The organism is Bifidobacterium sp. UBA744 (assembly GCA_002298605.1).
Taxonomy (GTDB): Bacteria; Actinomycetota; Actinomycetes; order Actinomycetales; family Bifidobacteriaceae; genus Bifidobacterium.
Window position 1 is genome coordinate 38,801 of the sequence record DBKS01000045.1, and the last position, 56,348, is coordinate 95,148.

The following is a 56,348-nucleotide window of genomic DNA, read 5'->3' on the forward strand; positions in this document are numbered from 1 at the left end:
GCGTTCTGAGCCGGAGCAGCCTGCTTGGGCTCAGGCTTGTTGGCCACCACGGCCTCGGTGGTCAGGAACAGGCCGGCGATGGAGGCGGCGTTCTGCAGAGCGGAACGAGTCACCTTCACCGGGTCGGTGACGCCGGCGGCCAGCAAATCCTCGTATTCGTTGGTGGCGGCGTTGAAGCCCTGGCCATCCGGCAGCTCGCGGACCTTGTTGAAGACCACATCGCCGGACACGCCGGAGTTCTCGGCGATCTGCTTGATCGGGGCCTCGACGGCGCGGAACACGATGGCGGCGCCGGTGGCCTCCTCTCCGGTCAGCGAGGTAACGGCCTCATCGCTCTCGGCCTTCTTGGCGGCCTGCACGAGGGCGACGCCACCGCCCGGCAGCAGACCCTCCTCAATGGCGGCCTTGGCGTTGCGCACGGCGTCCTCGATGCGGTGCTTGCGCTCCTTGGCCTCCACCTCGGTGGCGGCACCAACCTTGATGACGGCGACGCCACCGGCCAGCTTGGCCAGACGCTCCTGCAGCTTCTCACGATCGTAGTCGGAATCGGTGTTCTCGATTTCGGAACGGATCTGGGCCACGCGGGCGTCGATGTCCTCCTTGGAGCCGGCGCCCTGCACGATGGTGGTCTCGTCCTTGGAGACGATGACCTTCTTGGCGTGGCCGAGCACGGACACGTCGACGGAGTCGAGCTTGAGGCCCAGCTCGTCGGACACCACCTGGGCGCCGGTGAGGATGGCCATATCCTGCAGCATGGCCTTGCGGCGGTCGCCGAAGCCGGGAGCCTTGACGGCGCAGGACTTGAAGGTGCCACGGATGTTGTTGAGGATCAGGGTCGGCAGGGCCTCGCCGTCAACATCCTCGGCGATGATCAGCAGCGGCTTGCCGGTCTTCATGACGAGCTCGGCGATGTGCACCACATCCTGCTGGCTGGAAACCTTGCCGGAGGTCAGAAGGATGTAAGGATCCTCGAGCACGGCGGTCTGGTCGTCGGCGTTGGTGACGAAGTACGGGGCGATGTAGCCCTTGTCGAAACGCATGCCCTCGGTGAAATCGAGGTCCAGGCCGAAGCGGTTGTTGTCCTCAACGGTCACGACGCCGTCCTGGCCGACCTTGTCCAGAGCCTCTGCGATCTTCTCGCCAACCTCGGGATCGGCTGCGGAGATCGTGGCGGTCGCGGCGATCTGATCCTTGGTCTCGACGTCCTTGGCGGCCGCGACGAGCTCCTTGACGATCGCGTCGGCGGCCTTCTCAATGCCACGGCGCAGGGCGATCGGGTTGGAGCCGGCAACCACGTTCTTCAGACCCTCGTGAACCAGAGACTGGGCCAGCACGGTGGCGGTGGTGGTGCCGTCGCCGGCGACGTCGTCGGTCTTCTTGGCGACTTCCTTGACCAGCTCGGCGCCGATGCGCTCGTACGGATCCTCGAGATCGATCTCCTTGGCGATGGAAACACCATCATTGGTGATGGTGGGAGCGCCATAGGTCTTGTCCAGCACCACGTTGCGACCCTTGGGACCCAGCGTGACCTTGACGGTGTTGGCGAGCTTGTCGAGGCCCGCGAGCATTCCCTGACGAGCTTCCTCGTCGTACGCAATGATCTTTGCCATTTTGTGTTCCTCCAACATGGCTTGAGTTAAGGTTTCCACTTCGTGGGGCCGAGGCGACGCCGCACGGCCGTCAGCTGCCGGGCGTTATCACTCTCACCTCTCGAGTGCTAACTCGGACATTAGCACTCCGACGCGCCGAGTGCCAACACCGCCCGGGCGTTTGCGCTTTGGGCAGAGTCCGCAATCGGACCCCACGCATACGGAACCACCCGGGCGACGATTGTCGAAAAAGACTGGATACGGCGCGGTTCAGCCGATTTTCACCGCTTTTGTCGCCTGCATGCCCTTCGGGGTCTTCTCGGCTTCATACTCCACCCTGTCCCCCTCGTTAAGGGTGCGGAATCCCTCGGCCTGAATCACGGAAAAATGGACAAACACGTCATCGCCGCCATCATCCGGGTTGATGAATCCATACCCCTTGCCAGCGCTGAAAAATTTCACAGTGCCCTGTGCCATACGTCACTCCTAATAACCATGAAGACATTCACCGGGACCGCGGGTTCCAACTACCTCCCGCTCCGCATCGGCGCCCCCTATTGTAAATAAGCGCAACAAAGAAACGCCGACGAATAAATCGCCGGCGTCGTTTTCCCCGCATGCTTTACGCCTGCGGACGTCACTTCATCAGCACCACGACGATCGGCGTGCCGATGCCGCCCGACTGGGCCACATTGCCGATGCCCAGTCGGCTGGCCACGTCCTGGGCCGTGGCCTTGTCGGCCTCGTTCTGATACCACACGGTGGACGCGTCGGGCAATGTGCTGCGATTCTGCGGATTCGACGCCGAGGCGTTGGCATAGCCGGCATTGGCCAGCGTCGTCACCTTCTTCGCCGCATATCCGTTCTGGGACGTCCCGTTGATAACGGTGATCTTCGCAGACTTGTTGACGACGGAGCTCGACGACGCCGAAGCGCTGGGCGACGCGGAGGCACTGGACGCCGAGGCACTGGGGGACGCCGAAGCAGAACCGGCCGTCGCGCCCGCGCCGACGCCCGAGGACGCCGCGGATGCGGTGGACGACGAGGACTGCGAAGCGACCGCGGCCGGGGATCCGGCGGACGTGGACGTGGCGGAGGCCACAGCCGACGAATCAGCCTGCCAGGGCATCCTGCCGTCCTCCAGGAAACCCGAGGTCAGCGTCCATACCACCAGACCGCACACGGCGGCCACCAGCACCACGACCGCATACGGCACCATGCGCGACCACAACGACTTCGGACCGCGGTGCACCCCCACGGGCCCCGCTGGCGGATTGTCGAACTCATCAGGCGTATAGCTCTGGCTGTCCATGAAGTCTCCTTCTCGTATATGACTACATGACAGTCTAGCCGTCCCCATCGCGAACCGACTCCTCCGGCATGTGAAGTCGTGTGGGAGCCACATGGATTCATGAATTACAGTGGTTTTCATGATCAAACCCTTGAGCGAGCTCGTCGATCCCGGCTGGGCGGCGGCACTGGCCGACGTCGAACCCAATATTCACCGCATGGGCGATTTTCTGCGCAATGAAATCAAAGAGGGTCGCCCCTATCTGCCGGCAAGCCACAATATCCTGAGAGCGTTCACCATTCCCTTCGATTCCATCAAAGTGCTGATCGTCGGGCAGGACCCCTATCCCACACCCGGCCATCCCGTGGGGCTGAGTTTCTGCGTGGCGCCGGACGTGCGCCCCCTGCCGCGCAGCCTCGTGAACATCTACACCGAGCTGGTCGACGACCTTCACGTCCCCATGCCGTCCAACGGCGACCTGACGCCGTGGACCGAACGCGGCGTGATGCTGCTCAACAGGTGCCTCACCGTCGGCGTGGGCCACCCCAACAGCCATCAGGGCAAGGGGTGGGAGGCCATCACCGAGGAGGCCATTCGCCAGCTCAACGCCCGCGTCGACCCAGCCACCGGACAGCCGAAGCCCCTGGTGGCGATTCTGTGGGGGGCGAAGGCCCGCAGCCTCAAACCGCTGCTCACCAATGCCGCCATCATCGAGTCGCCGCACCCCAGCCCGCTGTCGGCCCGATACGGCTTCTTCGGATCCCACCCGTTCTCACGCGCCAACGAGGCGCTGGCCGCCATGGGCGCCAGCCCCGTGAACTGGCAATTACCCTGACGGCGAAGCCCTCTCGCCAGGCCGCTCCAGCCACGGTCGCCGCCCTGTCCCGACCTGCTCCGAACGCCCGCGATCCAAGGCGAGTCCACGAACCTGCGGTATGGTGGGGGCATGGCCCTATTCACGAACCAACCACGCTTCACGCCGCTCCCGCCGACACCCGGCGCACCGGCACCATCTCCGACCCCGGCCTCCGCTCCGGCCTCCGCGGCGCCGGACAGCCTCACCGGAGACGATGTGGCGAGAGCCCGGCAACTGGCCGACCGGATCCGCTCGCGATTCGCCCACACCCTGATAGGTCAGGACAATCTTCGCGAATCCCTGATCGTCACCATGGTGGCCGGAGGGCACATCCTCATCGAATCGGTCCCCGGCCTGGCGAAAACCACCGCCGCGCAGACGCTGGCCACGTCGGTGTCCGGCACCTTCAAACGCGTGCAGTGCACACCGGATCTGATGCCGTCCGATCTGGTCGGCACCCAGGTGTTCAACTTCGCCTCGCAGAAGTTCTCCACGCAGATCGGACCGATCCACGCCAACTTCGTGCTGCTGGACGAGATCAACCGCTCGAACGCCAAAACCCAGTCGGCGATGCTGGAGGCCATGGCCGAAGGCGCCACGACGATCGGGGGCGAGCGCATCGCGCTGCCGAAGCCGTTTATGGTGATCGCCACGCAGAATCCCATCGAGGAGGAAGGCACATACAACCTGCCGGAAGCGCAGATGGACCGCTTCGCCATGAAGGCGGTGATGACGTATCCGTCGGCCGACGAGGAGGCCCGGATGCTCGCCATGCTCACCCAACGCGGTTCGGACACGCCCGATCTCGCGTCGCTGACGGCCGAACGCATCTCCACGCACGACGTGGAGTTTCTGCGCGCCTGCGCCAAACGCGTTCACGTATCGGACGCGATTATGAAATACGCGGTGGATCTGGTCGCCACCACTCGGGGCGCGGGCTCGCATCCGATGCAGGGCCTGTCGTCGCTGGTGAGGCTGGGCGCCTCGCCGCGTGCGTCCATCGCCCTGGTCCGCATCGGTCAGGCAAACGCGCTGCTCGCCGGACGCGACTACGTAATCCCCGAGGATGTCAAGCAATACGTGCATGAGGTGCTCAGGCACCGCATCCTGCTCACCTTCGAAGCGCTGGCGGACGGCGTCACGTCCGATCAGATCATCGATAACGTCGTCGCAACCGTACCCGTCCCATGATTCCCAACTCACTCACCAGTTCTCATACCGACGATCCGATCCGGCGAAAGATCGAGGCGCTGGGGCACAAGCTCTCCCTGCCGACCGTCTCGCGCGCGCTTGGCGTGCTGGAAGGTGAGCACGCCTCGCGTCGGCGCGGCGGAGGGGACGAGTTCATGGACATCCGTCTGTGGCAGCCGGGCGACGAGGCTCGCCTGATCGACTGGCGCACCAGCGCGAGAAACGGCAGGCCGATGGTGATCGACAAGGAACGGCCCGCCACATCATGCGTGTGGATGCTGATGGACGTCGGCCGCGAAATGACCGGGAGCTGCACCAACGGCGAACGGGCTTGGCAGGTGGCGGCGAACGCGCTGCGTATGTTCGCGACCCTTTCGCTTCGCCGCTCGGACGACATCTCCCTGATACTGGCCGACGCCGCCTCGATCACCCGCATACCCTTCAACGGCGGGTTCGCGCGATTCGAGCATACCTTGGACCAGGCATTGGAGCGACGCTGGGACCAGCCTCGCAACATCGATGCGCTGCTGGACTATGCGCAGCGCATCAGAGACCGCTCCGCGCTTCTGGTGCTCGCCACGGACGAAACCGCGCTACGGGAATCGCACGTACAGGCGATCCGGCTTCTGGCGCAGATGCATCCGCTGGTGGTGGTGGACGTGTCCGTGGCCAATCCCTTCGCGCTCAAAGCCACCGGCGCATCCGTCATCGACGCGCCGGGACGGCGCGGGGTGCCGGCGTTCATGGCGCGTTCCAAGGCGGCCGACGAGGTCGCCACCCATCGCGAATACCTTGCCGCCGCACTGCAGCGGGAACTGGCGCACTGCGGGTCCACGATGATCCGCTCCGACTCCAGCGAAGGCATGTTCGACGCCTTCGTCGCGCTGGTATCCACCACGCTGTCCCGTTCCACGCGCAATCGGCTTCGGGCCGCCCCCGCGCTGACGATGGTCGGTGATGCCCGATGACGTATTCGCCAATGAGACTTGTCTCACAATCCGTTGCGCTTGACGTTTCCTCGCTGCGGACCGCAGGCGCCTTCGGATTCCCCACGCGGTACGTGACGCTGTGCGCCGTTTTCGCCGCAATCGCCGTCGTCGCGATCGCATCGGCCGTGGTGCTGTCGAGGCCACGGCGCGCGCAGCCGCGGACGACGGGCGCCCATTCCAGCCAGAACGAACGCCTGCGGTGGCATCAGCGCATTCAGGATGTGGTGCGACGCAACGAAGCGGGGGAACTGAGCCGGGTCGACGCGTTCAACGCGCTGGCCGAGATCGCCCGCGCCTACGCTTCGGCCACATCCGGGCATGACATGGCCGCCCACACCCTCGCCGATTTCAACGCCATGCCCCGCCCATCCGCCAATCGGGAGGGAGTGGATCTGCTGCGTCAAACCATTGCGGCGCTGTACCCGCCGGAATTCGCCAGCACCGCGTCAAACCGCCAGGCCAAGGACACCACGGTCCGGCAGGCAGCCGAATGGGTGTCGAATCTGGTGGAAAGGTGGCGTCCATGACCATGATCCAATGGCAGTGGCCGTGGGCGATCGCCGCGGCGGTCGCGGGCATCGCGGCCATCGTCGCGCTGACGCTGCTGTGCTCGGCGTGGAGGGACCGGCATGCCAGTCGCGACCGGTCCGGCCACGACGGCACCAGCGTTGAGGTGTGGAGCATGGACGACGATTTCGCCGGCGAGGAGGCGTCGCGCCTGCTGAGACAATGGCGCACCCTGACGCGTCTGGCCGCCATCCTGCTGGCGGCGCTGCTCGCGCTGACCACGCTGCTGATGGGCCGCCCGTCGACCGTGGACGCGCAGACCGAGCACAGCGAGACGCGCGACATCGTGCTGTGTCTGGACGTATCCGGCTCCGCATTGCCGTATGACCGCGAAGTGATCGCCACATATCTTGATCTGGTGCGCAATTTCCAGGGCGAACGCATCGGGCTGAGCATTTTCAACTCCACGTCTCGCACGGTGTTCCCGCTCACCGACGATTACGATCTGGTCACGGATCAGCTCAATCAGGCGAACGACCTGCTCAAGGGAGTGCAGACGCAGGACGACATCAACAATATGAGCGACGCCGACTATCAGAAGGTCTCCGACTGGCTCTCCGGCACGCAGAACCGCAAGCAGGCCACGTCGCTGATCGGCGACGGGCTGGTCAACTGCGCGGCGATGCTGCCCGGATTGGCGGCCGCGGACGGCGATTCGGCGGCCCAATCCACAAACCGCAGCGCATCCATCGTGCTGGCCACCGACAACGTGGTGTCCGGCACGCCCACCTATTCCCTCGAACAGGCGCTCGACGTGGCCGGCAGCGCGAATATCAGCGTCGACGGCCTGTACGCGGGACCCACGCAAAGCATAGGAGACGAGGCGAGCACCGAAATGCAGTCGCTGATCGAATCGCATGGCGGCATGTTCGTCGCCCAGCGCACGCACGAATCGGTCGGCGACCTGGTTCGGCGAATCGAAAGCCGCCGCACCGAACAAACCCAGCGGGGCAAGCGGTCCAGCCTGGTCGACATCGCGACGTGGCCGACGCTGATCCTGGCTCTGGCGTTCGCCGGATACCTCATCATGGCCGGGAGGTTGAGGCGTTGAACGACTTCACCTTCTCCCCCGCTCTTGGATGGGTCGCGGGTCCGGTCCTCGCCTTCCTGCTGACGGCAATGGCCGTGGCATATGCGGTGTGGTTCGTCAGGCATCGCCGCACCATGGACGCCACGGTCGTCGATTGCGCGCGCCGTGTGCTGATAGCCCTGGTGCTGGCCATCATGGTGATGACTCCGGGCACGGCCACCACCACCACCAGCCATGCGGTGAACGCCACCGACGTGTTCGTCGCCGTCGACGTCACCGGATCGATGGCCGTTCAGGACGCCACCTATGGATCGGATCAGCAGATCAGCCGACTGGACGCCGCACGCGCCGCGGTGCATGACGTCACCGCGCTCTACCCCGACGCGAGTTTCGCCGCCGTGAGTTTCGGCGCCACCGGAAACCTTGACGTCCCGCTCACACCCGACGCACAGGCCCTGTCCAACTGGGCGGACACGCTGCGCACGGAACCGACCGGTTCGTCGGCGGGATCGAATCTGGACGCGCCGATAGACCGTCTGCTGCTCAGTCTCAAGGCCGCACGCGAGCGGCATCCGGACGACTCGATCCTCCTGTATCTCATTACGGACGGCGAACAGACCAGCAGTCAGACGCGCCGCACCTATTCGTCGTTGCGCAACTATCTCGACGACGCATTCGTGATCGGCGTCGGATCCGTCGAGGGCGGGCAGGTGCCCCGCTCCTCCGACGCCCCCGCCGGCGCGCAGTCAACCAATGATTGGGTCACCGACCCGTCCACCGGTCAACCGGCCATTTCGAAAATGGACGAGGGAAACCTGACCGCCATCGCCGATGAACTGTCGGGCACCTACGAGCACGCCGACAGTTCCCATACGCTCAAATCCGGCGCATCCTCCAAAACCTCCACAGCATATCGGCTGACGACCACCGCCAAGGAGCGCACCCGCGTGACCCCGCTGATCTGGCCGTTCACGATTGCGTTGACCGTCTTGCTGGCCTGGGAGGCGGGCGCCTGGATCACCACGTCAAGGAGGCTGCTATGAGCCCTTCAGCCGCGCACGAACCGTCAGTCGGCGCGCTTGACCCCGCCGTGAAGGCCTCCGGCGACGACAAGCGGCCTCCACGCGCCTCGCTGGCCACGCGCATAGCGATCGCCGCCATCGCCACCGCCGCACTGCTTGCGGCCGCTTGGTCCGCCATGACGGCGATCACATCGGCGCAGTACGACACCGCGACCGATGCGCTGAACGCGAATCTCGCCACAGCCGCCGGCGACGACGTCGATTTGAGCCAGCTCAGAGCCTCGCAACAGCAGGTCGACGACCAGTTTCGCGGCATCGAGCGGATGACGCGCCTTGTGCCCGCCTCGCTGTCCTCGGCCATTTCGACGAATGCGGACGCGTCTCGCCGACTCAGCGCCATAGTCGACGCCGCCCTGAACCAGCAGCGCGACGGCAGCTCCGGCGGCGGACAGCAGCAGGACCAGTCCTCCGATCAGACGGATCAGCAGAACCAGCAGACAAACCCCGAACTCAGCGACGAACAGCGTCAAAAAGTCCAGGACCTGATCGAGCAGAACCGCCGCCTGGCCGCAACCTCCTCTCCCACCGCCTCCAGCACCGGCACCCCGTCCGCCCCCAGCGAACAATCCAGCGTCAAACCCTGGTGACGATCGGCGGTATGCCGGCGTTCATCCACATTCGACCACATTCGCGCCCCGATTGGCCCCACGCATCCGCCCATGATGCGATGGGAGCATGAACATGACTCTTGACGCCTCCCACTGCCGCTGCCATTCGATGGCGTTGACCACGCGCGAGCTCGTCGAGCGCCTGATACGCCGCAGCGAAGACGCGCTCGACCATTCGCAGACCGCGGCAAGCCACGCCAAAACCGTGATCTGGGACGGTGCGGCCGCGGCATACTACCGCACCACGCTCGATGTCGCCTTCAGCGAGGCGGGACTGCTGCGAGACAACCTCGGCACGCCGCGCCAGCTGGCTTGGAGATGAACCATGGAATGGCAGGTTTCCTCAACGATCCACGGCGGACCGGCGCGGTCCTCCGCGGAGCTTGATTCGTTTCAGCATTTCGCGCTGACGCTTGAGCGCGCCGCGCAGGATCTCGAGTCAACCGCCGCGGCCTGGCGCAATGGGCACGCCGAAATCGACCACCACTCGAGGTGCCTGCCCTGGTGCCCCTCAGCTCGAGGGGTTATGGAACCGGGGCATGAGCGTGTGGCATATCCGAATCTTGAGCTCGCCGCACTCAACCGCGCCCAGCAATTCGAGCGTCTCGCCGACCGGTTCCGAACGACCGGTGACCTTCTGACGCGTGCGCATTCCCTGTATTCCGAAGCCGACGCGACGGCAAGCCGCATCGTCACCGAGCTCATCCAATTGAGCTGCTCGGCGTTTCCGGCGCAGACGTTCGGCATTGCCGGGCTGATCGCCGCCGGAGCCGCGGTGACGGGCAGCGTTGCGGAGGGACGGGTCAACCCGATCCATGCGCTCACCTCCACGGCATGGATGCAGGAGGGGCTTATGAGCGGCCTCGGCGCCATAGTCGGAGGCAAGGGGAGAACGGCTCCGCTGCTCGGCCCGGCCTCGACGAACGAGCTCAACATGGGGGCCGGCACGGTGGCCAAGGTCAGCGCCGAAGTCTACAACCAATTCCAGGGCAATGTGCTCGACGTCGACCGGATTGAACCCAGGCGCGCCTTTCTCGACGCGCCGCGCACCATCGAACAGGCCATGGCCAATCTGGAACGGCTCGGCAAGGAGCGCCTCGGCAAGGGCGAAGGCGGCACAGGGCTCGATTACGGGACCGTGGCCATCCAGCGTTTCGAGCGCGATGACGGCTCCACCAGCTGGCTGGTCACGATTCCCGGCACCGACGGCAAACCGGATTCCCCGTTCGGCTGGCCGCAGAACGTGGAGCTTATGAGCGACGATCCGACCCAGCGCATGAATGCGGACAGCGCCCGCATGGTGGCCGACGCCATGAGGCAGGCCGGGATCGGCGCCAACGAGCCGGTCGCGCTCATCGGGCATTCACAGGGAGGCATCGTGGCGGCGACATTGGCATCCGACCTCAAAGACGACTACAACTTCAGCCATGTGGTGACATGCGGCTCGCCGGTGGCCAACCACCCCATACCGCAGCGCACATGGGTGACCAGCGTGGAAAACGCGGACGAACTGGTCTCGAATCTCGACGGGGCGAGAAACCCCCGTCGTGACACATGGCTCACCGTCCGGGGAACCGTGACCGCCGGAGCGGCCAGTCCGGCCAAGCCCTTCACATCGACCACCGTCACCGGCGCGCATGGCGCCAAAGAGCTCAGCCACGGCATGAACTATCTCACAGCCGCATGGCGCAACGCATCCTCGCTGGGCTCAAGCAGCCTTGAACGCCACGAACGGCATTTCAGCTCATTGGTGGCCGGCGAACTCAAGGAAACCTCCTACTACCGCGGCCGTATGGCTCGCGGAACCACCATCGCGCCGGAGGCCACCGGCACGGCAGTCAAGCCGCATGCCGCGTCAGTCGACTCACCCGGCCCCTCGACCCGCCGCTGAGCGCGACGGCGCCGACAACCCCTCCCCCCAATCGACCCGCCGGTTCACGGCAGGAAGTAGTCTTAAGTCCATGAAGCTCACCGATATTACCCCCGCAATTGCTCTGACTCCACTTGACGGCCGCTATCACAAGGCAACGGCCCCCCTCGTTGAATACCTCAGCGAGCCGGCGCTGAACCGCGAGCGCATGCGTGTCGAGGTCGAATGGATGATCCTGCTGGCCAACGGATTCGAAGGCAACGGCAACCGGCCCATCATCGAAGGCGTCAAGCCCTTCTCCCCCGCCGAGCAGGCCTTCCTGCGCGCCATCCCCGAAGATTTCGGCGCCGAGGGCATCGCCGCCCATGCCGCCCACGAAGCCGTCACCCATCATGATGTGAAGGCCGTCGAATACTACATCGACGATCAGATCGACAAGGCGCCGGCGGAGCTCGCCAACATCAACGACGCGCTCAAAACCCTGGTGCATTTCGCCTGCACCTCGGAGGACATCAACAACCTTTCGATTGCCCGCTGCGTCAAGAACGCGATGGAGCAGGTGTGGACGCCCGCATTCAGGGGCATCGTCGACCATCTGGCGGCCAAGGCCGACGAGTACCGGGACATGCCGCTGCTGTCGCTGACCCACGGCCAGCCCGCCACGCCGACCACACTCGGCAAGGAGCTCGCCGTCTACGTCTACCGCCTCAACCGCCAGCTCAGGCACATCAACGACCAGGAGTACCTTGGCAAGATCAACGGCGCCACCGGCACCTTCGGCGCGCATCTGGCCGCCTGCCCCGATGTCGACTGGATCGCGGTGTCGCGCGAATTCGTCACCAACCGCATGGGCCTGACATGGAACCCGCTGACCACTCAGATCGAAAGCCACGACTGGCAGGCCGAGCTGTACTCCACCATCAGCCACGCCAACCGCATCATGCACAACCTGTGCGTGGACGTGTGGATGTACATCTCACGCGGCGTATTCGCCCAGGTGCCGGTCAAGGGTGCCACCGGCTCGTCCACCATGCCGCACAAGGTCAATCCGATTCGGTTCGAGAACGCCGAAGCGAACTTCGAGCTCAGCTGCTCGCTGCTCGACACGCTGTCCGCCACCCTGGTGGAATCGCGCTGGCAACGCGACCTGACCGATTCGACCACGCAGCGCAACATCGGCTCCGCCCTTGGATACAGCCTGCTCGCATTGACCAACCTCGCCGGCGGCCTCAACTCCATCCATCCCAGCAAGCTGGCCATCGACCACGAGCTCGATACCAACTGGGAGGTGCTCGGCGAGCCCATCCAAACCGCCATGCGCGCCTGCGAGCTCAGGGGACTGCCCGGCATGGACAAGCCGTATGAAAAAGTCAAGGAGCTGATGCGCGGTCACGAGATCAGCAAGGAAGCCGTCGAGCAATTCATCGACCAGCAAAGCTTTGACGACGAAACCGCCGCCAGGCTCAAGGCGCTCACCCCGGCCACCTACACCGGCTTGGCCTCCAAGCTCGTCGACTTCGACCGCTGACATCAGCCACAACGCCCCATGGCAGATATTCCCGCAGCGGTCTCTGACACGCCGCCACGACGCGTCAGAGACTCCTTTGACGCGATACGGATCGTGATGTCCGCACTGCTCATCGCCGTAGTGCTGATCGCCTCGGTATACATGAGAGGCCTGTCAAGCGGCGTGGAACACGACGTGCATCAGGTTTCCAGCCTGGTCGCATGGCTGGGCGACGTCCCCTCGCTGCTGATCACGCAAACGGCCACGCTGGTTATTCTGTGCTCGGTGATCATCCAAATCATCCTCAACCGAGAATGGCTCCAGGTGATCAGCTCGCTACTGGCGCTGATCGTCGGCTACGAGGCGGTATGGATACTGTCCGCGGCGCTGAGCGCATGGGGGTCCCAGGCGCTCATATCGGCCCTTTGGTCTGTCACCAGCGCCGGCCGCGGCGGCCTGTTGCCAGACATGTACGCGGCCGCCGCGGCGTTCCTTACCGCCGCGGGGCCGAAAAAACTCCGTTCCACCGTCCGATGGGGATGGAACCTGCTGTTCGCCGTCGCCATCATATTGGTGGCCTTCTCCACGAACTCCCTTGGCGGCGTGCTGGTGTCGCTTGCGACCGGGCGCATCGTAGGCCTTGTGGCCAAACTCGCCATAGGCGTCCAGAACAAAGGCGCTTGGGGCTCCGCGGTGGTGGACGCACTCACCACCGTCGGACTCGACGTGCGCACCCTGACCCGCCGCGAATCCTCAGACGACGATCCGAACACGCCCGCCGCCGATCTGGCCGATGACCTTACGCAGGCCTCCCGCCTGTACGACGTCGAGGATCACGACGGGCGCACGTACATCGTCTCCGTTCTGGATGCGCAGGCATATGCCTCGGGTTATCTCGCGCAATTGTGGCAATGGATCAAATTCTCCGGAATCTCGGTGCGGCGGGACCGCTCGGTTGCCGATTCCGTCCGCCATCATCAGGCCATGCTGCTCGCATTGCGCAATACGGGCCTGCCGGCCATGCGCCCCTACGCGGTTGCCGAGCAGGGAGAGTCGGCGATGCTGGTATTGGACGCGGCAACCGCACTGAGGCCTCTGGGCGATGCCACGCCCGACGACGCCGATCTCGCCGGATACGTCAGATACATGGACGCAGCACAGCGTCGCGGGCTCGCGCATCATGCCATCACGCCGAAAACCCTGGCATTCGACGGCGACGGCCGGCCGGTTATCGCCGGATGGCAGACCGGCGACGCCGCGAGTTCACAGGCGAACATCGCCATTGACCGCATCCAACTGCTGACGGTGCTGGCGTCCCTCAGCGACGTGCGACGCACCATCGCGGCCGCCCGAACGGTATGGAGCGACGACGAGCTCGCCAAGCTGGTGCCGTTTGTCCAACGGGTCGCCATCCCCTCGGCCACGCGCACCAATCCGCTGTTCACCAACGGCGTGCTCAATGAACTGCGCGACGAGCTGCGCGCCCTTGTGGATGAGGAAGCCACCGCATCCATGCCACAGGTGACGCTGACGCGCTTTTCGCTGCGCTCATTCGTCGCCATCGCCCTGCTCGTGGTGGCACTGCTGGTGATCGTCACACAGCTGAACATGGAACAGGTGATTGAGGCGGTGCGGGGCGCGAATCTGCGCATGGCCGCGCTGAGCTTCGCCTTCGGAATCATGACTTGGATGGGATCCGGCATCACGCTTGGATCATTCATCGACCGGAACAAGCGCAATTACATGGGCCTTGTCATGTCACAGGCGGCTTCCAGCTTCACGGCCGTGTCCATGCCGGCCGGCGTGGGCCCCGCCTTCGTCAACCTCCAGTTCCTGCGGCGCAGCGGCTACACCAATTCCATGGCCACCGCCATCATGAGCGCGGTGCTGGTGCTCCAGTTCCTCGCCACATTCCTGCTGATTGTCCTCATCGGTCTGTTCACCGGCAGCAACACCTTCTCGGGCGTGATTCCCACCAATACGCTGATTATGGTTATTTCCACCGTCGTCATGGCGGCAGGCGTCACGATGGCCATTCCCCCGATCCGCCGCCTGATACGCGCCAGACTGGTTCCGGTGATTGTCACCTACGCCCGGCAGCTCGCCACTCTGATGACACGCCCCCGACAACTGCTGGCGGGCGCTTTGGGGGCGCTCATCCAGACGTTCTCCTTCGGATTGGCGTTCTGGGCGGCGCTCATGGCGTTCGGGTGGCGCTCCAATGTGTTTGAAACCACCTTCGTGTTCCTCCTTGCCAACACGCTCGGCTCGGCGATCCCAACCCCCGGAGGCCTCGGCGCCGTGGAGGCGGCGCTGATGGCGGCGTTCTCCGCGACGGGAGTGCCGTCCGCCGTCGCACTCAGCGCCACACTCGTCTACCGCCTCGTCACCTACTGGCTGCGCATTCCGCTCGGAGCGCTCGCCATGAAGTGGCTGGATCGTCATCATCTCATTTAATCCAATGGGGACAACGCGGCGGAAAACGTGAAAAACGTTGAAAATGCGCCAAAATCGGAGGTTTTGCGCTATCATCGATGATGACCGATGGGTTCTCACGCTAATGAGGGAGCCCCCGACAGAAGGAATGCTTAACCATGGCATACAACAAGTCTGATCTGGTTTCCAAGATCGCTCAGAAGTCCAACCTGACCAAGGCCCAGGCCGAAGCCGCCGTGAACGCCTTCCAGGACGTCTTCGTCGAGGCGCTGCAGTCCGGCGAAGGATTGAAGCTCACTGGCCTGTTCTCCGCGGAGCGCGTCAAGCGCGCAGCCCGCACCGGCCGCAACCCGCGCACCGGCGAGACCATCAAGATCCCGGCTTCCTACGGCGTTCGCATCACCGCCGGCTCCCTGCTCAAGAAGGCCGTCGTCAAGTAAGCGCTTATGCGTATGGCGAAAGGGGTCGCGACAACAACGTCGTGGCCCCTTTCGCCATAGTTGCGGCATGCCCTCCCCTTCCTCCCCCGGACGCGATCGACTCGGCAAGACGACGATAATCGAGCGGGGGTGCCCCCCTTACGGACGTGACTGGCGACGTCACACGGTGCCGCGCTAGCCTCCATCGAGCCCTATTGTGGCAAACATCACAACTTTCGACGCTTACATGCGGCAAGAAACGACTGTCCACGATGGAAAAAGATTATTTTTGAAACGGCTAGGGAGCGAATATACACGTCCCTTAGCCGGACATCACATTCATAGGGAGGAAAACATGGCAATTCAAGACGATATTACAGGTGTACAGCACGTCGGCATTCCCTCCAAGGATCTCAACGTCACGCTCGATTACTATAAGAAGCTCGGGTTCAAGCAATTCGGCCCGTTCCCCTTTGACGAGGGGCGCAAACAGTGCGCATTCCTTCGGTTCGGGAATCTGACCATCGAAACCTGGACCGGCGACCCGGCGCCAATGCAGAACGGCGCCATCAATCACGTGGCGCTCAACACCCCTGACATCGAGAAAACCTTCGAAGATGCCAAGGCGATGGGCCTTGAACTCGTCGAGGGCTCGATCCAGTCCATCCCGACGTTCTGGGACAACGGCATCAAATACTTCAATGTGCTTGGCCCCAACCACGAAACCATCGAATTCTGCCAGATTCTCTGATCCGGAAGCAATCGAGTCTAAGGGGAAGTATGTCTGATACGACAACTGATACCAAGATATTCACCAAGCAGTCCGTCGGCATCCTGATGCTGTCGCTGCTGACCATGGCCACGGGCATCGTCTCGCCCGCGGCAAACGCGATCCGTGAATCGTTCCCGGAGATTTCACAGACCATGGCCGATCAGGTCGCATCCATTCCGTCGTTCGCGATGGCGGTGTTCATTGTGGTGTCGAGCTGGATCGTACGTAAGGTCGGCACCAAGAAAACAGTGCTCATCGGCCTGTGGATGGTCATCATTTCCACTGTGCTCTCGCTCGTCGCATGGAACATCTGGGTACTGCTCGGCGCTCGTCTACTGCTCGGCGCCGGCTTGGGAACCTACAACTCCCTGGCGGTAAGCCTCATCACCGTTTCATACCAAGGCGATCGGCAATCCAGGCTGCTCGGATGGCAAAACGCCTTCCAGGGCATTGGCGCGACGGTCGGTTCGATTCTTGTCTCGCTGCTGCTGCTCCTCAACTGGCATGCCGTATTCGCGATTTATCTGGTTGCCGTGCTTGTGCTGATTTTCTACCAGGCTCATGTGCCCGACATCCCGCTCGCCGGCGACACGGCGGAAACCGCGGATTCGAACGCCCCCACCACTACAAATTGGTGGGTTGTGGCCGGCAGCGGCGTCATGACGTTCGTGCTGATGACCTCATACATGGTCAGCGTCGTCAAGCTGCCCGAATACCTTAAGGTGTACGATATCGCCAACGCCTCGGTAAGCTCCCTGCTGATCGGCGCCATCAACTTCGTCGTCATCATCGCGGGCATCGCATACGGTCGCGTTTTTGCGGCATTGCGCTATCACACCATCACGCTGGCAACGGCGCTTATGGCGGTAGCCTATCTGCTGCTGGCACTGAGCCCGAGCCTGGTTTCCGCAGTGGTCAGCTGTGTCCTTATCGGCTTCGCATTCGGATTCTTCGTGCCATGGACCTTTGGCGCGGCCAGCAACGCAACGAGTGCGGCCAATTCCGACAATGTCACCAAGGTTATGATGGTGCTGAACAATCTGGCTAATTTCCTCGCGCCATTTACGGTGATCGCACTGTTGATGGGTCATGCGGCGAATAGCCTGACCACGGTATTCCTCAATGGATTCATCGTGCTGGTGGTTGTCCTGGTCATCGTAGTGGCACTTGCCTTCGTCAATGCGGCACGGTCAAGGAAGTAATTCCCCCAATGCCGGAAAATCCGGTCTTCGGAACCCCATCGGATCCGGAGACCGGATTTTTTATGCCCTTGCGGCCCTCATGACCTAGCCGAGCGCCGCCATCACCCTAAGATAGTCGGGTGTGGGGCGGGCGTTGAACGGGTCGAGCAGCTCGCAATCCTCACGCACCGGATGACCCAGCGTCACATGGGTCCAATCGCACGACCACTGAGCCCCCGATGCAAGCGCCGCGGCGACGAACGCCCCTCGCAAGGCGGCGCGCGTATTGGACGGCGGCGTGGCCATCGCCTGCGCGATCGCGTCCTCGCCCAGCAGAGTGCGCATCGCGCCATGTCGTCGCAACGACTCGACGACGGTTCCGTTGGCGATATCGTGGTAGTTGAGATCAAGCTGCATCAGACGGGCGGCGTCAAGTTGGGGATGCCGGCGGCGCATGGCCTCGATGAAACGCCGTTTGGCGGCCCAATCCACCCAGGTCGACAGCCGTTCCCACTGCCCGCTTTCCACGGTGTCCAGCGCCTGCTTCCACAATTCCAGCACCTGAGCGGCATCCGGAAGAATGCCGTCCATGGCATCGGCGTGACCGGCAACGAACCGTTGCGCCGCATTGAGATACACGCGCTGAATATCCAGCGCGCTGTATTCCCGGCGCACCGGGACGTCTTCGGACAGGGCGAGCTTTGCTTTTCCCGTCATATCGCGACTCACCGTTTTGATCGCCTGTCCCGGATCGGCCAGCGCACATGACGCAAACGGCGACATACCACCCGAACGCTGGTGCTCTTCGATCACGCACAGCACCAGATGCGTGGTGGCGAGTTTCATCCATGTAGCCACCTGAGACCGGTTGGAGTCTCCGACGATCACATGCAGACGACGAAATCGGTCCGCGTCGGCGTGGGGTTCGTCCCGCGTGTTCACCATGGGCCGCGACCGCGTGGTGGCACTGGAAACCGCGTCATCAAGAAAATCCGCCCGCTGAGTGAGCTGGAAGGCGCCCTGCTCGTCAATCCTGCCGGCCCCGCAGAACAGCGGGCGGGTGACGAGAAATGGAATGAGCTCGCGCTCGATGGTTTTCAACGACACCGAGCGACGGACCAAATAGTTCTCATGGCACCCGAATGAATGGCCTTCGGAGTCGACGTTGTTCTTGAACACATGCACGGCGGCCTGCTCGCCATAAAGCCGTCTGAGCCGCTGTTGGGCGTCTCGGGCGAGGCTGGCCATCACCCGTTCCCCGGCCATGTCCTGCAGCAATGCCGTCATGGGGTCGCGGGCCTCGGCCGTGGCGTACTCGGGGTGCGATCCCACATCAAGGTACAGCCGCGCCCCATTGGACAGGTACGTGTTGGTGGAACGGGCCTGGGACACGACCGGCTGGAACATCATCATCGCCACCTGACCGGCGTCGCATGGCTTGTCGGTACCGGTCACCGACACGCCATATTCGGTTTCTATGCCGAAAATGCGTGAATAGTCATGATCATGCTCATGGGAGGTGGCCGATGCGCCCGACTTGTCGCCGGCGACTTCCACGGAATCGGAGGCACGCTCCACCCGCAACTGGGGCATCACTCGCCGCCCTTTTGCACAAAGCGGTTCACGTACTCCTCCGCATTGGTTTCCAACGTGGATTCGATATCGTCAAGCACCGCATCGAGATCGTCAAACTGATCGTCCGTCTGCTTGTCGACGCGCTCGACCCGCGTCTGCTCAGCCTCGACGCGATCGCTATGCTGCCGCGATTCCTGCTGCTGTGGCATATCGTCCCTCTCTTTCTGCGCATACTTGCGCGCATGGTGGCAATTCCATTCCCCGGCCTGCGCAAACTGCCGACCAGGCACGACTCACATCACTGCTTGGGCATGAGATATTGCTGCAAATCGTCGATGATCAGACCATTGGAGGCGACCACGTCATTGTCCTTGTTCCAATGAATGTCATCGCCGTTCCACTGGCTCAGGCGACCCTGGGCCTCCCATACGACCACGGCGCCGGCCGCGACGGCGGGAATGTCCCATGAATGCAGCATCGGTTCGAAATACGCATCGTATGTGCCGTCGGCGACCTTGCACAGGTCCAGCGAGGCGGGCCCCACACGCTTCACATCGGCGGGTTTGCCGGCAATCGCCGACACGGTTTTCAGCGCGCGTTCGGATTCCCTGGGAAAATACGACATGCCAAAGCTCACCACGGAGTCATCCAGCGTGGGGGTGATGGAGGGAACCACCTTCTCGCGCTTCTCCCCGATCGGGGTGTTGCGAATGCGAATCGCGCCATTGCCGCGCGCCGCCACATAGGTCAGCCCCAGCGCGGGGGCATGCACCACGCCGACGATCGGCTTGGCCTCACCGTGCTCGTCCACCTCGAACAGCGAAATGGTCACGGTCCACTCGGACATGTTACGCATGTAGTTGATCACGCCATCGATATGCCCCACGCACCAATACCGGCCACCGGGCTTGAGATGGCCGGATTCGTCCTCCCAGAATCCGTCGAATGGCTCGACATTCGCCAGGCGATTGCGGACGAAGCGAATCAGCAGATCGTCCACATCCGAAGTGAACTGCCTGCGGCTGCGCGGGATGGACACCATCTTGAGATCGTGGGGATTGACCTGCTCCTGCAGGGCATGCTTGCCGGCTTCAACGGCCGCGTCCACCGCCCTCAACGCCAATGTACGACATTCCATACTTGCTCCATGTCCTTTTGCTGATTGCCGATAATGAGCTATGCTGCGTCATCCGTGCCGAGATCCCCTGATGACCTCGGCCTCTTTTATGCCTGTATCGTATCCGTCGTCATACCCACGGCAGATTGTACCTTCTTCCGTGCAACGCGCCAAGTAATCAGCTCAGGGATTTCAACAATTCCACGGCTGACGACGAGCGCGACAGGGCGTCTGCGCAGGCGTCCCGGCCGAACGCGCACGGATCGGCCATATCAAGGCTCAGGCTGTCCGATCCGCCCGCCCGCACCGTCAGATGAGTCCATGAAACGGCGATCGTCTCCTCCGGGAACCGCCGCACCAGCTGTCCACGCAACCAGGCGCGTGTATCGACGGGCGGCTCGCCGACCGCATGGTCCACTGCCGCCGCATCGAGCACATGCTCGCTGCGTGGCTCCATCCTGGCCCAGACGGAGGTGCGGGGGTCGAGCGCGGCCCATCCCAAATCCACCGCCTTCAGCTTCGGACTCGACCAATCCAAGCCCGCCTTGCGCCGCAGACGCTCCAGCAGCTGCCACTTCGCCAGCCATTCCACCCGGGATGCCTCGGCGCTCATCGCCATACGCTCGGTGTCATCGGCATGCCGGATGGCCGCCACGTCGGCGAGCGCCTGCCCCCACATCGCCATCACGGATGTGGTCGAGCGGTCGGGCCATACCGGTTCGCCGGTGGTGTCGGTGCCGTACACCACCGCGGCGGCCGCATACACGGCGGCGCGCAGACGAACCTGCATCATCCACGCGGTGGCGGTTCCGCCAGCCTGCAGTTCAAGTGGCTTGGACAGCGTCAGGTCATGGGACACCGTGTGCATGGCCTCCACCGGATCGGCAAGTTCAAGGGATGACAGCAGCGCCCCCATGTCGACCCCGCCCTCGTCGGCATGTTCCAGCAGCCACAGCAGCATGCTGGTAACGCCAAGCTTCAGCACTTGGGGAACTTCCATGCGGTTGGCGTCGCCGACGATCACATGCAGGCGCCGCCACGATTCGGATTCGGCATGCGGCTCGTCGCGCGTGTTGACGATCGGACGGTCGAAGGTGGTTTGCAATCCGAGCTTGGCATGGATGTAGTCTGCGCGCTGACTGAGTTGGAAGCCGTCGCCTTCGCTGTGTTCGCCCAATCCGACGCGGCCGGAACCGGCATAGATCTGGCGCGAGACAAAATGCGGGATCATCAGGGCGGCCACGGTGTCGAACGGCACGTCGCGACGCATCAGATAATTCTCGTGCGTGCCCCAGCTGGCTCCCTTGCCGTCCACGTTATTGCGGTGCAGCACAATGCGGCATCCGGCCGTCTCGCTCGCCCGCCGCGCGGCCGCCTGCATCATCACGTCGCCGGCATGGTCCCACGCCACCGCATCGAAGGGGTCCCGGGTTTCCGGCGCGGAGTACTCCGGATGGGCGTGATCCACGTAAATGCGCGCGCCGTTGGAGGCAAGCACGTTCGTGATCTGCAGCTGCGGGGAGTCCGTCAGCATGTCCGGCCGCGCGGAGGCGCGGTTCAGCCGATGTCCCCTCATGTCGTTCACCGGATCCTCCTGCCGATAGTCCCATCGAATATGGCGGGTGCGCGGGGCGGAGGCGCCGTCAACCACGTCGAAGGAGAGTCTGACCGGGTTGTATCGATCCTGTCCCACAGCCGAAACCGCATATTCGGTTTCGGTGCCCATCACACGCCGTACGCTCATTGCGTTCCTTCCTCACTGCTGTTCGTGGCTGTCGCCGCGGTCTTCGGAAACCGGGTCGCCTACCGTTTCGACGTTGGCTTCGACGTTGGTTCGATGCGCACCACGCGGCCGTTCTCCAACCCGGTGATGCGGGACCATTGGGCTGGATCCGTGGTGCAGATGGCATCGGAGGTCTCGCGGAACTCCTCCTCGACGGCACGGCCGAACAGACCCGCGTCAAGCGCCACGTCGCTTCCGGACTCGATGGACGCCTTGACGGCCTTCGTCTTCGCCCGATCGACGATGTTCTTCAGGGTCGCGCCGGAGATCACATCGGAGAAGTACACCGACGACCAGTCGCCGTTCTCGCTCTGCACGTCGCAGACATGACGTCGATCCTCGCGAGCGAAGACATCCCGCACAATCAGCGACACCAATGCGCCGGCGTTCAGCAACGGCGCCAGAGGCAACGACGACGTGATGTAATGGCGCAGAATCGACCCGGCCTGCGTCTCGTCGGGCCGATCGATGCGGATCTTGACGTCCAGCCGTCCCGGCCTCAGCACCGCCGGATCGATCATGTCCACACGATTCGACGCGCCGATCACCATCACGTTGTCAAGGCTTTCCACGCCATCGAGCTCGGCGAGGAACTGCGGCACAATGGTGGTTTCCACATCCGAGGAGACCCCCGAGCCCCGGGTGCGCAGCAGCGAGTCCATCTCGTCGATGAACACGATCACCGGCCGCCCGTCCGCCGCGCGTTCCCGGGCGCGATCGAAGATCATGCGGATCAGTCGTTCGGACTCGCCCACATACTTGTTGAGCAGTTCCGGACCCTTCACCGACAGGAACACGCCGTCCACTCCGGGCGTGGCGTCCGACAGGCTGTGGGCCACGGCCTTGGCGATCATGGTTTTGCCGTTGCCGGGAGGACCGTACAGCAGTATGCCCTTGGGCGGCCGCAAATCGAACCGGCGGAACAATTGGCGGTGACGGAACGGCAATTGCACCGCGTCGCGAATGCGTTCGATCTGATCGTCGAGCCCGCCGATGTCGTCAAAGGTGACGTCTGGAGCCTCCTCGAGCACCAGATCGGCGTCCTCTTCGGACGGCAGCGACTCCAAGGCGATCATGCCATTGAGGTCCACCACCACCTTGTCTCCGCGCTTCACCGAAGCGGTGGCCAACGCGGAGGACCGCCGCACCACACTGATGGTTCCCGACGGATCGCGGACGGCCAGTCTGGCGGGGTCCAGCACCTGATCGACCAGACGAATCGGACCGGTGAAAGGCATGTCCCGCGCCTCGACCAACACCATCGACTCGTTCAGCAGCACCGTCTGGCCGCATGCCAACCGCGCGGCGTTGACATTCGGGGCGATCGGCACCACCATATGCCGCGCCCCGTTGATCACCTCGGCGCTGGCGTGCTGCACGCCGTCGTCATCCACCGTCACCTGATCGACTTTCACCATAATGGCAAAGGTCTTCGGGGGCCGCGCAAGCTGGGCGAGCTGCGTTTTCGCCTTGCCGAGCTCCTGACTGGCCCTGGTCAGCGCATTCGCCAACGCATGGTTCTTCTCGCGCAGACGATCGAGCTGTTGGGCCAACTCCTCCCGAGATGCGGATCGCCGGTCGTCATCATCGGGATTCGCCGCGCTGGTATCCATACGATTGTCCTTTCCGCTCGTTCCGATCGTCTCACTCCCCCGCACCGGGTTTCGGCCCATCGGCGCGGGCAGTCACCACAGTACGCACTTTGCGCGCAACCCACAGCACAATGACCACAATTACGGCAGCGATTACCAGATCCTCGAACGCATCGAGCGCCCCCTGGATCGAGCACCACCGCTCACCGAGCCCGTAGCCCACGGAAATCAGCACGGTGTTCCAGACGGCGGATCCAAGGAACGTCCATCCGGTGAACCGCCAGAAATCCATGCCGTTGAACCCCGCGGGAATGGAGATCAGCGAACGCACCACGGGAATCACGCGCCCAATGAGCACCGACCATGTGCCGTATCGGGTGAACCATGCGTCCGCCCTGGCGATGTCGCGACGGCTCACTCCGGGGATTTTGTCGGCGGCCCGCCGGATGCGGCGCAATCCCACCCAGCGCGATATGCCATACAACAGCCACGCGCCGGCCAGCGAGCCGATGGTCGCCCAGGCAATCGCCGAAGCCAACCCGAATGCGCCACGGGACGCGGTGAAACCGGCTAACGGCAGAATCACTTCGGAGGGAATGGGTGGAAACACGGATTCCAGCGCAATGGCGACCCCCACCCCCAAGCCGCCGACTCGCTCCATCAGCCATACCAGCCAATCGGTGATGGCCGCGATCAGTCCCGTTCCAGTCGTGCAAAGTTCATGCATTAGGCCATTGTCCCAAGGTTTTTCGACAATCATGGGTATGTCTGCAGAAATCTCACAGCCTTTTGACGAGTGCCAACCCCAAACGAACGAAACAGCCCCCACGCTCAGCCGACCCGGACTGTTGGTGATGGATGTCGATTCCACGCTGATCGACGAAGAGGTTATAGACGAATTGGGCGTGATTGCGGGCCGTGGGGAGCAGGTCACCGCGATCACCACGCGCGCGATGAACGGCGAACTGGATTTCCTTGAGGCTCTGAGCGCCCGGGTCGGGCTGCTGAGGGGCCTGCCCTCCACGGTGTTCGACCAGGTGTATGAGCACCTGCATTTCACCCGAGGGGCATTGGAGCTCATCGGCGTTCTGCACCGTCACGGATGGAAGGTCGGCGTGGTGTCCGGCGGGTTCCACGAGATTGTCGACAAGCTGGTCGCCGACGCCGGCATCGACTTCGCGCTGGCGAATCGCCTGGGCGTCGACGGCAACGGCCTGCTCACCGGCGAGCTGAATGGCGAGATCGTCACGAAGGCGACCAAATCGCAGGCATTGCACGATTGGGCCGAACGCATCGGGGTACCGCATGAGCAGACTGTGGCCATGGGAGATGGAGCCAACGACATCCCAATGATTATGGAGGCGGGTCTCGGCGTCGCGTTCTGCGCCAAACCCGCCACGCAGGCCGCGGCCCCACATGCCATCAACCAACGCGACTTGTCGCTGCTGCTGCGATTGCTGCGCGCCTAGCGACGGTTTGTCCGGCGTCATTGGGAACGCCGGACAAACCGTCGTCGTATCGGGCTCATCGTCTAATCGACATAGGCGTCGGCGGCCAGACGTGCTCCGCGGGCCCAATCCGCGGCGCGCATGGCCTTTTTGCCCTGTGCCTTGACCTGAAGCAGCTCGAGCGGGTCGGACAGCGTGCCGACCCATACGTTCTTTTTGCCTGCACGCAATTCGCCCGGCTTCAGCTCGCCGGCGTCGGGCGCGTTCGGCGTCGAGGCGTCAGCCGGACGCGCCTCAAGCACGTGAAGCGTCGTCGGCCGGCCACAGTCGCCATCGGCATCGCGACCCTCGCTATGCAACAGACACCACGCCCCGGGATTCGGCGTGCAGGCGCGGATCTGACGGTCGGCGGCGAACACCGGCACGTCAAAGCGGATATGGGCGTCTTCCACACGAATCTTGGCGGCCACTTCAAACGCGCCGGGCTGCTGCTCGATCGGGGAGACACTCCCCTCCGCCAGCGCCTCCAGCGAGGCGGCCAGCACATGCGATCCGTCTTCGGCCAGCCGTGCCAGCAATTCGCCGCTGGTTTCGTGCGCACCGATCTCCACGGTGGATTGCGCGAGAATCGGACCGGCGTCCATATCGCGCGTGATGCGGAATACCGTCGCACCGGTAAGCGTGTCGCCGGCCCAGATGGCCCGTTGGACGGGTGCCGCGCCACGCCACTGCGGCAGCAGGGAAAAATGCAGGTTGTACCAGCCAAGCGGCAATGCGTCGAGCACCGGCTGCTTCAGGATCTTGCCATACGCCACCACGGCGGCGGCCTCGGCGCCGGTGGCGGCCAATTCTTCAAGAAATCCTGGGGCGGCCGGATCCGACTCGAGCACGGGGATGCCGAGCTTCAGCGCGGCCTGCTTGACGGGATTCGCCACCAGTTTGCGGCCGCGCCCGGTCGGCGCGTCCGGGCGGGTCAGCACGGCAACGACCTCGAAATGCCTGGAGTCCTCCGCAAGCAGCTTCAACGAGGGGACTGCGACTTCCGGGGATCCTGCGAACAACACTTTCAACATATCGTCCATCATAGGGCATCCCGGGGCACCTCATTCCCTACGAACCGGCGGCTACTTCACGGCGGGGACGTTCACTCCCGCGTCAATGAGCAGCGCACGCAACTTATAGGGGTCGGTGAACTTCACACCGCGGATTCCCGCCGAATTGGCGCCCACGATATTCATCGCCTTGTCGTCCACGAACACCGCCCCATCCGCGGCAATGCCGAACTTCGACAGGGCGTACTCGTAGATATCGGTGTGTGGCTTGCGCAGCCCGACCAGGCCGGACACCACCTTGCCGTCCAGCGAATGCAGGATCGGATACCCGGACCAGGCGATGGGAAACAGTTCCGAAGCCCAATTCGACAGTCCCCACACGCCGACGCCCGCCGCCTTGAGATCTTCGATCAGCTTGCGGGCGCCGGGAACGGCGCCGCCCAGCGAATCCACGAAATTCGCATCATAATAGCGAATCATCTCCGCGGCGCGTTCGCCTCGATTCGCCAACACCCAGGCCTCCGCCTCGGCGCAACTCGTTCCTCCGTCCATCAGATCCGACGCGGAATACAGGCCGGAATTGGCGTCATCGAGGAACCATTCGATGCTGTCGCGCGAATACCGGCCCACCATGGCGTTGCCGGGATCCCAAAACACCAGCACATTGCCGAAGTCGAATATCACATCGGTGATCGCCTTGCCGGCATGAGCGGCGGCATTGCCCTCCGCGACCAGCACATCAGATTCCATTTGCGGTTCTCCGGGCCATCCCTTTGCCATTGTCATGTTCCTTTCCGCCATCGGCACCTGGTCACATCTGCATTGTCCCGCCATCCGCCGACGTGACACCGCAGGTTCCGCGGTGCCGCGCACCATCTCAGATCAGGTCCTTGGGATCAAGTTGAAAGCGCAACTCCCCCGGAGTCCGAGTCGCCACATGCTTCGCCACAGCCGAGCGAAGACGCGACGCCAATTCCTCTCGTCGCGGCAACGGCACACGGACCACGGCTTTGACCCGATCGCGGGTCTCCTCAAGTTCGCGCGCGTTCATGGTGGCCGGTTGAGCGATCGGCACCGGACCAAGCACCGAAGGCTGCACCTCCGATCCGCCATTCGCATCCGGGACCGCAACTTCGGCCCATTCGCCGTCGAGCACGCCGACTTGCCGCAGCGCCCAGGCCACAGCGTCGCGACGCCCCCATACGCACGCCGCGGCAACCACCGGAGGCAAACCGGTCTGTTGGCGTTCAAGCAGCTCCTGAGCCGCCAAACACGGCGAATTCCATTCGACGAGGGACCGGGCGAGCACCGGATCGGTCTGGCCCAGCAGCAGGGCCTGGCCTCCAAGCGTGCGGGGCTTGCACAACGCCACCGCACGCATCCACGCCGTCAGCGTATCGGTCCGCGCGTCCACCCCCAGCGCGTACAGGCTGGTCCACGCATCGAGGATCGCCACGGCCTGGTATCCCGTCTGCAATGCCGCGGCGTCATCGCTCCCCGCCTCGGAACGCCCGGTCGGGCGCACCCGCGGTTCGCAGCCCGGAGTCGCGATCACCAGCTGCGGACGGTCGGCGATCGATTCGACGACTCCCCTCGGCTGATGGGGCGACGACACCACAAACGGCACGCCGCGGAACAGCCCCTGCAGCTCGACCGCGGTTCCTGCCGCACCGACGTGAACCACGCTCATTCGACCACCCCGGCAGTGCGGACAACGCCATCCGACGGCAGCCGCCCCGCACCAGCGGCAACGAGGCGCCGCGCTCCGACCGCTCGAAGCGTCCGAAGCGGGCCCGCCGGGTCCGCCGGTCCCACCGTCGGGACGATACGCCCCTCTCGGCAATTCCAGAGGTCCCGTACATCGCGGACAGCGGGCCTGCCGATGACATTTCGCGCAGCTCAGTGTTTCGCTTACGCCCTCAGCCGGTATGGACAGCAGCACCGGCCCGGATTCCAGGGCCTTGCCCAGTACCCTCACCGCGGTGTGCGGCACCCTCACGCCCGCTGTGGGATCGCCCAAACGCACTAGTTCCTCGCGGTTCAGCCAACGGCACCAGGGCGAGCGCTCCTTGGCCACGGTCGGCAACGCATGCACGAAGGTCGCACGGGACGCCTGGCTGATGGGGCTGCGCGCATGACCCAGGGCGACGAACACGCCGCCATGGTTCCTCGCCCGCAACCGCAGCACGCCGCGCGCCTGAGGATACGGCATGAACCCGTCCGCGTTCTGATAGGCCACATCGTCGACGATGGCGAACAGCGCGCTGCCCGACACCGGCGCATACATGGCCGCCCGAGTACCGATGACGCAGCGAACCTGTCCGCCGGCCACCGCCAGATAGGCGCGATATCGTTCGGCCGGCGATATCGCGCTGGCCGCGGACAAAACCACATAATCGCCGGACCAGCCTCCATGTGCCGCCTCACTGGGGGCGAAACGCCGCAATCCGGCGGTTCGCAGCACTTCGTCGACATCGGAGACATGTCGCATATCAGGCAGCACCATCACCACCGATTTTCCAACGAGCAGGGCGTCCATCATCATCCAGACCGCATCCCGGGCCCATGTCAGCGTCCCGGGAAGACTGTCGACCACCACTTCGGCAAAGCCGTGTCCCTCCAACGACGCCCGCCACGCCGAGGCCTGGTCATACGATGCGACGATGCGCTTCCATTCGTCGTCCGCCGAGGCCCGCAGCCGTTCCCCCGCATGCGACGCCACGGAGCCGACAGTCCCCTCGCCGCCGGCAGCCAGAGCCTGCTCCGTCTCCACGCGCGCCACGCGCGGGGGAATGGCGAAGCGAAGGATATTGGCGCGGGTACCGCCATAGTAGTCGGCTATCGAGGCGATATCCCGGCGCATCTGCTCCCCCACCACCACAATCGGGCTCAATACCCGTTCCAGGTAGCGCAGCGACGACAGGGGCGTCGGACTTGACTCGGTCCGCGACCAAATCACGCCATTGAGCAATTGGCCGCCGAAGCGCACGCGCACCTGCACGCCGGGCCTGGCGTCCCCATCCATGGCGCTCGGCACCAGATAGTCGAAGCTTCTTCCCAGATGCGTCGCCTGCACGTCAAGCACCACCTGCGCGATCGGATTCGACGCCGCCGCGGTGCGGCGCGCAGACGCACGACGGCGTTTGCGAGGCGCGAACCCGTCAAGCGTCAATTGCTGCGCATGCTGTGTACTCATCGTCCCCCAGCATAAAACAAAACCGGGCGCCATGGCGTATACAACCCCACAGCGCCCGGCGAACCATCCGCCGCCGCCAGCCGCCCGCACGGGATGCCGGCAGATGCCGAACGGTCAGAATCCGGCTTGGCCAATCAGCCCTCGGCGATCGCCGCCTTGAGCTCATCGACCTTATTGGTCGCCTCCCAGGTGAAATCCGGATCATTGCGGCCAAAATGACCATAGGCTGCGGTCTTCTTGTAGATCGGCCGTTTGAGGTCAAGTTCGTCGATGATCGCGGCCGGGCGCAGATCGAACACCTTGCGCACGGCGGCGGCGATCTGGCCGCGGGTCACGCCTTCTTCCGTGCCGAAGGTCTCCACGTTCACCGACACCGGGTCCGCCACGCCAATGGCGTACGCGACCTGCACCTCGACCTTGTGCGCCAGCCCGGCGGCGACGATGTTCTTGGCCACCCAACGGGTTGCATAGGCCGCGGAACGGTCGACCTTGCTCGGATCCTTGCCCGAGAACGCGCCGCCGCCATGATGCGCGGCGCCGCCGTAGGTGTCGACGATGATCTTGCGACCGGTGAGTCCGGCATCCGCCGCCGGTCCGCCGAGAACGAACGACCCGGTCGGGTTCACCAACTGGCGATACCCCTGATGTTCGATCCTGTCGCCCAGCACCTCATCAAGCACGGGGTCGATCACATGCTCCTTCAACTGCGCTTCAAGCCACTCATGGGTCGCTTCGGGATCATGCTGCGTGGAGATCAGCACGGTTTCGACCTTCACCGGGTGATCGTGCTCATCGTATTCGATCGTGACCTGCGTTTTGCCGTCCGGACGCAGATGCGGCACGATGCCTTCCTTGCGCACCTGGGCCAGACGATAGGCGAGCTTATGCGCCAGGTAGATCGGCAACGGCATCAGCGCCTCGGTTTCGTCCGTGGCATAGCCGAACATCACGCCCTGGTCGCCGGCGCCCTGCGCCTCATACCGTTCCTCGCGCGTTGCGGCGGACTCCTGCCTGGAATCCAGGCGGGCCACACCTTGATTGATTTCCGCGCTCTGTCCGGTAATCGCCACCATCACGCCACAGGAGTCGGCGTCCAATCCCACCTGGGAGCTGGTGTAGCCGATCTCATGAAGCACTTCACGCACTTTGGCCTGCACATCGCAATAGCCGGCCGAGGTCACCTCGCCGAACACCAGGAACACGCCGGTGGCCGCCGAAGTCTCGACGGCGACATGCGATTGCGGATCCTGGCTGAGCAAGTCGTCAAGAATGGAATCGGAAATAAGGTCGCACACCTTATCGGGGTGGCCTTCAGTAACGGATTCGGCCGAAATAAGCCGTTTTTCTTCAGTCATATCATCCCTTTCCGGACTTATCGCCCCGCCGGTGCCCCACATGGGCGGATGCGGCGAAGCACAATGATACGTGGTTGTTCTGTTATCAGGACCGAGACGCATGCCTGAGCATGCCAAGAGGCCCGCATCAGGCCAAGTGACCAAATGCGAGCCTCTTGTTCCGTTCGTTCCTGTCTGCCAGTTGTAGTCGCTGACGATGCGAACGGCAAGCGTGTCGTTGACATTCCACGCGATTCGCCGATTGGCGAAATCAGTTGCCTTCGTTGACGTCGTCCTCGCCAAGGGTTTCCTCGAGCAGACCGTCGTTGATCTCGCGGAACGCGATGGAAAGCGGCTTCTCCTGATTCTGATATTCAACCAGCGGGCCAACGTTCTGCAGCAGACCCTCATTCAGCTGAGTGAAGTAGGAGTTGATCTGACGGGCGCGCTTGGCTGCGAAAATGGCAAGAGCGTACTTCGAATCGGCATGCTCCATAAGATCGTCAATAGGCGGATTCGCCAGACCGGTCGGGGTTGGTTCGGTACCGAAAGCCATGGATTACGTCTCCTCAAATGTGTGTCGGCTGATATACAGCCTCTTCAACCTTCAGGATTATACTTGTCAGCCCGGACCTGCCCACCACGGCCGCGAAGGCTACGCGAGGCCGGACAGCTTGTTGATCAGCTCGGGGTCTCGCGTGGCGCCCTTATCCGCCGAACGCGCGAAGGCGGCGTACGCCTTGAGGGCCAGCGAAACCTTGCGGTCGCGATGCGCCACATAGCCGTCGCCGGCCTCGAGCTCGGCCCGGCGCTGCGCAAGTTCCTCGTCGCTCAACTCGACGTTCACGGTACGCGCCGGAATGTCGATGTTGATGATGTCGCCGTTGCGGACCAGCGCTATCGGCCCCTTGCTCGCGGCCTCGGGGGCGATATGGCCGATGGACAGGCCGGAGGAGCCTCCGGAGTACCGGCCGTCGGTGAGCAACGCGACCTGCCTGCCGATGCCCTTGCCCTTGACGAAGGAGGTCGGGTACAGCATCTCCTGCATGCCCGGTCCGCCCTTGGGGCCCTCGTAGCGGATCACCAGAGCCATACCCGGCTTCAAGGTGTCGTTGAGAATGACCTCGATGGCCTGCTCCTGCGATTCGACGACCAGGGCCGGGCCGCGGAACTTCCAGATCTCCTGCGGTACGCCGGCCGTTTTCACCACGCAGCCGTCGGGGGCGAGGTTGCCGCGCAGCACGGCCAGACCGCCTTCGGTGACCGCCGGGTGATCGATGTCGTGGATGGCGCCGTTCACGCGATCCTTGTCGAGCGAATCGAACAGCGTCTCGTGCGTCCAGGGCTCCGGGGAGACGATATGCCCCGGCGCGGCGCGGAAGAAGGTGTCGGCTTCCTTGAGATGGCCGTCGCGCATGATATCCCATGCGTTGAGCTTGTCCTCGAGGCTCGGGTAATCGACTGAGTGCACGTCGCGATGCAACTTGCCGGCGCGGTCCAGTTCGCCGAGAATGCCGGTGATGCCGCCGGCGCGATGCACGTCGGAGATCTCCCAGCTGCCGGATGGACTGGCCTTGCAGATGCAGGGCACGGTGTGGCTGATGCGCTCGATGTCGTCAAGGGTGAAGTCCACGTCGGCGGACTGGGCCATCGCCAGGATGTGCAGCACGGTGTTGGTGGAACCGCCCATGGCCACGTCCATGGTCATGGCGTTCTCAAAGGCGTGCTTGGTGGCGATGGAGCGGGGCAGCACGGACTCGTCGTTCTCGTGGTAATAGCGGTTGGCGAGCTCCACGATCATCTTGCCGGCGCGCTCGAACAACTGCTTGCGGAAGGCGTGGGAGGCCAGCACGGTGCCGTTGCCCGGCAGCGCCAGGCCAATGGCCTCCGTCAGGCAGTTCATCGAATTCGCGGTGAACATGCCGGCGCAGGAACCACAGGTGGGGCACACGGTTTTCTCGTAGGCGAGCAAATCCTCCTCGGAGACGTTGTCGTCGGCGGTGGCGTACATCACATCGATCAGATCGGTGTTCTTCTTGACGGTGCCGTCGGAAAGCACCGTGGTGCCGGCTTCCATCGGGCCGCCGGAGACGAAAATCGTCGGGATGTTCAGACGCAGCGCGGCCATCAGCATACCCGGGGTGATCTTGTCGCAGTTCGAGATGCAGATCAGCGCGTCGGCGCAGTGGGCGTTCACCTGATATTCCACGGTATCGGCGATGATGTCGCGGCTCGGCAGCGAGTACAGCATGCCGGTGTGCCCCATGGCGATGCCGTCGTCCACGGCCATGGTGTTGAACTCGCGGGGGATGCCGCCGGCCTGCTTCACCGCTTCGGAGACGAGGCGGCCGACCTTGTTGAGGTGCACATGGCCCGGCACGAATTCGTCGAAGGAATTCGCGATGGCGACAATCGGCTTGCCGAAATCCTTGCCGTCGACGCCGGCGGCGCGATACAGAGCTCGGGCGCCCGCAAAGACGCGCCCGTTCATGATTTTTTCAGAACGCATTTCCATACGGACCATTCAAGCACTTGCAGAGGATACCGCTTTTGTCAATACCCAAAATGTGGAATTGCCCTAACGAAGATCGTATTCCCGCTCGATCAGCCGCCACAACTCGTCGGCCGCCTCGTTCACCGTGGTGTTCACAATGGTGACGTCGAATTCGGATTCGGCGGCAAGCTCGACCTTGGCGGTTTCCAATCGACGCGCCTGTTGTTCCGGCGTTTCGGTGCCGCGACCGACAAGGCGTCGCTTCAGCTCGTCAAAACTCGGCGGCGCGAGAAACACATAGAGCACGTCGAGCCCCAGCTCGGCCGCGCGTTCCTTGACGCGGCGGGCGCCCTGCAGGTCGATTTCGAGAATGGTCGGGACGCCTTTGGCGAGATGCTCCTCAACCGGTTTGAGTGGCGTGCCGTAATGAGCCATGCCATGCACGACGGCCGTTTCCAGGAACTCGCCGTCGGCCTCCTTGCGGGCGAACTTCCCATCGTCCATGAACCAGTAGTTCACGCCGTCGACTTCTCCCGGACGCGGAGCCCTGGTGGTGGCCGAAACGGAAACCCATACCTCGGGGTGCTTGGCGCGCAGGGCGGACTCAACGGTTCCCTTGCCCACGGCGGTGGGCCCGGTGAGCACCATCAGCCGTCCGGAGGAATGGAACGTTGTCATAATTTGCGGCTCCTTACGGTAGGGACATTACGAACAGGGAATAACGATAGCGGGACGTCTTGTCGGCTTATTCGCCGTCAGCCGCCGGATCGGAAGGCTGCCGCGTCGCGGCGGAGGACTGCTGAGCGCCGTTCCCGTCGACGGGGACGAAGGTCAATGGCGTGCTGGTTTCGGTTGCGCGGCCGAATGCGGACGATTCCTCGTCATCCTCGGCGTGATGCTCCTCAGTGGCTTCCAGCAACGCCTGACGCACATCCAGAGCGATCGACTCCGTCGCCTGGGACAGCATGGCGATATCCGGCCCGTGAGCGGCGATGAACCGGGACACCGTCACCAGCACATTGCCCGAGGTGCCACGGAACACCGTTTTGAGGTCCTTGGCTTCGGCGCCCTGCCACCCATATCCGGGAGACAGGATCGGGCCGGTGAATTTTGCCGGATCGACCCCGGAATCCTTGATCCACTGGCCGATGGTCGCGCCGATGATCAGGCCGACGGAACCCATGCCCTCAATGTCGGCATTGTGTTTCTGCGCGGTGGAGGCGATGCCGTAGGCCACGGTTTTGCCCTTGTATTCGCCGGATTGTCTGATGGCGGTCTGCAGACTCGCCCCCTCCTGGTTGGAGGTCAGCGATGCGATGAACACGCCACGGCCATTGTCCAGCGCCTCGTCGATCAGGCCGGACAGCGACCTGGCCCCGTAATACGGCAGCAGGGTGATCGCATCGGCCAGCAGAGGGGCGCCCGGCTTGAAATACGCGTCCGCGATGGCTGAAATGGTGGTGGACAATCCGCCGTGCAGACAATCCACGATGGTGATGATGCCCATCTGACGGGCTGCGTACAGCACGCGCTCGAGCGCCGCGAAGCCTCTGGACCCGTAGCGCTCGAACATGGGGGTTTGGAATTTGACCGCTGCGGCCCGTCCGTGCGCGGCCTGCAGCATGCGCATGGAGAACAGTTCGGCGCCTTCGGCGTCGACGTTATATCCCCAATCGGTCAGAATCTTACGGTGAGGATCAATGCCAACGCAGAGCGGACCATATTTGTCCATGCATTGTTTCAGACGCATTCCGAAATCGGAACGTCGCGTCTCCATTGGTTCCTCACCGTACAGATCCATCAGAAATCCCGTCTTTCCAACTCGAAGAGCTGCTTGGAGTGCTCCTGGATGCTCATGATCTGGTAATCATTGTGCTTCACGGCCTCGATGGCGAGCAGTACGGCGGAGAACTCGGTCATCGTCGTGAACTGCGGTACATCGGCCGCAATGGCGGCGGCGCGTATGGAATAGCCGTCGGAACGGGAGCCTCGCGAGTTCGGCGTGTTGAGGATCATGTCGATTTTGCCTTCCTCAACGAGTTCGACCACGTTTTTGCCCGTGGAGCCTTCCGCATGGCGCACTTCGACCGGCGAGTCGGGATCGGCGTCCATACGCGTCGAGATCTTGTCGACGATCTTGGACTCGATGCCGTAGCGACGCAGGACGGAAGCGGTGCCTTCGGTGGCCCAAATGGTGAAGCCGAGCTCGACCAGCCGGACGGCGACCATCGGCAGCTGACGCTTGTCGGTGTCGTTCACCGAGACGAACACGTTGCCATGGGTCGGCAGACCGCCTTCATAGGCGGCGAGCTGGCTCTTGGCGAAGGCGTGCGGGAAGTCGCGGTCAAAGCCCATGACCTCGCCGGTCGAGCGCATCTCGGGCCCGAGCAGCACATCGACGGTTTTGCCGACAGGAGTGCGGAAGCGCTTGAACGGCAACACGGATTCCTTCACCGCCACCTGCTGGCCGCGGTGAATGGTGCCGCCGTCGCCCTTGGGCAGCAGCAGTCCATTGGCGCGCTGGTCGGCGACGCTCTCCCCCACCATGATGCGCGCCGCGGCCTTGGCCAGCGCCACGCCGGTGGCCTTGGACGCGAACGGCACGGTACGGGAGGCACGCGGATTCGCCTCGATCACATACAGGGTGTTGGCCATGAAGGCATACTGCACGTTGATCAGACCGCGCACGTTGCATCCCTTGGCGATGGCGTAGGTGCCCTCGCGCAGGCGACGGATCTGGTCGTCGGACAGCGTGGACGGCGGCAGGGTGCATGCGGCGTCGCCGGAATGGACGCCGGCCTCCTCGACATGCTCCATGATGCCGCCGATATACAGCTCCTTGCCGTCAAACAACGCATCAACGTCGATTTCGATGGCATCCTGCAGGAACTTGTCGATCAGCAGAGGGCTGGGCAGACGGCCGGACACCACGGTGTCGGCCTGGGCCTCGTCAAGGGCGCGGTCCACGTACTTCTCAAGCTGCGCGTCGTCGTACACGATTTCCATGCCACGTCCGCCGAGCACATAGCTCGGACGCACCAGCACCGGGTATCCGATGCGATGGGCGGCCTCCAAGGCCTCGTCAAGGCTCAGCGCGGTGCCATAGCGCGGCGCGTTCATCTTGGCTTCCTTGAGCACCTGGCCGAACAGCTCGCGATTCTCCGCCAAATCGATGGACTCGGGGGTGGTTCCCAGGATCGGCACTCCGGCCGCCTTCAACCGGGCGGCGAGCGACAGCGGGGTCTGGCCGCCAAGCTGCACGATGACGCCCTTAACCGGCCCCAACTTCTTCTCGGCCTCGTAGATTTCAAGCACGTCCTCGAAGGTCAGCGGCTCAAAGTACAGGCGGTCGGACATGTCGTAGTCGGTGGACACGGTTTCCGGGTTGCAGTTGACCATGATCGTGTCATAGTCCTTGCCAAGCTCCTGCACCGCGTGCACGCACGTGTAGTCGAACTCGATGCCCTGGCCGATGCGGTTCGGGCCGGACCCGAGGATGATCACGGCTTCGCGCTTGCGCGGACGCAGCTCCGATTCGTCGGCGTAGCAGCTGTAGTAATAAGGGGTGGCCGCATCGAACTCGGCCGCGCAGGTATCGACGGTTTTGTACACCGGGCGCAGGCCATAGCTCCACCGCAGCTCTCGCACGGTGTTCTCGCCTTCGTCGCCCAGATGACGCAGATGCGCGATCTGCAGATCGGACAGACCCGCCAGCTTCGCCTTTTTCAGCAGCTTCGGGGTCAGGGTCTCCGACGCGCGCACTTCCATGGCGGTGGCGTTGATCCGCATGAATTGCTCGATGAACCAGGGATCGATCTTGGTGGCATCGAAGATCTGCCGCGCCGTGGCGCCGCCCCAGATGGCACGCTGGATCTGCAGATAGCGATGCTCGGTCGGCGTGTGAATGGCCTTGAGCAGTTCGGCGACCTCATCGGCGGAGGGCTTGTCGCCGTCCCAGTTGAAGCCCATGTGGCGCTTGTCGATGGAACGCATCGCCTTGCCGAGCGACTCCTGGAAGTTTCCGCCCAACGCCATGGCCTCGCCGACGGACTTCATCGAAGTGGTCAGCGTCGGATCGGCGCCGGGGAACTTCTCGAACGCAAAACGCGGCACCTTGGTAACTACGTAGTCGATGGTCGGCTCGAAGGAGGCGGGCGTCGACTGGGTGATGTCGTTGCGGATCTCATCAAGCGTATAGCCCAGAGCGAGCTTGGTGGCGATCTTGGCGATCGGGAAGCCGGTCGCCTTGGAGGCTAGGGCGGACGAACGAGACACGCGGGGGTTCATCTCGATGACGATGATGCGACCGTTGCTCGGATTCACGGCGAACTGGATGTTGCAGCCGCCGGTGTCCACGCCCACGCCGCGGATGATGGCGATGCCGATGTCGCGCAGCTTCTGGTACTCGCGGTCGGTCAGGGTGAAGCACGGCGCCACGGTGATGGAATCGCCGGTATGCACGCCCACGGGATCGACGTTTTCGATCGGGCAGACCACCACAACGTTATCGTTGCGATCGCGCATCAGCTCGAGCTCGAATTCCTTCCAACCCTCGATGCCCTCTTCGATCAGCACCTCGTCCGTCGGCGAATAATGGATGCCGGCGCCGGCGATGCGGTGCAGTTCCTCTTCGTCGTGCGCGATGCCGGAGCCCAGGCCTCCCATGGTGAACGACGGACGGACCACCAGCGGATAGCCCAGCTCGTCGGCGATCCTGTCGCATTCCTCGAGGCTGTGGGCGATGCGGGAGCGGGCCGACTCGGCGCCTGCCGCGTCGACGACCTTCTTGAACAGTTCGCGATCCTCGCCACGGTCGATGGCGTCCAGCGAGGCGCCGATGAGCTCCACGCCGTACTTCTTGAGCACGCCGGCCTCGCCCAGCGCCATCGCCGCGTTCAAAGCGGTCTGGCCGCCCAGGGTGGGCAGCAATGCGTCGGGGCGTTCCTTGGCGATGATCTGCTCGAGGATCGGGGTGGAAATCGGCTCGATGTAGGTCGCATCGGCCATTTCCGGATCGGTCATGATGGTGGCCGGGTTGGAGTTGACGAGGATGACGCGGATGCCCTCCTCGCGCAGCACGCGGCAGGCCTGGGTGCCGGAATAGTCAAATTCGGCGGCCTGGCCGATGACGATCGGGCCGGAACCGATCACCATCACGGACTTGATGTCGGTGCGCTTAGGCATCTACTTCACTCACCTTCCTTGTTGTGGCGCGGATTATCGCGCATAAGGTCGACGAAACGATCAAACAGGTAGGCTGCGTCGTGAGGACCGGCAGCCGCCTCCGGATGATACTGGACGGAGAATGCGGGGATATCCAGGCACTGGAGTCCCTCGACCACGTCGTCATTGAGATCGATGTGGCTGACGCGCACCCTGCCGTACTTGCCGTCGCCCCACGGAGAAGGCACCGGATCGCCTTGGGGGGCGTCAACGGCGAATCCATGGTTGTGGGCGGTGATCTCCACCTTGCCGGTGGTGAGGTCCATCACCGGCTGGTTGACGCCGCGGTGACCGAACTTCAGCTTGTAGGTGCCGAATCCAAGCGCACGGCCAAGAATCTGGTTTCCGAAGCAGATGCCGAAGAACGGATACCCGGCATCGAGCACTTCGCGCAGCAGCGTCACGATCTGGTCGGCCTCGCCCGGGTCGCCGGGGCCGTTCGAGAAGAACACGCCGTCCGGATGGAGCGCCTCCAGCTCGCTGAAGGTGACGGTGGACGGCACGACGTGCACGCGGCAGCCGCGCTCGGCCATACGATGCGGGGTCATGCCCTTGATGCCCAGATCCACGGCGGCGACGGTGAACAGCGGGTCCTTGCCCTCGAATTCGCCGCAGGGCTCGATGGTGTAGCCTTCCTTGGTGGAAACTTCGTCATACAGGCTCAGACCCGCCATCTGAGGGGTCTGCCGAACCTCCTCCAGCAGTTCCTCGACGGTTTTCGCCTTGCCCTCGGCATTGACGAGCGCATCGCCGGAAAAGATGCCTGCGCGCATCACGCCTGCGGACCGCAGATGACGCACAAGCTTACGGGTGTCGATATGAGACAGCCCCACAATGTCGTTCTTGGCGAGATCATCGTCCAGTGATCCCTTGGCGCGCCAATTGCTGACCACCGGGCTGGGATCGCGAACAACGTAGCCAGCCACCCAGATACGCTGAGATTCCGGATCCTCGTCGTTCACACCGGTGTCGCCGATATGCGGGAAGGTCTGCACAACAATCTGGCGATCATATGACGGATCGGTCAGCGTTTCCTGATAACCGGTCATGCCGGTTGCAAACACAATCTCGCCGGCCGTCTTACCGAGCGCACCATAGGGTTCTCCGACATAGACTTGCCCGTCCTCAAGGACGAGAACGGCATCTTCCGGGGAAAAGCTCAGGTTCACCATAACCCCCTAGTTCTTAAGGACATTCGTAATTACCTTAGTCGTCGGCTGGGACGCTCAGGCTGCCGAGGCCGAGCCGTCGGATTGCGCCGGTTCGGTCTTCTCTGCGGCGGCTTCATCCTTTGCCGCGCACACGGCGGACAGCAGCCCGTGGATGAAACCCGGCGCCTCGGCGTCGGACAGCGTCTTGGCCAGGATCAGAGCCTCGTCAATGGCCACCTTGTCGGGCACTTCATCATTGAACAGAATTTCCCAAGCGCCAATGCGCAGAATATTACGGTCAACGACTGCCATGCGGCGAAGCTTCCAGCTCGTCGACTTCTCATTGAGGATGCGATCAATCTCGTGCTGATGATCGGCGACGCCTCGAACGATTTCTATGGCGTAATCAGGCAGCGGGGTCTGGGCGCCAGGCTGTTCGATGCGTTCAGCAAGAAGGGACAGGAAATCCTGTCCCTTCTCATCCGCTTCGTACAACGTATTCAGCGCCCTCTTACGAGCGGTGGAACGTGCCATGTGAAGCTATTCTCCTTGCTGTCCCGAGATCAGTTCTCGCGGCCGATGTAGGAGCCGTCGCGGGTGTCGACCTTGACCTTGTCGCCTTCGTTGATGAACAGCGGCACCTGGATCTCGGCACCGGTCTCGACGGTTGCGGGCTTGGTGCCGGCGGTGGAACGGCCACCCTGCAGGCCGGGCTCGGTGTGGGTGACTTCCAGAATCACGGAAGCCGGCAGCTCAACGCTCAGCGGAGTGTCGTCATGGAAGGAGACGATGCAATCCGTGCCTTCGAGCATGAACTTGGCGGCGTCGCCGACCAGATCCTTGGAGATGTAGATCTGGTCATAGGTCTGCATGTCCATGAACACGAAGTTGTCGCCATCCTCGTAGGAATACTGCAGGTTGCGGTTGTCGACGGTCTCGAACTCAACCTTCATGCCCGCGTTGAAAGTCTTGTCCACGATCTTGCCGGACAGCACGTTCTTGATGGTGGTACGCACGAAGGCGGGACCCTTGCCCGGCTTGACATGCTGGAACTTGGTGACGGTCCAGAGCTGTCCGTCAAGGTTCAAAACAGAGCCATTCTTAATATCGTTGGTAGTCTGTGCCACGTTATTCACCTATTTTCAAACTAACTTGGGCGAACCCAAAAATCGCCTTGGCTATTATGCCATATCCCCTCTACCAAGAACATTCAGCCTGTTCGCCCGCATATCGCAAGGGTCATTGACGTTCGAGACGGCGATATGCAAGGAACCCCTTGGAATATCTCCCAAGGGGTTCCCATGCGCTACAACCGCGCGTGTGTCAGATAACCGACATTATCGCCGAGGCAATCAGTCGATGATCTTGGTGACACGGCCGGAGCCGACGGTGTGGCCGCCTTCACGCACAGCGAAGGTCAGGCCCTCTTCCATGGCGATCGGCTGGATCAGCTCGACGGTGAAGGTGGCGTGATCGCCAGGCTGCACCATCTCGACGCCTTCCGGCAGCTCGATGACGCCGGTGACGTCGGTGGTACGGAAGTAGAACTGCGGACGGTAGTTGGAGAAGAACGGCGAGTGACGGCCACCCTCGTCCTTGGTCAGCACGTAGACTTCGCCCTCGAACTTGGTGTGCGGGGTGACGGTGCCCGGCTTGGCCAGAACCTGACCACGCTCAACCTGGTCACGGTTGATGCCACGGAGCAGCAGACCGGTGTTGTCGCCAGCCTCGCAGGAATCCATGGTCTTGTGGAAGGTCTCGATGGAGGTGACGGTGGTCTTCTGGGTCGGACGGATGCCGACGATCTCGACATCGGTGTTGACCGGCAGCTGGCCGCGCTCGACACGACCGGTGACCACGGTACCACGACCGGAGATGGTGAACACGTCCTCGATCGGCATCAGGAACGGCTTGTCGAGATCGTGAACCGGGGTCGGGATGTACTCGTCGACGGCGTCCATGAGCTTCTTGATCTGCTCAACCCACTTCTCGTGATCCGGAGCGTCGTCATGCAGAGCGCCGTAAGCGGAGACGTGGATGACCGGGCAGTCGCGGTCGAAGCCGTTTTCGTCGAGGAGGTCGCGGACCTCTTCCTCAACGAGCTCGATGAGCTCTTCGTCGTCGACCATATCGCACTTGTTCAGAGCGACGAGGATCTTCGGGACGCCCACCTGACGGGCGAGCAGCACGTGCTCGCGAGTCTGAGCCATCGGGCCGTCGGTAGCGGCGACCACGAGGATGGCGCCATCCATCTGGGCGGCACCGGTGATCATGTTCTTCACGAAGTCAGCGTGGCCCGGGCAGTCGACGTGAGCGTAGTGACGCTTCTCGGTCTGGTACTCGATGTGGGCGATGTTGATGGTGATACCACGAGCGGCCTCTTCCGGAGCGGAATCGATCTGGTTGAAGTCGTACTCCGGGTTCACGTCCGGGTATTCCTCGTGCAGCACCTTGGAGATGGCCGCGGTCAGAGTGGTCTTGCCGTGATCAACGTGACCAATGGTACCAATGTTAACGTGCGGCTTAGTACGCTCGTACTTTTCCTTTGCCATGTGTGTTGGTCCTCCTGGACTCTTGTAGTTGTGTTCCCCGCGCTTGCTTCGCGCGAGGGTTCTCGCTACCTATTTACTGGGTTTCTGGGTTGTGTGCCACAGTGTGCCCTGAACCCAGTCAACGCTACAAGATTCTAGCGCTGACTGGGGACAGTGCGCGACATTGCGGCAACGCGTGTCACTCGCCGCGCTGGGCCTTGATGATCTCGTCGGAGACGCTCTTCGGCACCTCCGCATAGGAATCCATCTCCATGGTGAACACGGCGCGTCCCTGGGTCTTGGAACGAAGGTCGCCGATGTAGCCGAACATTTCGGCCAGCGGCACCTTGGCGTCAATGATCTTCACGCCGGTGCCGTCGTTCATCGAGGTGATGCTGCCACGACGCTGGTTCAGGTCGCCGATCACGTCGCCCATGTAATCCTCGGGCGTACGGACCTCGACCTTCATGATCGGTTCGAGGATCACCGGCTTGGCCTTGGGCGCAGCCTCCTTGAAGCACATGGAGCCTGCGAGCTTGAAGGCCATTTCGGAGGAATCGACCGGGTGCATCTGGCCGTCCTTGATGACGGCCTTGACGCCCACCACCGGGAAGCCTGCGAGAATGCCGGATTCCATGGCTTCCTTGACGCCAGCCTCGATCGGTCCGATGAACTCCTGCGAGATGTGACCGCCGGTGACGAGGTTCTCGAATTCGAAGGTCTTGCCATCGCTGGTGTCGAGCGGTTCGAAGTCCATGAGGACCTTTGCGAACTGGCCGGAACCACCGGTCTGCTTCTTGTGGGTGTAGCCCTGGTCGATGACGGCCTTGCGGATGGTCTCGCGATAGGAGACCTGCGGCTTGCCCTGGTTGCACTCCACCTTGAACTCGCGACGCATGCGGTCGACGATGATGTCGAGCTGGAGCTCGCCCATGCCGGCGATCAGGGTCTGGCCGGACTCTTCGTCCGTGGTGACCTGGAAGGTCGGGTCCTCTTCGGACAGCTTCGCGAGGGCGATGCCCATCTTCTCCTGGTCGGCCTTGGTCTTCGGCTCGACGGCCACCTGGATCACGGGATCCGGGAAGGTCATGGAGTTGAGGGTGATCGGGGCGTCCATGGCGCACAGGGTGTCGCCGGTGGTGACGTTCTTCAGACCCACGAAGGTGTATATGTTGCCGGCATCGGCCTCGTCCATCGGGTTTTCCTTGTCGGCGTGCATCTGGAAGATCTTGCCGATGCGTTCCTTCTTCTCACGGGTGGAGTCGAGCACGGAGTCGCCGGGCTTGACCGAACCGGAGTAGACGCGGACGAACACGAGCTTGCCGTAGAAGGGATGGGTGGAGATCTTGAAGACCAGAGCCGAGAACGGATCGGACTTCAGCGGCTTGCGGTCGATCTCGATGGACTCGTCCTTCGGATCGTAGCCCTTGATCGCGGGCACATCCTCCGGGGAGGGGAGATAGTCGACCACGCCGTCAAGCATGGGCTGGACGCCCTTGTCCTTGAAGGCGGAGCCGCAGAAGACCGGGAAGGCCTCCTTCGCGATGGTGAGCTTGCGCACGCCGTCGCGAATGTCTTCCTTCGACAGGTCGCCGTCCTCGAAGAACTTGTTCATCAGGTCATCGTCCGCCTCGGCGGCGGCCTCGACCAGCTCCTCGTGGTACTGCTGCGCCTTGTCCTTGAGGTCCTCGGGGATGTCGGTGGTGTCGTACTTCGCACCGAGCTCCTCGAGGCCGTTCCAGACGTAGGCCTTCATCTCGACCAGATCGACGACGCCGGTGAAGTCGTTCTCAGCGCCGATCGGCAGCTGCATGACGAGCGGCTTGGCGCCGAGCTTGTCCTTGATGGTGTCGACGGAGTAGTAGAAGTTCGCGCCCAGCTTGTCCATCTTGTTGATGAAGCAGATACGCGGAACGCCGTACTTGTCGGCCTGACGCCACACGGTCTCGGACTGGGGCTCCACGCCCTCCTTGCCGTCGAAGACGGCCACGGCGCCATCGAGCACGCGCAGGGAGCGCTCCACCTCGGCGGTGAAGTCCACGTGGCCGGGGGTGTCGATGATGTTGATCTGGAAACGTTCCTTGGTGTCGTGAGACTGACGCTTCCAGAAGCAGGTGGTGGCGGCGGACTGGATGGTGATGCCGCGCTCCTGTTCCTGTGCCATGAAGTCCATCGTCGAGGCGCCATCGTGGGTCTCGCCGATCTTGTAGTTCTTACCGGTGTAGAACAGGATACGCTCGGTGGTGGTGGTCTTACCGGCATCGATGTGAGCCATGATGCCGATGTTGCGGACGTGATGAAGGTCCGAAAGCACCTCTTCAGCCATTATTGTTCCTTAACTCTCTTATCGAGCTGTATGTTTGTTTCTGGCTATTCCAGACTACCAGCGGTAGTGGGCGAACGCCTTGTTGGCCTCGGCCATCTTGTGGGTGTCCTCACGACGCTTCACGGAAGCGCCCAGACCGTTGGAGGCATCGAGGATCTCGTTCGCCAGACGCTCGGCCATGGTCTTCTCGCGACGGGCGCGGGAGAAGTCGGTGAGCCAGCGCAGGGACAGCGTGTTGGCGCGGTTCGGCTTGACCTCGACGGGCACCTGGTAGGTGGCGCCGCCGACTCGGCGGGAACGCACCTCGAGGGACGGACGAATGTTGTCGAGGGCGCGCTTGAGCACGGCCACCGGCTCCTGATCGGTCTTTTCCTTGACCATATCGAGGGCGGAGTAGACGATGTCCTCGGCGATGGACTTCTTGCCGTCGAGGAGGATCTTGTTGATCAGCTGCGCGACGACGGTGGAACCGTAGATGGGATCGGGCAGCAGGGTGTGCTTCTTGGAGGGTCCTTTACGAGACATAATCTATTACTTCGCCTTCTTTGCTCCGTACAGGGAACGACCCTGCTTGCGGTCCTTAACGCCCTGGGTGTCGAGAGCGCCACGCACGATGTGGTAACGCACACCCGGCAGATCCTTCACACGGCCGCCGCGCACGAGCACGATGGAGTGCTCCTGCAGGTTGTGGCCCTCGCCCGGAATGTAGGCGGTGACTTCGATGCCGGAGGAAAGGCGCACACGGGCAACCTTACGGAGAGCCGAGTTCGGCTTCTTCGGGGTGGTGGTGTAGACACGGGTGCACACGCCGCGACGCAGCGGGCTGCCCTTCAGAGCCAAAGTCTTGGACTTCTTCGGCTTCGGCGAACGTCCCTTGCGGACGAGCTGTTCAATAGTAGGCAACTTGAATTCTCCGATTCAGTGATTCTTCTTAACTGCGAGGCCGCCGCACTGCCGCCTCGCCCCTCCGAAGACCGAAGCCATGCGCGGTTGCGCACGCCCCAATCGGAAAAGACAGCCCAGCCCACCGGCCCGATGGCCCATTCCCCTCTCGCCGCCGCATTACTGCGCGCGATTCACACGGATCATGGGATATCCCGCTCAACCTGCCTGTTACATAAGGCCTGCCAGCGGCACACACAACGATTACAATATCACGACCCCTGACAAACGTGTCGCCCCGAGCGTCACACGGCCTGCGAACGCCCCCGGCCACCGTCATCGGAATGCCGCGGTCCGCGGGAAGACGAAGATAAGGCATCCCGACTACAGTGAGAACCGAACGGTACCTACCACTTGGACCTCGAATCCGGGAAGGGGCAGTCACCATGATGTCGACGCTATTTGACGAGGGGCGCATGGAATCGGAACGAAAGGTCACCTGCGCATATTCCGCCGATCAGGTTCGCGCCATGGAGCGTCCGCTGCTCGACGACGGCGTGCCGCTGATGCGCATGGCGGCCGCGGCGGCCGCGCACACCGCACTTGCCATGCTTGCCAGGCGCCCGGACGCCCCCGACCTCGAGGAAACCCACGTGCTGCTGCTGGCCGGATCGGGCGACAACGGCGGCGACGGGCTGTTCGCCGCCGCCCAGCTCGCCGGGCGCGGGGCGCAGGTGACGTGCGTGGCCGTCGGCACCGCCCTCCACACCGCGGGACTACGGGCATTGCAATACGCCGGGGGCCAGGTGATCGCGCTGGATCCCCGTGCGGACATACCCGGCGTCGTCGCCCCCCGCTCCAGCGCCGAAGCGGCTGAGACCTTCGAACGCGTCATCGATCTCTATGATTCCGCCGAACTCGTCATCGACGCCATGACCGGCATCGGACTACGGGGGGCTCTGCATGGCATTCCCGCCCAGCTGGCCGCGGAAGTGGGGGCCGACGCCGAATTACCGGGCGGCATCGCCAAGCCGGTTGACGAATCCTTCGGCGACTACCCTCTGGTGCTGGCCATCGACACCCCGTCCGGCGCCGGCGTGGATGACGGCACACTGCCCGGCGCGTATATTCCAGCCGACGTGACGACGATGTTCGGCGCGTTGAAGCCCTGCGCGCTCCTGCCTCCGGCCGCCTACGCCTGCGGCCAGATCGTGGCGGTGGACTTCGGCTTCGACACAGACGGGGTCTCCCCCGCCGTCGAAGCCGCGTCGCTGGCGGGCTGCGCCCGGAGCATCCGGCTGCCCCGCGTCAGCGACACCAAATATTCCCGAGGGGTGGTGGGTCTCGTCACCGGATCCGACGCCTACCCCGGCGCCGCGCTGCTGTCTTCAACGGCCGCCGCGCGCGCGAACATCGGCATGGTGCGCTATGTGGGCCCGAGAAGAGCGGAGAATCTCATACTCGACAAGCTGCCCGAAGCGGTGCTGGGCGAGGGACGCTGCCAGGCCTGGGTGGTGGGATCCGGCGTGCCGGACGGCGATCACGCCGACGACGAGGATGCGCAGCGCGACGCCATTCGCCGTCTCCTGGCGCCCTACGAGGTGACTGCGCCCGCCGAATGGCCGTCTCCGGAGGATCTGGCCGCGCTTGACCCCGAGGCTCTTCCCGACTCGCCGGACGAGGTGCTGAGCCTTATGAGACCGCATTATGACGATGGGCAGGAGCTGCTGCCTCCGATTGTGGTGGACGCCGGGGCCCTGGACCTTTTGCCCGCCCATGTGCCGCCGCAGGTGGTGATCACCCCGCATGCCGGCGAACTTGCCCGGCTGCTGCGCTCACGCGGCGAGTCGCCGAGTGCGCGGGACATCGAGACGGATCCGCTCGAATGGGCGTTATGCGCCTGGGAACTCACCGGCGCCACGGTGCTGCTCAAAGGGGCGGTCACCGTCGTTGCGGGCACCGGCGCATTCAACCGGCCCACGGTGACGGTGTGCGGCAGGGCCCCCGCCTGGATGTCCACGGCCGGGTCCGGCGACGTACTTGCCGGATCGCTCGGCGCTCTGCTCGCCCAGCACGGCGACGAAGACGGAAAGCCGCCCCTGCCGCAGGACATGCCCCGGCTGGTGGCCGCCGGCGCCTATATCCACGCGCTTGCCGGCCGGATCGCGTCCGGCTCGGACCAATGCGCCCTCGGGCGAATCATTCCCTATAGCGAGGAAGGCGACCGCCTCGTCGAACTGATGACGCCTCTCAGCGCACGATACCATGCGAACACGCCCCTGGGCGTGCTTGGCAAGCCGATCACCGCGACGGATATCGCCGATCAGCTGCCGACGGCCTATGGACTGCTGGCTTCGCTGTACGACGACCATATCGGCGACGCCGGCGACGCCGATGACACCGATGACGGGGATTTCGACGACTGACCCCGACCAATCCCGCGCCACAATCCCCGCGCCATCCGAAAAGCCCATGGGCGACGACGGCCACACCGCCGAAGCCCGTCAATCCGGCGTCTACAGCAATGCGATCAGCTGGTCCACATGCTCGGGCGTGGTGGCCCAGCTGGTTGCGATGCGCACCACGGTGTGCGTGGCGTCGCTTTTCTCCCAGAAGCTCAGGCGCACCCGCCTGCCCAGCTCCTCGTAACGCTCATCGGGCAGGTTCACGAAAATCTGGTTGGTGGCATTGACCAGCGGCATCTCGTAGCCCTTCGCGATCAGCGCCGCACGGATGCGATCGGCCTGCTCGTTGGCGTTGCGGGCGATGTCGGTATAGAGATCGTCGGTGAACAGGGTGTCGAATTCCAGTCCAAGCAGGAAGCCTTTGGCCAGCAATGCGCCATGGCGCTTGACGATGGTGAGGAAGTGCTCGGGCATGTTGCGGTGGGTGAACACCACGGCCTCGCCCATCAGCGCGCCGACCTTGGTGCCTCCGATGTAGAACGCGTCCGCGATGCGCGCCATATCGGGCAAGCCCACATCGTTGGCCTTCGAGGCGAGACCGTACCCCATGCGCGCGCCGTCGACGAACAACGGGATGCCGTGACGATGGCAGGCGTCGGCGACGGCCTCGAGCTCGGCCTTGGTGTAGAGGGTGCCGTATTCGGTGGGTTGCGAAATGTAGGTCAGTCCGGGCCATACCATGTGGTCGCGGTTGTCGTCGGCGAGAAAGACATCCAGGTACTCATCGAGTTCAGAGGCGTCGATCTTGCCGTCATGCGAGGGCAGAGCCAGCACCTTGTGGCCGGTCGCCTCGATGGCGCCCGCCTCATGCACATTGACATGACCGGTTTCGGCAGCCACCACGCCCTCGTATTCTGCGAGCATGGCGTCGATGACCACCTGATTGGTCTGCGTGCCGCCGACCAGAAAGAAAATCCGGGCATCCTCGTCATCGCAGGCCCTGCTGATCTTCGCCTTGGCGGACTCGCACACTTCGTCCGAACCATAGCCTGGATATTGGTCCATATTCGCGGCGATCAGACGCTCGAGAATCTTCGGATGGGCGCCTTCGGAATAGTCGTTTTCAAATGACAGCATTGCGTTCCTCTCACAGATTGTGCGTTGCGGGCCGAGGGATCCGGCTGCCCGGACCCGTCGATCCGCCGGGGATCAGTGTTTCAGCCGGGACCGACGAGTCGGACGGCTCAGCCGCGATGGAAGGTGCGGATCAGCTCGATGGTCCTGCCCACGCCTTCGGGCAGTTTGTCGCTGCCGCCCAGCTCGGACAGGAATTCGTCGACGCGCTCCCGGTATCTGCGCAACGAGTCCGGATCGAGCTTGAGCCCGTACAGCAGGCTCTGCCGTATGTTCTCCGGTTCGATATTGCCGAGAAACGACAATGTCTGCAGCGCCATGAATCCCAGCAGCTCGGGATGACGCCGTTTGATGTATTCGGCCCTGTCGTGCGCGGCCTCAAGCCAATCGCCCATCATCTCCGCGTTGAACCCGCGCATGATCGACCCCGACCGCAACCGGTAGTGGTACAGGGTTTTGGGAATGCGCACCACCTGATGGGACTCGCCGATGACGTTGCAGATACGGGCGAGGTCCTCGATCTTGCGTCCCACGGGGAATGAAAAATCCTGATTGCGATAAATCGACGCCGACGCCATGAACGCCCAGAAATAGCCCTCGATGTCGAACTGCAGCTGCTTTCTTAATGCTTCGTTGGGCGTCAGCTGCTGAACGTCGGCATAGTCGTTCTGGCGATATTGGGATTTCAACGGCTGCCCAAGCTCCCCGATCGTGTCGAAACGGAACATCACCAGATCCGCGCCATATTCGGACACCGTGTCCATGCATGACGCCACCAGATCCGGTTCGATCAGATCGTCGGAGTCCATGAAGTACCAATAGTCGCCCGTCGCCGCCGCCATGCCGGCGTTGCGCGCGGCGGACAGCCCCGCGTTGGTCTGGTGGATGACGTGAATCCGCGAATCCCTGCGCGCCCATGCGTCGCATATCGCCGGGCAACCGTCCGGGGAGCCGTCATCCACCAGAATGATCTCCAGGTTGCCCCACGTCTGCGCCGCGACGCTGGCCACGGCGGCGTCAAGATACCGCTCAACGCCATATACCGGCACAATCACGCTGACCAGAGGGCACGACCCGTTCACGCCTTCGAATTCACTCATAAATCCACCATACACAAGCATCGCGCACCGCACATCGCACACTGCGGGCCGTAAACGCGAATTCCCTCCCGACCAAACGACCGGGAGGGAATTCGCATGGGTGACATATCCCATATGGGGTGGATAACGCGGCTCGAACGCGCGACCTGCTGAACCACAATCAGCTGCTCTACCTGCTGAGCTATATCCACCATAGCTGCGTTGCAAGCAACAGATGGATACTATACATGACCCGGCGAAAAAGCTCTACTCGCGTGTCGCACAGCATGTCGCGTCACGCGCAACGGCCCCTCTCAGACGACGCCTCCGCGAGAGGGACGAATCTCATCAGACGACTGGCGCCGCGCGTCGGCGATGGCCTCGCGTTCCATCGCGACGAATTCCCTGACGCACGATTCGACGGAATAGTGCTCTCGCGTGTGTTCGGCGTAGCGGTCTCCCCATGAGGCGAGCTCCCGCGGATGGTCGAGCCACCAGTCAATGCGGTCGGCGAGCGCGGCCACGTCTCCGGCCGGGAACAGGGATTCCTCGGTCAGCGCGAACTGGCTGGCCGCCGACAGTCCGGATTGCGCGATAACCGGCACCAGACCGGAGGCCATGCCTTCGATGACGCTCAGCGACTCGATGTCAACGATCGAGGGATGCACCAGCAGATCACAGGAGCGCAGGAATGCGGGCATGTCGGCGTTGCGGTGGAATCCGATGAAGCTGGGACGAGGCAGCAGCCGCCTGGCCTGGCGTCTCAGATACCGCTGGCGCGGTCCGGTGCCGGCGATGTGCAATTCGATGCGCTCGGCATGCCGGCACTGGGACACCGCGCGGATCAGGGTGATGTGGTCCTTCTCCCTGGCGAGTCGGCCCGAGGCCACCACGCGGATGGGCAGCGATGCCCCCTCACCCGGCTTGCGTTGCGTTTTCGGAGTGAACCGCGGCGAATACCCGTTGGAAATGACGTGGAGGCACCCCCCGTAGCCGTGCGCGCGCAACTGGCTGGCGATCATTTCGGTGGGTGTGTGAATGTGGTCGATATGCCGATATAGCCAGTGCTTGAACAGCCAGTACAAAAAGCCGTTGACGCCCGGGACCCAACGGAGCGGACCGGCGTTGTAGCTAACGTTCTCGGGTTGCAGATGGAATCCCGCCGTCACCGGGATACCCATGTCGCGGGCGATTTTGTACGCCCGTCTGCCGAAGGCGAAGGGCAGGTAGAGATGCACCACGTCGGCGCCGGCGAAAGCGGTGCGGAAGAGGGTGTCGGAGGGCGCCGCGAACTGCATGTGCTGTTTTTTGGCCACCCACGTGACCAGCGGCACGTGGTTCTCCCGAGCCGGATATTCCCTGCTGCCCAATCCGACGAGGCGAACATGGTGTCCCTGGCGTGTAAGTTCACGCGCGTACTGCAGCGCCGAGTTGGAGGTGCCGTTGCCTTTGGTTCCGATGGTGTCCATCACCAGTACGATCGTCAGCGGTCGACCGTCGTCACGGGCGATGCGTCGGACTTCTTCCTCGTCGTTCTCAAGCATGAACCTTATGCTACCGCAGCGAGCCTCCTGACCGCCTTGGCGAGGTCCCCCTCAGGCCTGAGCAGGCTGAGCCGCACGTATCCCTCGCCGGATGCTCCGAAGCAGGATCCCGGCATAACCGCCACCCCGGCGGTGTGCAGCAGAAAATCGGCATAGTCGTCCGAGCTGCCGTGGCCATCCGGCACCTTCATCCATGCAAACAGGCCGCCATGCGAGGGAAACACCGTGTAGCCGGCGGCCACCAGCCCCTCGTGCAGGACATCGCAGCGCCTCTTATAGCGGGCGGCCAGCGACGGCACCGACGATTGGTCGGAGGCAAGTGCCGCGGCGCCGGCGTCCTGGATGACCGACGAGGCCAGCACGGTGGTCTGGCGATGCACGGCCTTGCATCCCGCCAGTACCTCGGCGTTGCCGGCGATGAACCCGCCCCGCCAACCGGCCACCATATACATCTTCGACAACGAGCACAGTTCGACCGCCACGTCAAGCGCGCCGGGCGTCGTCAGCAGGCTGACGGCGGGCTGCTCGTCGAATCCCAGACCGGCGTAGGCGAAGTCATTCATCACGACGAAATGGTGCCGTTTGGCCAGCCGGACCGCGTCGGCGTAGAGCTCGGGGGTGGCCGCCGCGCCGGTGGGGTTGTTCGGATAGTTGAGGATCAGCAGCTTGGCCTGATCGAGCAGCGCCGGGTCCACGGCGTTGAGATCCGGCAGGAATCCGTGCGCGGCATCGGTGGGAATGGTGACGAACCGCCCCTTGGCCACGGCGGTCGATCCCTCGTACTGCGGATAGAAGGGATCGACGGCGAGCACCGTATCGCCCTCATCGATCAGCGCCTCGATCACCACGCTGATGCCCACGGAGGAACCGGCCGTGGCCAGCAGCTGGGTGGACGCGTCGAGCTCCACGCCGTGCTGCCGCCGATACCAGTCCGCCGCGGCGGCGAGAAAGTTGGGTTTGCCGTCAAACGGCGCGTACCGGTAGTCAGCCTGCTCGTAGGCGGCCTTGGCCAGCGCGTCCTTCATGAATTCGGGAGGCTCGCCGTCCGGGTTGCCCTTGGAAAGGTCGATCACGTCCTCACCTGCGGCGATGGCCGCGGCGACGCTCGCATCGGCTTCGGCAAAGGGATTGCCCGGCAGGGCGTTCGCCCGCTTGGAAATCAACGACGCGATCGACGAAGCGGCTACGTCACTCATACGTTCTCCCTCCCCATGGCATCAGCCATCTCATACAATTACAATCCCGCGGCATCCCCGATTAACGTCAATGCCGGCCGAATCCCACATATTCGACCGGCATTGGTTGGCAATAAGGCAGTACGCGCGTACCGTTGGCCCGGTCCGGTTGTGCCCGTCCGGTAACGCCCACTGTAGGCCGGTCATGTTTCCTCCGACGCGGCGTGGCTATAGAGGTTGCTTATGATGCGCTACCGGCGGGTGAGGATGAGGCGAACAGTACAATTGGCCCCATGAATGACACGACCGTGACCTCATCCGCATACGATTCGACATCGACCCCCGCCAACCGCGCCCTGGGCGCGCCGTTGGGCGGGCATCCCACACGCGTGCTGTTTCTTGGGGCGGGCGAGCTTGGCAAAGAGGTGATCATCGAGCTGATGCGCCTCGGCGCATGGGTCTGCGCGGCGGATTCCTACGCCGGAGCGCCCGCCCAGCAGGTGGCGCACGACTATCGCGTCCTCGACATGGCCGACGCGAATAAGCTGCGAGCCCTGTTCGACGACGTGCGGCCGGACATCATCGTGCCCGAAGTGGAGGCGATCGCCACGTCGGAGCTCGCCGACGCCGCAGCGCGCGGCATCCAGGTGGTGCCCAGCGCCGAGATCGCCGCCATCTGCATGGACCGCGAACGTCTGCGCGTGCTGGCGCACGAGGATCTTCATCTGCCGACCACGCCGTACCGCTTTGCCGGCTCCCCGGAGGAGCTGCGAGAAGGCGCCGAGCTCGTGGGCTATCCGTGCGTGGTCAAGCCGGTGATGAGCTCGTCCGGTCACGGGCAGTCCGTGGTGCGCGAGCCCGAAGCGATCGGCGCGGCATGGGTGGAGGCGCAGGAGGGGCGTCGCGCGGCCAATGAAGGCGATGTGTCCCGTGTGATCGTGGAGGCCTTGGCGCCGCTGGATTACGAGCTGACCGTGCTGACGGTGAGCTCGTCGGCCGGCGTGGTTGCCTGCGCGCCGATCGGCCAGCGGCAGGAGTCGGGCGACTATCGCGAGTCCTGGCAGCCTGCTGCCGTGTCCGCCGACGTGCTCGACCGGGCCGGCCGCATCGCCCGCACGGCGGTCGAGGGGCTGGTCGCCAAGGCCAGGTCGGCCGGAGAGACCGGCTGGGGCGTGTTCGGCGTCGAGCTCTTCGTTCTGAAGGATGGCTCGATCCTCTTCAACGAGGTGTCCCCGCGCCCCCACGACACCGGCATGGTGACGATGGTCTCGCAACGGCTCAGCGAATTCGCGCTGCACGCCCGCGCGATCCTGGGATTGCCGGTCACCGAAGCACATGTCGCGCTGTCGCTGCCGGCAGGCGGTGCGGCGGCCAGCCACGCCATCGTGGTGACGGGCGACGGCGAGGCGGTGTTCTCGAACGTCGCCGCCGCGCTGGCCGAACCGGGCACGGACCTGCGCATCTTCGCCAAGCCCGAGGTCCACGGCCACAGGCGCATGGCGGTGTCGCTGGCGATCGGGAACGACGAGAAAGAGGCGCGTGCCAAGGCGGCGCGTGTGGCCGATACGCTCGATATCGCCGTCGAACAATGATCTCCGCCTAAGGCGGGGGCCGAATCGGTCAGGCACCGGCATCAAGCGGGCCCGTGGTTTCCGGCAAGTCGGACCACGGGCCTGTTGTATCAGGCGGTTGGTAGCCTTGATAGACGTAATTCACCGGTTATTTCGTCCTCTTCGAAGGCAGGAAAGGCGATTCATGGAGAAGTTGGAGAAGCTCTACGAGGGCAAGGCCAAGCAGCTGTACGCAACCGACGATCCGGAGGTGCTCTGGGTCGAATACAAGAATTCCGCGACCGCGGGCGACGGCGAGAAGAAGGAAGATTTCGCCGGCAAGGGCCGTCTGAACAACCTCATCACCACGATCATCTTCGACCTGCTGAAGAAGCGCGGCATCGACAGCCACCTCATCGCCCGCGTCAACGACACCGCCCAGCTGGTGAAGAAGGTCAAGATGTTCCCGCTGGAGATCGTGCTGCGCAACACCGCCGCCGGCCACTTCTGCTCGCGTCTCGGCGTCGAGGAGGGTCTGCCGCTCAAGGAGCCGGTGCTCGAGTATTTCATGAAGAACGACGATCTGCACGATCCCTTCGTGAACGACGACGATCTGGTGGCCCTGGGCGTGTGCACCCGCGAGGACCTCGCCGAGATCGCCCCTCTGGCCCGCAGGATCAACGAAGCCCTGATCGAGATCTTCGCGAAGATCGACGTGAAGCTCGTCGATTTCAAGATCGAAATGGGACGCACCTCCGACGGCAAACTGCTGCTGGCCGACGAGATCACGCCTGATTCCTGCCGTCTATGGGACCAGCGCGATCACTCCGGCAAGGTGGAGCATCTCGACAAGGATCTGTTCCGCCGCAATCTGGGCAGCATCATCCCGGCCTACGAGGAGATCGAAAGCCGCCTGGCCGACCTTGCCAAGTCCGAAGGCATCGAAGTTTCCGCATGACGTTTTCGCAGCCCGCATCCGACGTTCCGCTCCGGATGCGGGCTGCGTCTTTTTCTCCGCAATTCCTGCGATTGCATTGATACATCCTCAACAAGCCCCTCTTTCAAGGAGTTGACCATGGTTTTTCGCGTATACGTGGAAAAGAAACCCGGTTTTGACGTCGAAGCGCAGCAGCTCGACAACGAACTTACGACCATTCTTGGCATCAAGGCGCTGAAGAACGTCCGCATTGTCAATCGTTACGACGTGGAAGGCATCAGCGAGGAGCTGTTCAGGCGGGCCACGCCGACCGTGTTCAGCGAGCCGCAGGTGGACGACGTCTCCGCTGATCTGCCCGACTTCGGTTCCGCCGCCGTGTTCGCCGTGGAATATCTGCCCGGTCAGTTCGACCAGCGCGCGGATTCCGCCAGCGAATGCATCCAGCTGATCTCCCAGGGCGAACGCCCGACCGTGCGCTCGGCCAAGGTGTATGCGCTGGAGGGCGATCTCTCCGCGGCCGACGTCAAGGCGATCAAGCATTACGTGATCAACCCGGTCGAGGCCCGCGAGGCTTCGCTGGACACGAAGACCACGCTGAAGACCCAGGTGCCGACGCCCGGCAGGGTCGAGGTCATCGACGGTTTCCGCACCATGAGCGACGCCGAGCTCAAACAGTTCATCAAGGACCGCGACCTGGCCATGGACCTGGCCGACCTGCAGTTCTGCCGCGAGCATTTCACCGAGGAGCATCGCGATCCGACGATCACCGAGATCAAGGTAATCGACACCTATTGGTCCGACCATTGCCGCCACACGACGTTCGGCACGCAACTCGACGAAGTGACAATTGACGACGCCGCCGTCAAGGCCGCGTTCGACAAGTATCTTGAGATCCGCCACGAGCTCGGCCGCGACAAGAAGCCGGTGTGTCTGATGGACATGGGCACGATCGGCGCGAAGTGGCTCAAGAAGAACGGCATTCTGAGGAACCTCGACGAATCCGAGGAGATCAACGCCTGCACCGTCAAAGTGAAGGTGGACGTGAACGGCCACGACGAGGACTGGCTGTTCCTGTTCAAGAACGAGACGCACAACCATCCGACCGAAATCGAGCCGTTCGGTGGCGCGGCCACCTGCATCGGCGGCTGCATCCGCGACCCCCTGTCCGGCCGCTCCTACGTGTACCAGGCGATGCGCGTGACCGGTGCGGCGGACCCGACCGTTCCGGTGTCCGAAACGCTGGAGGGCAAGCTCCCCCAGCGCAAGCTCGTCACCACGGCGGCCGCGGGCTATTCCTCCTACGGCAACCAGATCGGCCTGGCCACCGGCCAGGTGGACGAGATCTACCACCCCGGCTATGTGGCCAAGCGCATGGAGGTCGGCGCGGTCGTGGCCGCGACGCCGGCCGACCACGTGCGCCGCGAGACCCCGG

General features: G+C 63.5%; 47 protein-coding genes, 1 tRNA gene, 1 pseudogene and 1 riboswitch. Of the genes and pseudogenes, 19 read left to right on the forward strand and 30 right to left on the reverse strand.

Translation table 11 applies throughout. The features are described from left to right. The 3 genes from groL to B2994_RS04730 form a co-directional block, all read right to left on the reverse strand. A partial coding sequence (groL, locus tag B2994_RS04720; protein WP_291527221.1) for a chaperonin GroEL occupies positions 1 to 1,610 on the reverse strand: 1,610 nt, incomplete at its 3' end. 249 nt (positions 1,611 to 1,859) lie between these two features. Beyond that, positions 1,860 to 2,066 (reverse strand): cold-shock protein, encoded by a 207-nt coding sequence (locus tag B2994_RS04725; RefSeq protein ID WP_291527222.1) that lies wholly within the window; start codon positions 2,064 to 2,066, stop codon positions 1,860 to 1,862. A gap of 160 nt (positions 2,067 to 2,226) precedes the next feature. After that, positions 2,227 to 2,901 (reverse strand): LytR C-terminal domain-containing protein, encoded by a 675-nt coding sequence (locus B2994_RS04730; RefSeq protein WP_291527223.1) that lies wholly within the window; start codon positions 2,899 to 2,901, stop codon positions 2,227 to 2,229. Positions 2,902 to 3,019: 118 nt separating this feature from the next. Here B2994_RS04730 and B2994_RS04735 point away from each other — a divergent pair, with 118 nt between their 5' ends. The 14 genes from B2994_RS04735 to B2994_RS04800 all read left to right on the forward strand — a co-directional run bounded on the left by B2994_RS04735 (position 3,020) and on the right by B2994_RS04800 (position 17,409). Then, complete coding sequence (locus B2994_RS04735; RefSeq protein WP_291527224.1) at positions 3,020 to 3,715, forward strand: uracil-DNA glycosylase; 696 nt, start codon at positions 3,020 to 3,022, stop codon at positions 3,713 to 3,715. A 111-nt stretch (positions 3,716 to 3,826) separates the two neighbouring features. After that, a complete protein-coding gene (locus B2994_RS04740) occupies positions 3,827 to 4,927 on the forward strand; it encodes an AAA family ATPase (protein ID WP_291527225.1) in 1,101 nt (366 codons plus the stop codon). Next, complete coding sequence (locus B2994_RS04745) at positions 4,924 to 5,895, forward strand: DUF58 domain-containing protein (protein ID WP_291527226.1); 972 nt, start codon at positions 4,924 to 4,926, stop codon at positions 5,893 to 5,895. The genes B2994_RS04740 and B2994_RS04745 overlap by 4 nt, the downstream gene beginning before the upstream one ends. An 11-nt stretch (positions 5,896 to 5,906) precedes the next feature. After that, positions 5,907 to 6,443 carry a hypothetical protein gene (locus B2994_RS04750; protein ID WP_291527227.1) on the forward strand — a complete coding sequence of 179 codons (537 nt, stop codon included), beginning with the start codon at positions 5,907 to 5,909 and terminating at the stop codon, positions 6,441 to 6,443. Beyond that, positions 6,440 to 7,534: a VWA domain-containing protein gene (locus B2994_RS04755; RefSeq protein ID WP_414630641.1), complete on the forward strand. Its 1,095-nt coding sequence runs from the start codon at positions 6,440 to 6,442 to the stop codon at positions 7,532 to 7,534. Before B2994_RS04750 ends, B2994_RS04755 begins: the two co-directional genes overlap by 4 nt. Then, positions 7,531 to 8,556: a vWA domain-containing protein gene (locus B2994_RS04760; RefSeq protein ID WP_291527228.1), complete on the forward strand. Its 1,026-nt coding sequence runs from the start codon at positions 7,531 to 7,533 to the stop codon at positions 8,554 to 8,556. The genes B2994_RS04755 and B2994_RS04760 overlap by 4 nt, the downstream gene beginning before the upstream one ends. Beyond that, positions 8,553 to 9,182, forward strand: coding sequence for a DUF6466 family protein (locus tag B2994_RS04765; RefSeq protein WP_291527229.1), 630 nt, complete (start codon positions 8,553 to 8,555; stop codon positions 9,180 to 9,182). The genes B2994_RS04760 and B2994_RS04765 overlap by 4 nt, the downstream gene beginning before the upstream one ends. A gap of 88 nt (positions 9,183 to 9,270) precedes the next feature. Further along, the gene (locus tag B2994_RS04770; protein ID WP_291527230.1) at positions 9,271 to 9,525 is read left to right on the forward strand and encodes a hypothetical protein; all 255 of its coding nucleotides are present in this window, start codon (positions 9,271 to 9,273) and stop codon (positions 9,523 to 9,525) included. 3 nt (positions 9,526 to 9,528) lie between these two features. Then, the gene (locus tag B2994_RS04775; RefSeq protein WP_291527231.1) at positions 9,529 to 11,094 is read left to right on the forward strand and encodes an esterase/lipase family protein; all 1,566 of its coding nucleotides are present in this window, start codon (positions 9,529 to 9,531) and stop codon (positions 11,092 to 11,094) included. 70 nt (positions 11,095 to 11,164) lie between these two features. After that, positions 11,165 to 12,601 (forward strand): adenylosuccinate lyase, encoded by a 1,437-nt coding sequence (gene purB, locus B2994_RS04780; RefSeq protein WP_291527232.1) that lies wholly within the window; start codon positions 11,165 to 11,167, stop codon positions 12,599 to 12,601. 96 nt (positions 12,602 to 12,697) lie between these two features. After that, positions 12,698 to 15,037 carry a lysylphosphatidylglycerol synthase transmembrane domain-containing protein gene (locus B2994_RS04785; protein WP_291527233.1) on the forward strand — a complete coding sequence of 780 codons (2,340 nt, stop codon included), beginning with the start codon at positions 12,698 to 12,700 and terminating at the stop codon, positions 15,035 to 15,037. Between the two features lie 137 nt (positions 15,038 to 15,174). Continuing rightward, positions 15,175 to 15,456 (forward strand): HU family DNA-binding protein, encoded by a 282-nt coding sequence (locus B2994_RS04790; protein ID WP_291527234.1) that lies wholly within the window; start codon positions 15,175 to 15,177, stop codon positions 15,454 to 15,456. Positions 15,457 to 15,790: 334 nt separating this feature from the next. Next, positions 15,791 to 16,186: a VOC family protein gene (locus B2994_RS04795; RefSeq protein WP_291527235.1), complete on the forward strand. Its 396-nt coding sequence runs from the start codon at positions 15,791 to 15,793 to the stop codon at positions 16,184 to 16,186. Positions 16,187 to 16,215: 29 nt separating this feature from the next. Further along, positions 16,216 to 17,409, forward strand: a complete 1,194-nt coding sequence (locus B2994_RS04800; RefSeq protein ID WP_291527236.1) for an MFS transporter — start codon at positions 16,216 to 16,218, stop codon at positions 17,407 to 17,409. 84 nt (positions 17,410 to 17,493) lie between these two features. On the opposite strand, the gene pafA is transcribed toward B2994_RS04800, so the two are convergent. From pafA to B2994_RS04830, 6 genes are all read right to left on the reverse strand, one after another. Further along, a complete protein-coding gene (gene pafA / locus B2994_RS04805) occupies positions 17,494 to 18,981 on the reverse strand; it encodes a Pup--protein ligase (protein ID WP_291527237.1) in 1,488 nt (495 codons plus the stop codon). Further along, positions 18,981 to 19,172, reverse strand: coding sequence for a ubiquitin-like protein Pup (locus B2994_RS04810; protein ID WP_291527238.1), 192 nt, complete (start codon positions 19,170 to 19,172; stop codon positions 18,981 to 18,983). The genes pafA and B2994_RS04810 overlap by 1 nt, the downstream gene beginning before the upstream one ends. 89 nt (positions 19,173 to 19,261) lie before the next feature. Beyond that, positions 19,262 to 20,101 (reverse strand): inositol monophosphatase family protein, encoded by an 840-nt coding sequence (locus B2994_RS04815; protein ID WP_291527239.1) that lies wholly within the window; start codon positions 20,099 to 20,101, stop codon positions 19,262 to 19,264. Between the two features lie 157 nt (positions 20,102 to 20,258). Then, on the reverse strand, positions 20,259 to 21,824 hold the full coding sequence (dop, locus tag B2994_RS04820) for a depupylase/deamidase Dop (RefSeq protein WP_291527240.1): 1,566 nt from the start codon (positions 21,822 to 21,824) through the stop codon (positions 20,259 to 20,261). A 59-nt stretch (positions 21,825 to 21,883) separates the two neighbouring features. Next, a complete protein-coding gene (gene arc / locus B2994_RS04825; protein ID WP_291527241.1) occupies positions 21,884 to 23,476 on the reverse strand; it encodes a proteasome ATPase in 1,593 nt (530 codons plus the stop codon). Positions 23,477 to 23,507: 31 nt separating this feature from the next. Beyond that, positions 23,508 to 24,182 carry a DedA family protein gene (locus tag B2994_RS04830; RefSeq protein WP_291527242.1) on the reverse strand — a complete coding sequence of 225 codons (675 nt, stop codon included), beginning with the start codon at positions 24,180 to 24,182 and terminating at the stop codon, positions 23,508 to 23,510. A 37-nt stretch (positions 24,183 to 24,219) separates the two neighbouring features. Here B2994_RS04830 and serB point away from each other — a divergent pair, with 37 nt between their 5' ends. Then, the gene (serB, locus tag B2994_RS04835; protein ID WP_291527243.1) at positions 24,220 to 24,924 is read left to right on the forward strand and encodes a phosphoserine phosphatase SerB; all 705 of its coding nucleotides are present in this window, start codon (positions 24,220 to 24,222) and stop codon (positions 24,922 to 24,924) included. 62 nt (positions 24,925 to 24,986) lie between these two features. Here serB and fmt read toward each other — a convergent pair whose 3' ends face one another. The 16 genes from fmt to rpsL form a co-directional block, all read right to left on the reverse strand. Then, positions 24,987 to 25,976, reverse strand: coding sequence for a methionyl-tRNA formyltransferase (fmt, locus tag B2994_RS04840; protein WP_291527244.1), 990 nt, complete (start codon positions 25,974 to 25,976; stop codon positions 24,987 to 24,989). Between the two features lie 51 nt (positions 25,977 to 26,027). Beyond that, positions 26,028 to 26,735, reverse strand: coding sequence for an HAD family hydrolase (locus B2994_RS04845; RefSeq protein ID WP_291527245.1), 708 nt, complete (start codon positions 26,733 to 26,735; stop codon positions 26,028 to 26,030). 97 nt (positions 26,736 to 26,832) lie between these two features. Beyond that, a complete protein-coding gene (locus tag B2994_RS04850; RefSeq protein ID WP_291527246.1) occupies positions 26,833 to 29,151 on the reverse strand; it encodes a primosomal protein N' in 2,319 nt (772 codons plus the stop codon). A 134-nt stretch (positions 29,152 to 29,285) separates the two neighbouring features. Continuing rightward, positions 29,286 to 30,506, reverse strand: coding sequence for a methionine adenosyltransferase (gene metK, locus B2994_RS04855; protein WP_291527247.1), 1,221 nt, complete (start codon positions 30,504 to 30,506; stop codon positions 29,286 to 29,288). Next, positions 30,502 to 30,577, reverse strand: a riboswitch (SAM riboswitch). It overlaps the preceding gene by 5 nt. 179 nt (positions 30,578 to 30,756) lie before the next feature. Further along, positions 30,757 to 31,041: a DNA-directed RNA polymerase subunit omega gene (rpoZ, locus tag B2994_RS04860; protein ID WP_291527248.1), complete on the reverse strand. Its 285-nt coding sequence runs from the start codon at positions 31,039 to 31,041 to the stop codon at positions 30,757 to 30,759. Between the two features lie 99 nt (positions 31,042 to 31,140). Then, positions 31,141 to 33,000 carry a dihydroxy-acid dehydratase gene (gene ilvD / locus B2994_RS04865; RefSeq protein WP_291527249.1) on the reverse strand — a complete coding sequence of 620 codons (1,860 nt, stop codon included), beginning with the start codon at positions 32,998 to 33,000 and terminating at the stop codon, positions 31,141 to 31,143. Positions 33,001 to 33,063: 63 nt separating this feature from the next. Continuing rightward, a complete protein-coding gene (gene gmk / locus B2994_RS04870) occupies positions 33,064 to 33,657 on the reverse strand; it encodes a guanylate kinase (RefSeq protein ID WP_291527250.1) in 594 nt (197 codons plus the stop codon). A gap of 67 nt (positions 33,658 to 33,724) precedes the next feature. After that, positions 33,725 to 34,756 carry an orotidine-5'-phosphate decarboxylase gene (gene pyrF, locus B2994_RS04875; protein ID WP_291527251.1) on the reverse strand — a complete coding sequence of 344 codons (1,032 nt, stop codon included), beginning with the start codon at positions 34,754 to 34,756 and terminating at the stop codon, positions 33,725 to 33,727. 23 nt (positions 34,757 to 34,779) lie between these two features. Then, entirely contained in the window at positions 34,780 to 38,163 is a 3,384-nt protein-coding gene (gene carB, locus B2994_RS04880) for a carbamoyl-phosphate synthase large subunit (protein WP_291527252.1), read from the reverse strand. Positions 38,164 to 38,168: 5 nt separating this feature from the next. Next, the gene (gene carA / locus B2994_RS04885) at positions 38,169 to 39,374 is read right to left on the reverse strand and encodes a glutamine-hydrolyzing carbamoyl-phosphate synthase small subunit (protein WP_291527253.1); all 1,206 of its coding nucleotides are present in this window, start codon (positions 39,372 to 39,374) and stop codon (positions 38,169 to 38,171) included. A gap of 54 nt (positions 39,375 to 39,428) precedes the next feature. Next, on the reverse strand, positions 39,429 to 39,887 hold the full coding sequence (gene nusB, locus B2994_RS04890) for a transcription antitermination factor NusB (protein ID WP_291527254.1): 459 nt from the start codon (positions 39,885 to 39,887) through the stop codon (positions 39,429 to 39,431). A 29-nt stretch (positions 39,888 to 39,916) separates the two neighbouring features. After that, the gene (efp, locus tag B2994_RS04895) at positions 39,917 to 40,480 is read right to left on the reverse strand and encodes an elongation factor P (RefSeq protein ID WP_291527255.1); all 564 of its coding nucleotides are present in this window, start codon (positions 40,478 to 40,480) and stop codon (positions 39,917 to 39,919) included. 225 nt (positions 40,481 to 40,705) lie between these two features. Beyond that, a complete protein-coding gene (tuf, locus tag B2994_RS04900) occupies positions 40,706 to 41,905 on the reverse strand; it encodes an elongation factor Tu (protein ID WP_291527256.1) in 1,200 nt (399 codons plus the stop codon). Between the two features lie 178 nt (positions 41,906 to 42,083). Next, positions 42,084 to 44,210: an elongation factor G gene (gene fusA / locus B2994_RS04905; RefSeq protein WP_291527257.1), complete on the reverse strand. Its 2,127-nt coding sequence runs from the start codon at positions 44,208 to 44,210 to the stop codon at positions 42,084 to 42,086. Positions 44,211 to 44,264: 54 nt separating this feature from the next. Next, entirely contained in the window at positions 44,265 to 44,735 is a 471-nt protein-coding gene (gene rpsG, locus B2994_RS04910; protein WP_291527258.1) for a 30S ribosomal protein S7, read from the reverse strand. A 6-nt stretch (positions 44,736 to 44,741) separates the two neighbouring features. Then, positions 44,742 to 45,113 carry a 30S ribosomal protein S12 gene (gene rpsL / locus B2994_RS04915; protein ID WP_003825774.1) on the reverse strand — a complete coding sequence of 124 codons (372 nt, stop codon included), beginning with the start codon at positions 45,111 to 45,113 and terminating at the stop codon, positions 44,742 to 44,744. A gap of 425 nt (positions 45,114 to 45,538) precedes the next feature. Here rpsL and B2994_RS04920 point away from each other — a divergent pair, with 425 nt between their 5' ends. Then, the gene (locus B2994_RS04920) at positions 45,539 to 47,518 is read left to right on the forward strand and encodes a bifunctional ADP-dependent NAD(P)H-hydrate dehydratase/NAD(P)H-hydrate epimerase (RefSeq protein ID WP_291527259.1); all 1,980 of its coding nucleotides are present in this window, start codon (positions 45,539 to 45,541) and stop codon (positions 47,516 to 47,518) included. Positions 47,519 to 47,608: 90 nt separating this feature from the next. Here B2994_RS04920 and B2994_RS04925 read toward each other — a convergent pair whose 3' ends face one another. From B2994_RS04925 to B2994_RS04945, 5 genes are all read right to left on the reverse strand, one after another. Beyond that, the gene (locus tag B2994_RS04925) at positions 47,609 to 48,634 is read right to left on the reverse strand and encodes a threonine aldolase family protein (RefSeq protein WP_291527260.1); all 1,026 of its coding nucleotides are present in this window, start codon (positions 48,632 to 48,634) and stop codon (positions 47,609 to 47,611) included. 107 nt (positions 48,635 to 48,741) lie between these two features. Next, positions 48,742 to 49,731, reverse strand: a complete 990-nt coding sequence (locus tag B2994_RS04930) for a glycosyltransferase family 2 protein (protein ID WP_291527261.1) — start codon at positions 49,729 to 49,731, stop codon at positions 48,742 to 48,744. Between the two features lie 115 nt (positions 49,732 to 49,846). After that, a tRNA-His gene (locus tag B2994_RS04935) sits at positions 49,847 to 49,922 on the reverse strand. A 102-nt stretch (positions 49,923 to 50,024) separates the two neighbouring features. Continuing rightward, entirely contained in the window at positions 50,025 to 51,254 is a 1,230-nt protein-coding gene (locus B2994_RS04940) for a glycosyltransferase (RefSeq protein WP_291527262.1), read from the reverse strand. Positions 51,255 to 51,259: 5 nt separating this feature from the next. Continuing rightward, entirely contained in the window at positions 51,260 to 52,450 is a 1,191-nt protein-coding gene (locus B2994_RS04945) for a pyridoxal phosphate-dependent aminotransferase (protein ID WP_291527263.1), read from the reverse strand. Between the two features lie 272 nt (positions 52,451 to 52,722). Between B2994_RS04945 and purT the strand changes: the two genes are divergently transcribed. The 3 genes and pseudogenes from purT to B2994_RS04960 all read left to right on the forward strand — a co-directional run. Further along, positions 52,723 to 54,021, forward strand: a complete 1,299-nt coding sequence (gene purT, locus B2994_RS04950) for a formate-dependent phosphoribosylglycinamide formyltransferase (RefSeq protein ID WP_291527264.1) — start codon at positions 52,723 to 52,725, stop codon at positions 54,019 to 54,021. A 163-nt stretch (positions 54,022 to 54,184) separates the two neighbouring features. Next, the gene (purC, locus tag B2994_RS04955) at positions 54,185 to 54,937 is read left to right on the forward strand and encodes a phosphoribosylaminoimidazolesuccinocarboxamide synthase (RefSeq protein ID WP_291527265.1); all 753 of its coding nucleotides are present in this window, start codon (positions 54,185 to 54,187) and stop codon (positions 54,935 to 54,937) included. A 117-nt stretch (positions 54,938 to 55,054) separates the two neighbouring features. Then, positions 55,055 to 56,348, forward strand: a pseudogene (locus B2994_RS04960) (phosphoribosylformylglycinamidine synthase); the annotation flags it as partial.

Excerpts from the sequence above, each read along its gene's own strand:
- fmt (WP_291527244.1), bottom strand. The coding sequence starts at position 25,976 with ATGTTGAAAGTGTTGTTCGCAGGATCCCCGGAAGTCGCAGTCCCCTCG.
- nusB (WP_291527254.1), bottom strand. The coding sequence starts at position 39,887 with ATGGCACGTTCCACCGCTCGTAAGAGGGCGCTGAATACGTTGTACGAA.
- fusA (WP_291527257.1), bottom strand. The coding sequence starts at position 44,210 with ATGGCTGAAGAGGTGCTTTCGGACCTTCATCACGTCCGCAACATCGGC.
- B2994_RS04930 (WP_291527261.1), bottom strand. The coding sequence starts at position 49,731 with ATGAGTGAATTCGAAGGCGTGAACGGGTCGTGCCCTCTGGTCAGCGTG.
- B2994_RS04725 (WP_291527222.1), bottom strand. The coding sequence starts at position 2,066 with ATGGCACAGGGCACTGTGAAATTTTTCAGCGCTGGCAAGGGGTATGGA.
- B2994_RS04770 (WP_291527230.1), top strand. The coding sequence starts at position 9,271 with ATGAACATGACTCTTGACGCCTCCCACTGCCGCTGCCATTCGATGGCG.
- rpoZ (WP_291527248.1), bottom strand. The coding sequence starts at position 31,041 with ATGGCTTTCGGTACCGAACCAACCCCGACCGGTCTGGCGAATCCGCCT.
- purB (WP_291527232.1), top strand. The coding sequence starts at position 11,165 with ATGAAGCTCACCGATATTACCCCCGCAATTGCTCTGACTCCACTTGAC.
- B2994_RS04735 (WP_291527224.1), top strand. The coding sequence starts at position 3,020 with ATGATCAAACCCTTGAGCGAGCTCGTCGATCCCGGCTGGGCGGCGGCA.
- B2994_RS04845 (WP_291527245.1), bottom strand. The coding sequence starts at position 26,735 with ATGGCAAAGGGATGGCCCGGAGAACCGCAAATGGAATCTGATGTGCTG.
- B2994_RS04755 (WP_414630641.1), top strand. The coding sequence starts at position 6,440 with ATGACCATGATCCAATGGCAGTGGCCGTGGGCGATCGCCGCGGCGGTC.
- rpsG (WP_291527258.1), bottom strand. The coding sequence starts at position 44,735 with ATGTCTCGTAAAGGACCCTCCAAGAAGCACACCCTGCTGCCCGATCCC.
- pyrF (WP_291527251.1), bottom strand. The coding sequence starts at position 34,756 with ATGGAGACGCGACGTTCCGATTTCGGAATGCGTCTGAAACAATGCATG.
- B2994_RS04740 (WP_291527225.1), top strand. The coding sequence starts at position 3,827 with ATGGCCCTATTCACGAACCAACCACGCTTCACGCCGCTCCCGCCGACA.
- dop (WP_291527240.1), bottom strand. The coding sequence starts at position 21,824 with ATGAGCGTACGGCGTGTGATGGGCACCGAAACCGAATATGCGGTTTCG.
- B2994_RS04745 (WP_291527226.1), top strand. The coding sequence starts at position 4,924 with ATGATTCCCAACTCACTCACCAGTTCTCATACCGACGATCCGATCCGG.
- B2994_RS04815 (WP_291527239.1), bottom strand. The coding sequence starts at position 20,101 with ATGGAATGTCGTACATTGGCGTTGAGGGCGGTGGACGCGGCCGTTGAA.
- B2994_RS04775 (WP_291527231.1), top strand. The coding sequence starts at position 9,529 with ATGGAATGGCAGGTTTCCTCAACGATCCACGGCGGACCGGCGCGGTCC.
- purC (WP_291527265.1), top strand. The coding sequence starts at position 54,185 with ATGGAGAAGTTGGAGAAGCTCTACGAGGGCAAGGCCAAGCAGCTGTAC.
- carB (WP_291527252.1), bottom strand. The coding sequence starts at position 38,163 with ATGCCTAAGCGCACCGACATCAAGTCCGTGATGGTGATCGGTTCCGGC.
- arc (WP_291527241.1), bottom strand. The coding sequence starts at position 23,476 with ATGGATACCAGCGCGGCGAATCCCGATGATGACGACCGGCGATCCGCA.
- B2994_RS04765 (WP_291527229.1), top strand. The coding sequence starts at position 8,553 with ATGAGCCCTTCAGCCGCGCACGAACCGTCAGTCGGCGCGCTTGACCCC.
- carA (WP_291527253.1), bottom strand. The coding sequence starts at position 39,374 with ATGGTGAACCTGAGCTTTTCCCCGGAAGATGCCGTTCTCGTCCTTGAG.
- B2994_RS04785 (WP_291527233.1), top strand. The coding sequence starts at position 12,698 with ATGTCCGCACTGCTCATCGCCGTAGTGCTGATCGCCTCGGTATACATG.
- B2994_RS04810 (WP_291527238.1), bottom strand. The coding sequence starts at position 19,172 with ATGCCACAGCAGCAGGAATCGCGGCAGCATAGCGATCGCGTCGAGGCT.
- serB (WP_291527243.1), top strand. The coding sequence starts at position 24,220 with ATGTCTGCAGAAATCTCACAGCCTTTTGACGAGTGCCAACCCCAAACG.
- purT (WP_291527264.1), top strand. The coding sequence starts at position 52,723 with ATGAATGACACGACCGTGACCTCATCCGCATACGATTCGACATCGACC.
- B2994_RS04920 (WP_291527259.1), top strand. The coding sequence starts at position 45,539 with ATGATGTCGACGCTATTTGACGAGGGGCGCATGGAATCGGAACGAAAG.
- B2994_RS04925 (WP_291527260.1), bottom strand. The coding sequence starts at position 48,634 with ATGCTGTCATTTGAAAACGACTATTCCGAAGGCGCCCATCCGAAGATT.
- B2994_RS04730 (WP_291527223.1), bottom strand. The coding sequence starts at position 2,901 with ATGGACAGCCAGAGCTATACGCCTGATGAGTTCGACAATCCGCCAGCG.
- B2994_RS04940 (WP_291527262.1), bottom strand. The coding sequence starts at position 51,254 with ATGCTTGAGAACGACGAGGAAGAAGTCCGACGCATCGCCCGTGACGAC.
- B2994_RS04750 (WP_291527227.1), top strand. The coding sequence starts at position 5,907 with ATGAGACTTGTCTCACAATCCGTTGCGCTTGACGTTTCCTCGCTGCGG.
- B2994_RS04790 (WP_291527234.1), top strand. The coding sequence starts at position 15,175 with ATGGCATACAACAAGTCTGATCTGGTTTCCAAGATCGCTCAGAAGTCC.
- B2994_RS04795 (WP_291527235.1), top strand. The coding sequence starts at position 15,791 with ATGGCAATTCAAGACGATATTACAGGTGTACAGCACGTCGGCATTCCC.
- ilvD (WP_291527249.1), bottom strand. The coding sequence starts at position 33,000 with ATGGAAATGCGTTCTGAAAAAATCATGAACGGGCGCGTCTTTGCGGGC.
- B2994_RS04850 (WP_291527246.1), bottom strand. The coding sequence starts at position 29,151 with ATGAGTACACAGCATGCGCAGCAATTGACGCTTGACGGGTTCGCGCCT.
- pafA (WP_291527237.1), bottom strand. The coding sequence starts at position 18,981 with ATGCCCCAGTTGCGGGTGGAGCGTGCCTCCGATTCCGTGGAAGTCGCC.
- gmk (WP_291527250.1), bottom strand. The coding sequence starts at position 33,657 with ATGACAACGTTCCATTCCTCCGGACGGCTGATGGTGCTCACCGGGCCC.
- B2994_RS04830 (WP_291527242.1), bottom strand. The coding sequence starts at position 24,182 with ATGCATGAACTTTGCACGACTGGAACGGGACTGATCGCGGCCATCACC.
- tuf (WP_291527256.1), bottom strand. The coding sequence starts at position 41,905 with ATGGCAAAGGAAAAGTACGAGCGTACTAAGCCGCACGTTAACATTGGT.
- B2994_RS04945 (WP_291527263.1), bottom strand. The coding sequence starts at position 52,450 with ATGAGTGACGTAGCCGCTTCGTCGATCGCGTCGTTGATTTCCAAGCGG.
- metK (WP_291527247.1), bottom strand. The coding sequence starts at position 30,506 with ATGACTGAAGAAAAACGGCTTATTTCGGCCGAATCCGTTACTGAAGGC.
- B2994_RS04800 (WP_291527236.1), top strand. The coding sequence starts at position 16,216 with ATGTCTGATACGACAACTGATACCAAGATATTCACCAAGCAGTCCGTC.